Annotated in this window: 42 protein-coding genes (1 of these 42 running past the window's edge); 25 read left to right on the top strand and 17 right to left on the bottom strand. The window is 71.2% G+C overall.

Annotation, left to right across the window (positions count from 1 at the left end):
- A partial coding sequence (locus tag AC3A57_RS15545) for a hypothetical protein (RefSeq protein ID WP_487579743.1) occupies nucleotides 1-191 on the top strand: 191 nt, incomplete at its 5' end.
- A 198-nt stretch (nucleotides 192-389) separates the two neighbouring features.
- Nucleotides 390-2,096 (top strand): M64 family metallopeptidase, encoded by a 1,707-nt coding sequence (locus tag AC3A57_RS15540; protein ID WP_487579742.1) that lies wholly within the window; start codon nucleotides 390-392, stop codon nucleotides 2,094-2,096.
- A 45-nt stretch (nucleotides 2,097-2,141) separates the two neighbouring features.
- On the opposite strand, the gene AC3A57_RS15535 is transcribed toward AC3A57_RS15540, so the two are convergent.
- Complete coding sequence (locus tag AC3A57_RS15535) at nucleotides 2,142-3,092, bottom strand: ComFC family protein (protein WP_487579741.1); 951 nt, start codon at nucleotides 3,090-3,092, stop codon at nucleotides 2,142-2,144.
- Nucleotides 3,093-3,183: 91 nt separating this feature from the next.
- Between AC3A57_RS15535 and bioB the strand changes: the two genes are divergently transcribed.
- The 6 genes from bioB to AC3A57_RS15505 all read left to right on the top strand — a co-directional run bounded on the left by bioB (nucleotide 3,184) and on the right by AC3A57_RS15505 (nucleotide 8,728).
- Nucleotides 3,184-4,221, top strand: a complete 1,038-nt coding sequence (gene bioB, locus AC3A57_RS15530; RefSeq protein ID WP_487579740.1) for a biotin synthase BioB — start codon at nucleotides 3,184-3,186, stop codon at nucleotides 4,219-4,221.
- Nucleotides 4,222-4,239: 18 nt separating this feature from the next.
- A complete protein-coding gene (bioF, locus tag AC3A57_RS15525; RefSeq protein WP_487579739.1) occupies nucleotides 4,240-5,472 on the top strand; it encodes an 8-amino-7-oxononanoate synthase in 1,233 nt (410 codons plus the stop codon).
- 10 nt (nucleotides 5,473-5,482) lie between these two features.
- Entirely contained in the window at nucleotides 5,483-5,917 is a 435-nt protein-coding gene (locus tag AC3A57_RS15520; protein WP_487579738.1) for an ACT domain-containing protein, read from the top strand.
- Between the two features lie 110 nt (nucleotides 5,918-6,027).
- The gene (gene bioH, locus AC3A57_RS15515; RefSeq protein WP_487579737.1) at nucleotides 6,028-6,837 is read left to right on the top strand and encodes a pimeloyl-ACP methyl ester esterase BioH; all 810 of its coding nucleotides are present in this window, start codon (nucleotides 6,028-6,030) and stop codon (nucleotides 6,835-6,837) included.
- A complete protein-coding gene (gene bioC / locus AC3A57_RS15510) occupies nucleotides 6,834-7,739 on the top strand; it encodes a malonyl-ACP O-methyltransferase BioC (RefSeq protein WP_487579736.1) in 906 nt (301 codons plus the stop codon). The genes bioH and bioC overlap by 4 nt, the downstream gene beginning before the upstream one ends.
- Nucleotides 7,736-8,728 (top strand): multidrug resistance efflux transporter family protein, encoded by a 993-nt coding sequence (locus AC3A57_RS15505; RefSeq protein WP_487579735.1) that lies wholly within the window; start codon nucleotides 7,736-7,738, stop codon nucleotides 8,726-8,728. The genes bioC and AC3A57_RS15505 overlap by 4 nt, the downstream gene beginning before the upstream one ends.
- 12 nt (nucleotides 8,729-8,740) lie before the next feature.
- Here AC3A57_RS15505 and AC3A57_RS15500 read toward each other — a convergent pair whose 3' ends face one another.
- The 9 genes from AC3A57_RS15500 to AC3A57_RS15460 all read right to left on the bottom strand — a co-directional run bounded on the left by AC3A57_RS15500 (nucleotide 8,741) and on the right by AC3A57_RS15460 (nucleotide 17,587).
- Nucleotides 8,741-9,169: a ketosteroid isomerase-related protein gene (locus AC3A57_RS15500; protein ID WP_487579734.1), complete on the bottom strand. Its 429-nt coding sequence runs from the start codon at nucleotides 9,167-9,169 to the stop codon at nucleotides 8,741-8,743.
- 175 nt (nucleotides 9,170-9,344) lie between these two features.
- Nucleotides 9,345-10,097: an MHYT domain-containing protein gene (locus AC3A57_RS15495; protein ID WP_487579733.1), complete on the bottom strand. Its 753-nt coding sequence runs from the start codon at nucleotides 10,095-10,097 to the stop codon at nucleotides 9,345-9,347.
- 143 nt (nucleotides 10,098-10,240) lie between these two features.
- The gene (locus AC3A57_RS15490) at nucleotides 10,241-11,047 is read right to left on the bottom strand and encodes a V4R domain-containing protein (protein WP_487579732.1); all 807 of its coding nucleotides are present in this window, start codon (nucleotides 11,045-11,047) and stop codon (nucleotides 10,241-10,243) included.
- Nucleotides 11,048-11,267: 220 nt separating this feature from the next.
- Complete coding sequence (locus tag AC3A57_RS15485) at nucleotides 11,268-12,275, bottom strand: pyridoxal-phosphate dependent enzyme (RefSeq protein WP_487579731.1); 1,008 nt, start codon at nucleotides 12,273-12,275, stop codon at nucleotides 11,268-11,270.
- A gap of 148 nt (nucleotides 12,276-12,423) precedes the next feature.
- A complete protein-coding gene (locus tag AC3A57_RS15480) occupies nucleotides 12,424-13,674 on the bottom strand; it encodes an ABC transporter permease (protein ID WP_487579730.1) in 1,251 nt (416 codons plus the stop codon).
- Nucleotides 13,671-15,002 carry an efflux RND transporter periplasmic adaptor subunit gene (locus tag AC3A57_RS15475; RefSeq protein ID WP_487579729.1) on the bottom strand — a complete coding sequence of 444 codons (1,332 nt, stop codon included), beginning with the start codon at nucleotides 15,000-15,002 and terminating at the stop codon, nucleotides 13,671-13,673. Before AC3A57_RS15475 ends, AC3A57_RS15480 begins: the two co-directional genes overlap by 4 nt.
- Nucleotides 14,999-15,961 (bottom strand): HlyD family secretion protein, encoded by a 963-nt coding sequence (locus AC3A57_RS15470; RefSeq protein WP_487579728.1) that lies wholly within the window; start codon nucleotides 15,959-15,961, stop codon nucleotides 14,999-15,001. The genes AC3A57_RS15475 and AC3A57_RS15470 overlap by 4 nt, the downstream gene beginning before the upstream one ends.
- Nucleotides 15,958-16,929 carry an HlyD family secretion protein gene (locus tag AC3A57_RS15465; protein WP_487579727.1) on the bottom strand — a complete coding sequence of 324 codons (972 nt, stop codon included), beginning with the start codon at nucleotides 16,927-16,929 and terminating at the stop codon, nucleotides 15,958-15,960. The genes AC3A57_RS15470 and AC3A57_RS15465 overlap by 4 nt, the downstream gene beginning before the upstream one ends.
- Nucleotides 16,913-17,587: an ABC transporter ATP-binding protein gene (locus AC3A57_RS15460; protein WP_487579726.1), complete on the bottom strand. Its 675-nt coding sequence runs from the start codon at nucleotides 17,585-17,587 to the stop codon at nucleotides 16,913-16,915. Before AC3A57_RS15460 ends, AC3A57_RS15465 begins: the two co-directional genes overlap by 17 nt.
- A 397-nt stretch (nucleotides 17,588-17,984) precedes the next feature.
- Between AC3A57_RS15460 and AC3A57_RS15455 the strand changes: the two genes are divergently transcribed.
- The 3 genes from AC3A57_RS15455 to mnmG all read left to right on the top strand — a co-directional run bounded on the left by AC3A57_RS15455 (nucleotide 17,985) and on the right by mnmG (nucleotide 21,193).
- Nucleotides 17,985-18,113 carry a hypothetical protein gene (locus AC3A57_RS15455; protein WP_487579725.1) on the top strand — a complete coding sequence of 43 codons (129 nt, stop codon included), beginning with the start codon at nucleotides 17,985-17,987 and terminating at the stop codon, nucleotides 18,111-18,113.
- 84 nt (nucleotides 18,114-18,197) lie between these two features.
- Nucleotides 18,198-18,701 carry a hypothetical protein gene (locus AC3A57_RS15450; RefSeq protein WP_487579724.1) on the top strand — a complete coding sequence of 168 codons (504 nt, stop codon included), beginning with the start codon at nucleotides 18,198-18,200 and terminating at the stop codon, nucleotides 18,699-18,701.
- Nucleotides 18,702-19,303: 602 nt separating this feature from the next.
- On the top strand, nucleotides 19,304-21,193 hold the full coding sequence (gene mnmG, locus AC3A57_RS15445; protein WP_487579723.1) for a tRNA uridine-5-carboxymethylaminomethyl(34) synthesis enzyme MnmG: 1,890 nt from the start codon (nucleotides 19,304-19,306) through the stop codon (nucleotides 21,191-21,193).
- A 460-nt stretch (nucleotides 21,194-21,653) separates the two neighbouring features.
- Here mnmG and AC3A57_RS15440 read toward each other — a convergent pair whose 3' ends face one another.
- Nucleotides 21,654-23,243: an OpgD/OpgG family glucan biosynthesis protein gene (locus AC3A57_RS15440; RefSeq protein WP_487579722.1), complete on the bottom strand. Its 1,590-nt coding sequence runs from the start codon at nucleotides 23,241-23,243 to the stop codon at nucleotides 21,654-21,656.
- 370 nt (nucleotides 23,244-23,613) lie between these two features.
- Between AC3A57_RS15440 and AC3A57_RS15435 the strand changes: the two genes are divergently transcribed.
- From AC3A57_RS15435 to AC3A57_RS15425, 3 genes are all read left to right on the top strand, one after another.
- On the top strand, nucleotides 23,614-25,290 hold the full coding sequence (locus tag AC3A57_RS15435) for an NAD(P)/FAD-dependent oxidoreductase (RefSeq protein ID WP_487579721.1): 1,677 nt from the start codon (nucleotides 23,614-23,616) through the stop codon (nucleotides 25,288-25,290).
- Nucleotides 25,291-25,793: 503 nt separating this feature from the next.
- Nucleotides 25,794-27,689 carry a M61 family metallopeptidase gene (locus AC3A57_RS15430; RefSeq protein ID WP_487579720.1) on the top strand — a complete coding sequence of 632 codons (1,896 nt, stop codon included), beginning with the start codon at nucleotides 25,794-25,796 and terminating at the stop codon, nucleotides 27,687-27,689.
- Between the two features lie 162 nt (nucleotides 27,690-27,851).
- Nucleotides 27,852-28,154, top strand: a complete 303-nt coding sequence (locus AC3A57_RS15425) for a putative quinol monooxygenase (protein WP_487579719.1) — start codon at nucleotides 27,852-27,854, stop codon at nucleotides 28,152-28,154.
- 178 nt (nucleotides 28,155-28,332) lie between these two features.
- Here the strand turns inward: AC3A57_RS15425 and AC3A57_RS15420 are convergent, their stop codons facing one another.
- Nucleotides 28,333-28,905, bottom strand: coding sequence for a cytochrome b (locus AC3A57_RS15420; protein WP_487579718.1), 573 nt, complete (start codon nucleotides 28,903-28,905; stop codon nucleotides 28,333-28,335).
- A complete protein-coding gene (locus AC3A57_RS15415) occupies nucleotides 28,902-29,924 on the bottom strand; it encodes a catalase family peroxidase (RefSeq protein ID WP_487579717.1) in 1,023 nt (340 codons plus the stop codon). The genes AC3A57_RS15420 and AC3A57_RS15415 overlap by 4 nt, the downstream gene beginning before the upstream one ends.
- A 276-nt stretch (nucleotides 29,925-30,200) precedes the next feature.
- Here AC3A57_RS15415 and AC3A57_RS15410 point away from each other — a divergent pair, with 276 nt between their 5' ends.
- The 3 genes from AC3A57_RS15410 to AC3A57_RS15400 are packed head-to-tail and all read left to right on the top strand — an operon-like array spanning nucleotide 30,201 to nucleotide 31,793.
- On the top strand, nucleotides 30,201-30,716 hold the full coding sequence (locus AC3A57_RS15410; protein ID WP_487579716.1) for a sigma-70 family RNA polymerase sigma factor: 516 nt from the start codon (nucleotides 30,201-30,203) through the stop codon (nucleotides 30,714-30,716).
- Nucleotides 30,717-30,771: 55 nt separating this feature from the next.
- Nucleotides 30,772-31,527, top strand: a complete 756-nt coding sequence (locus tag AC3A57_RS15405; RefSeq protein ID WP_487579715.1) for an anti-sigma factor family protein — start codon at nucleotides 30,772-30,774, stop codon at nucleotides 31,525-31,527.
- Nucleotides 31,528-31,550: 23 nt separating this feature from the next.
- Nucleotides 31,551-31,793, top strand: a complete 243-nt coding sequence (locus tag AC3A57_RS15400) for a hypothetical protein (RefSeq protein WP_487579714.1) — start codon at nucleotides 31,551-31,553, stop codon at nucleotides 31,791-31,793.
- A gap of 62 nt (nucleotides 31,794-31,855) precedes the next feature.
- On the opposite strand, the gene AC3A57_RS15395 is transcribed toward AC3A57_RS15400, so the two are convergent.
- Nucleotides 31,856-35,551, bottom strand: coding sequence for an indolepyruvate ferredoxin oxidoreductase family protein (locus tag AC3A57_RS15395; protein ID WP_487579713.1), 3,696 nt, complete (start codon nucleotides 35,549-35,551; stop codon nucleotides 31,856-31,858).
- Between the two features lie 380 nt (nucleotides 35,552-35,931).
- On the opposite strand from AC3A57_RS15395, the gene AC3A57_RS15390 reads away from it, so the two are divergent.
- The 4 genes from AC3A57_RS15390 to AC3A57_RS15375 all read left to right on the top strand — a co-directional run bounded on the left by AC3A57_RS15390 (nucleotide 35,932) and on the right by AC3A57_RS15375 (nucleotide 38,097).
- Nucleotides 35,932-36,252, top strand: coding sequence for a hypothetical protein (locus AC3A57_RS15390; protein WP_487579712.1), 321 nt, complete (start codon nucleotides 35,932-35,934; stop codon nucleotides 36,250-36,252).
- Nucleotides 36,253-36,318: 66 nt separating this feature from the next.
- Nucleotides 36,319-36,873 (top strand): GNAT family N-acetyltransferase, encoded by a 555-nt coding sequence (locus AC3A57_RS15385; RefSeq protein ID WP_487579711.1) that lies wholly within the window; start codon nucleotides 36,319-36,321, stop codon nucleotides 36,871-36,873.
- A gap of 502 nt (nucleotides 36,874-37,375) precedes the next feature.
- Complete coding sequence (locus tag AC3A57_RS15380) at nucleotides 37,376-37,672, top strand: cyclic-phosphate processing receiver domain-containing protein (protein WP_487579710.1); 297 nt, start codon at nucleotides 37,376-37,378, stop codon at nucleotides 37,670-37,672.
- Nucleotides 37,673-37,737: 65 nt separating this feature from the next.
- Nucleotides 37,738-38,097 (top strand): hypothetical protein, encoded by a 360-nt coding sequence (locus tag AC3A57_RS15375; RefSeq protein ID WP_487579709.1) that lies wholly within the window; start codon nucleotides 37,738-37,740, stop codon nucleotides 38,095-38,097.
- 13 nt (nucleotides 38,098-38,110) lie between these two features.
- Here AC3A57_RS15375 and nagA read toward each other — a convergent pair whose 3' ends face one another.
- The 3 genes from nagA to AC3A57_RS15360 are packed head-to-tail and all read right to left on the bottom strand — an operon-like array spanning nucleotide 38,111 to nucleotide 41,053.
- Entirely contained in the window at nucleotides 38,111-39,244 is a 1,134-nt protein-coding gene (nagA, locus tag AC3A57_RS15370) for an N-acetylglucosamine-6-phosphate deacetylase (protein WP_487579708.1), read from the bottom strand.
- Nucleotides 39,245-39,254: 10 nt separating this feature from the next.
- Nucleotides 39,255-40,265 carry an SIS domain-containing protein gene (locus AC3A57_RS15365; RefSeq protein WP_487579882.1) on the bottom strand — a complete coding sequence of 337 codons (1,011 nt, stop codon included), beginning with the start codon at nucleotides 40,263-40,265 and terminating at the stop codon, nucleotides 39,255-39,257.
- Nucleotides 40,266-40,300: 35 nt separating this feature from the next.
- Entirely contained in the window at nucleotides 40,301-41,053 is a 753-nt protein-coding gene (locus AC3A57_RS15360) for a GntR family transcriptional regulator (RefSeq protein WP_487579707.1), read from the bottom strand.
- A 150-nt stretch (nucleotides 41,054-41,203) separates the two neighbouring features.
- Between AC3A57_RS15360 and zwf the strand changes: the two genes are divergently transcribed.
- From zwf to AC3A57_RS15340, 4 genes are all read left to right on the top strand, one after another.
- Complete coding sequence (zwf, locus tag AC3A57_RS15355; protein WP_487579706.1) at nucleotides 41,204-42,721, top strand: glucose-6-phosphate dehydrogenase; 1,518 nt, start codon at nucleotides 41,204-41,206, stop codon at nucleotides 42,719-42,721.
- Nucleotides 42,705-43,460: a 6-phosphogluconolactonase gene (pgl, locus tag AC3A57_RS15350; protein WP_487579705.1), complete on the top strand. Its 756-nt coding sequence runs from the start codon at nucleotides 42,705-42,707 to the stop codon at nucleotides 43,458-43,460. The genes zwf and pgl overlap by 17 nt, the downstream gene beginning before the upstream one ends.
- Before the next feature lie 300 nt (nucleotides 43,461-43,760).
- Nucleotides 43,761-45,593, top strand: coding sequence for a phosphogluconate dehydratase (gene edd / locus AC3A57_RS15345; protein ID WP_487579704.1), 1,833 nt, complete (start codon nucleotides 43,761-43,763; stop codon nucleotides 45,591-45,593).
- Nucleotides 45,594-45,660: 67 nt separating this feature from the next.
- Nucleotides 45,661-45,715 carry the beginning of an HAD family hydrolase gene (locus AC3A57_RS15340; RefSeq protein WP_064745944.1) on the top strand. 626 nt of this gene lie beyond the right edge of the window, so the window shows 55 of its 681 coding nt (coding positions 1-55); the start codon lies at nucleotides 45,661-45,663; its stop codon lies beyond the right edge, outside the window.

The raw sequence follows: 45,715 nt of genomic DNA, 5'->3' as shown, positions 1-45,715 counted from the left end.
GCAACGGCAACGGCAACGGCAACGGCAACGGCAACGGCAACGGCAACGGCAACGGCAACGGCAACGGCAACGGCAACGGCAACCGAAGGCGCCGCATTGCGGCTGTTCGGGGCGGGCGGTTGGAGCCGCGACATTCGCATTCGCCGCCGTGCATCACAAATCGTTCCCGCGCCGGGGGCGGCAGACTGTGACCGATCCGACCAAGACGCGTTCTGCCCTGGAGTAGCGTGCCGCTGTCGTCGATCGAGAGGCGGAGCGATATCCGTGCGGACCCGTGCCGCGCGGAGCCGTTTCGCTGGCAGGCCGGATCGAAACCGGCGGATGCATCGGCGAGGGCGGCCGCGCATTGCCTGCGCGGCTTCCTCCACACTTGTCCGTCGGAGTCCGTCATGACGTTCTCGCCGTTGTTGCGGTTGCTCGGCCTGTGTTTGTTGGCGATGTCTTCCGCCCGGGCCGCGGTGCCGGCCCACTACGTCGTATTCGAACGCGATGCCCAGGGCCTCGCCGAGCCGGTGTTCTACGCCCAGGTGCGACTGGCCGACGACGGCCACGACCGCGCCGGCGCGGCCGCGGCCGAACGCGGCGTAGAGCGCATCGGCTATCGCGCATTGCGCAACGGCGCCAGGAGCGCCGTCGCCTACGAGGCGCGGCAGCCGAACTTCCTGCGCGCCGAGTTCGCCCGCGATCCGCAGCGCGGCTACGGCGCGATCGAATCGCATCCGCTGGTGCGCGATCCGCATCGCGCCTTCGTCGTGCGCCTGCCGTTGGCGCAGGCCGATGCGATCGAACTCGGCGGCGGCGCCGGCAAGGCCGTGCAGCGCTTCGACCTGCGCGAGTTGGCCCTGCGTTCGGCGCAGTTGCCGTTGGCGGCGACGGCGGCGCCGACCGCAGTAGCCGCCGCGACCGCCGACAAGGCGGCCAACTCCGCCAACCGGCTCGACATCCTGGTGCTCGGCGACGGCTATACCGCCGCCGAGCAAGGCGTGTTCGCCGATCATGCTGCGGCGCTGAAGACCGCGATGTTCCAGGTCAGTCCGTACAAGGAGTACCAGAGCTTCGTGAACTGGCAGGCCGGTTTCGTCGCTTCCAGCCAGTCCGGCGCCGACCATCCGCCGTATCAGGCCGGCTGCACCGGCACGAGTTGTTGCGCCGACAGCGAGGCGCGCAACGATCCGCTTGCCGGCCGCTTCGTCGCCACCGCGCTCGACGCGACGTTCTGCACCAGCCAGATCCACCGCCTGCTGACCGCGCGCTCGTCCAAGGTCATGGCCGCGGCGGCGGGCTTTCCCGATTGGGACAAGATCATCGTCACCGTCAACGACCCGGTCTACGGCGGCGCCGGCGGCTCGTATGCGGTGCTGTCCGCGCACGCCAGCGCCGCGCTGATCGCGATCCACGAATTCGGCCACAGCTTCCACGGCCTGGCCGACGAATACGAAGCGCCGTACCCAGGGTTCCCGGCCTGCAGCGACATCGGCGGCAGCGTGCCCTGCGAAGCCAACGTCACCAACCAGAGCAATGCCAGCCTGGTGAAATGGCGCAGTTGGTTCACGCCCGGCCTGCCGATCCCGACCCCGGACGGCACCGCTGGCACCGGCCTGTTCGAGGGCGCGCGCTACCGCGCCGCCGGCATATACCGGCCGGTCGATGCCAGCTGCCTGATGCGCGATCTCGGCACGTCGTTCTGCCCGGTGTGCCGGCAGGAGTACGTGCGCAAGCTCTATCGCGGCGGTTTCGGCTCGCCGTCGGCCGGGATCGACCTGATCGAGCCGGGCAGCGAATCGCCTTCGCCGACGACCGCGGTGAACTACCGGCGCGGCAGCGCTCGCCGGTTCTCGGCCGGCCTGCTGCAGCCCAGCGTCGGCACCTTGGGCGTGCAGTGGTATCTCGACGGCGTGGCGATCCCCGGCGCGACTTCGCCGAGCTACGACTTCGTCCAGTCCGCGGCCACGCCGGCGACGCGCACGCTGGAACTGCGGGTGACCGACCGCACCGCCTTCGTGCAGCCTTCGATGGCCGGCGACCTGTTGCTGCACCAGCGGCGCTGGACGATCCGGGTCGGCAGCGCGGTGCGTTCGCTGGCGGCCGCGCGCTGAGCTGGCCATACGGAGCGCGCAGCGTCGCAACGCCTGCAAGCGCTATCACCCCAGCGGCACGCGCGCGCAGACCCAGGCCTCGATGCGTTGCGCGCCGGCGCGGCGCAGCACGCGCGCAGCGGCGTGCAGGGTGGCGCCGGTGGTCATGACGTCGTCGACCAGCACCACCTGCGCCGGGGCGGCGCCGCCGTGCCAGGCGAAAGCGTCGCGCAGGTTGCGCCGGCGCTGGCGGGCGTCCAGTCGCGATTGCGCGGCGGTGTCGCGGCTGCGGCGCAGGCCGTCGTCGTACAAGCGCAGGCCGAGCCGGCGCGCCAGCGGCCGGGCCAGTTCCAGGGCCTGGTCGTAGCCGCGCCGGCGCAGCCGGGCCGGGTGCAGCGGCACCGGGATCAGCACCGGGGCGGCCGTGTCCGGCGCGCGGCCGCAGTCGGGACCCGGCGCCGGGGCGCGCGCTTCGGCGCCGCGATGACCGCCCGCCGCGGCCCCGGCTTCGTCGAAAGCCCGCGCCATCATCGTCGCCAGCAGCCGGCCGGCGGCGAGGTCGCGGTGGAACTTGAAGCGCGGCAGCAGGCGGTCCAGCGGCGGCCGGTACAGGCAGGCGGCGCGGACCCGGTCCAGCGGCGGGGGCCGGCGCAGGCAGTCGCCGCAGACCGGGCCATCGTCCGCGAAGGGCAGGGCGCCGCGCCGATGCCGTTCGCCGGCCTGGCCGCCGTGGACGCCGCGATCCGGGCCGCGGCCGCGCGCCGTGTCGGCAATCGCCGCCAACATGCGGTCAACGCCGGGCATCTGCCCCAGGTCCCCCTGCGGCAGCGGCAAGGCGCAGCGCGCGCAGGCCGGCCCCGCGTGCGGCCAGTCCGCGGCGCAGGCCGGGCAGAGGTCGCAGCCGGCCTCGGCGGCTTCGTCGCAGACCAGGCAGCGCGCCGGCCACAGCGCCCAGCCCAGCCGCCGCCAGAGACTGTCAACTGGAATGGGCAAGCTGCGGTTGACAGTCCGGGTCATGCTTCCCAGACTGCCGGCTCCGACTCGCCCCTGCTGTCGGTGCATTCCTCTGCCCGCCGTCAGTGAAGTCCCCGCTGTGGAGCCAGCCCTAGTGTCAACGACCCCGCTTCGCCACGATTGGTCCCGCGCGGAAGCGCGCGCCCTGTTCGACCTGCCGTTCCCGGAACTGCTGCACCGCGCCGGTGCCGTGCACCGCGAGAATTTCGACCCCGCCGAGGTCCAGGTCAGCACCCTGTTGTCGGTGAAGACCGGTGGCTGCCCCGAGGACTGCGCCTACTGCCCGCAGGCCCAGCGCTATCACACCGGGGTCGACGCGACCAAGCTGATGAGCACCGAAGCGGTGCTGGAGAAGGCCCGCCAGGCCAAGGCCGCCGGCGCCTCGCGCTTCTGCATGGGCGCGGCCTGGCGCTCGCCCAAGGACCGCGACATCCCCAAGGTCGCGGCGATGATCCGCGAAGTGAAGTCGTTGGGCCTGGAGACCTGCGCCACCCTGGGCATGCTCTCCGGCGACCAGGCCCAGGCGCTGAAGGCGGCCGGGCTGGACTACTACAACCACAACCTGGACACCGCGCCGGAGTTCTACAACGAGATCATCCGCACCCGCGAGTTCCAGGACCGCCTGGACACGCTGGAACACGTCCGCGACGCCGGCATGAAGACCTGCTGCGGCGGCATCGTCGGCATGGGCGAGTCGCGCGAGCAGCGCGCCGGCCTGCTGCAGACCCTGGCCAATCTGCCGGCGCATCCGGACTCGGTGCCGATCAACCGCCTGGTCCAGGTCGAGGGCACGCCGCTGGCCGGCACCACCGAGCTGGACCCGTTCGAGTTCGTCCGCACCATCGCGGTCGCCCGGCTGATGATGCCCAAGTCCATGGTCCGTCTCTCCGCCGGGCGAGAAGCCATGAGCGACGAACTGCAGGCGCTGTGCTTCCTGGCCGGCGCCAACTCGATCTTCTACGGCGAAAAGCTGCTGACCACCGGCAACCCGGACACCGAGCGCGACCTGGCCCTGTTCGCCCGCCTGGGCCTGCGGCCGATGCAGATCGTCGAGACCGCGGGCACCGTCCATGCGAGTATTGAGGAGCACCTCGAGCCCCCGGTCGAGCCCGTCCACACCTGCGCCGCCTGAGGCGGCGGAGCTATCGCAATGAGCAGCCAGCGACCCCTTTGGCGCGAACGGATTCAGGCGGCCCACGACCAGCGCGTGGCCGAGGCGCGCACGCGCCGCCATCGCGCGGTCGCCCACCGCGACGGCGCCCGTTGCGAGGTCGACGGGCGCTCGCTGCTCAACTTCTGCGGCAACGACTACCTCGGCCTGTCGCAGCATTTCGCGGTGATCAACGCGTTCCAGGACGCGGCCTCGCGCGAAGGCGTCGGCGGCCTGGCCTCGCACCTGGTCTGCGGCCATCACGCTCAGCACGAAGCGCTGGAGCGCGAGCTGGCCGACTGGCTGGGATCGCCGCGCGCGCTGCTGTTCGGCAGCGGCTTCATGGCCAACCTGGCCGCGGTCCAGGCCCTGCTCGGCGAAGACGACGTCTGCGTGCAGGACAAGCTCAACCACGCCAGCCTGATCGACGCCGCGCGCCTGTCCGGCTGCCGCCTGCGGCGCTATCCGCATGCCGACCCCGAAGGCGCGATCCGGCAATTGCGCAACGTGCCCGACGGCCTGGCCATGCTCGCCACCGACGGGGTGTTCAGCATGGACGGCGATGTCGCTCCGCTGCGCGATCTGGCGCTGGTGGCGCGCGCGCAAAAGGCTTTGCTGTACGTCGACGACGCCCACGGCGTCGGCGTCAACGGCCCCGACGGCCGCGGCACGGTCGCCGCGGCGCGGTTGTCGGTGCAGGAAGTGCCGCTGCAGCTGGCGACCTTCGGCAAGGCCCTGGGCAGCTACGGCGCGGCGTTGCACGGCGACGCCGACCTGATCGGCCATCTGGCCGAAACCGCGCGCAGCCATCTGTACACCACCGCCCTGCCGCCGGCCCAGGCCGCGGCCACCCGCGCGGCGATCAAGCTGGCGCGCAACGACCATTGGCGACGCGAGAAGCTGGCCGAACTGACCGCGCATTTCCGCGACCGCGCGTCCAAGCTCGGCCTGGAGCTGCTGGCCTCGGGCACTCCGATCCAGCCGGTGGTCTGCGGCAGCGACCGGCGCGCGCTGGCGATGGCGCAGGCGCTGGAACAGCAGGGCTACTGGGTCGCGGCGATCCGTCCGCCGACCGTGCCGGAAGGCCGTGCGCGCCTGCGCGTGACCTTCTCGGCGCTGCACACGCGCGAGCAGGTCGACGGCCTGATCGAGGCCTTGGCGCGCGCCGCCGAGCGGGTCGCGATCGAGCGCAGCGACGACGCGCCGGCGCCGCCGGCGAGCGCGGCCCGATGACTCCGGCCCGATGACCGCAGCCGGACCGCTCGCCGCCGCCGAAACCGATCTGGCGAAGATGCTGGCCACCTTGCAGGTCGACGCGCGCGACGGCGAGTACGTGTTCGTCAGCGCGCCGCACTGGGACGCGCTGCCGCGCGAACTGGCCCAGGCCACGATCGTCGAGGCCGAAGGGCCGACCTGCGTGCTGCGCCGCGAGCACGCCGATGCGCGGGGGCTGGATTACGACTTCGTCGCCGCCTGGTTGAGCCTGCGCGTGCACTCGGCGCTGCAGGCGGTCGGCCTGACCGCGGCGGTGGCGCAGGCGCTGGCCGCGCGCGGCATCGCCTGCAACGTGCTGGCCGGCTATCACCACGATCACCTGCTGGTGCCGGCGGCGCGGCGCGAGGACGCGCTGGCGGCGCTGCGGGCGCTGCGCGGCGACGGCGGAGCGACGCCGGCCTGAGGCGATCGCGCGCGCCGGCCGCCGCAGCCGAACCCTTTCATCGGCCGCTCCGGACGGATCGGCCGCGCAGTAACGAAACCAGGCAACAAACCAGGCAAGACGGAACCTCCATGTACATCGAAACCACCGGCGCGGCGCCCGACAGCGGCCGCCCGGCGCTCGTCCTGATCCACGGCTGGGCCATGCACGGCGGCTTGTTCGCGCCCTTGGTCGAGGCCCTGGCCGAGCACTGCACCCTGCACCTGGTCGACCTGCCCGGTCATGGCTACGCCCGCGACGATGCGACGCCGCTGGATCCGGCCGCGCTCGCGGCCGAACTGGTCGGGCGCTTTCCCGATGCCTACTGGCTGGGCTGGTCGCTCGGCGGCCAGGTCGCGCTGCGCGCCGGGCTCGACCATGCGACGCGCGTGCGCGGGCTGATCCTGGTCGCGTCCTCGCCGCGCTTCGTCACCGGCGCCGACTGGCCGCACGGCGTCTCTCCGGAGCTGTTCCGCAATTTCGGCGGCGCATTGAAGAACGACTTCCGCGGCACCCTGGAAGGCTTCCTCGCCCTGGAAGCGCTCGGTTCCAGCAGCGCCCAGGACGATCTTCGCTGCCTCAAGCAACGCGCCTTCGAGCGCGGCGAACCGGCCGAGCGCGCCTTGCAGGAGGGCCTGCTGCTGCTCGACGGTTTCGACGTGCGCGGCGAGCTGCCCGGGCTGCGGGTGCCCAGCCTGTGGATCTCCGGCCGCCGCGACCGGCTGGTGCCGGCGGGGGCGATGCCCGCCGCCGCCGCGCTGGCGCCGCAGGCGCGCAGCGAAGCCATCGCCGGCGCCGGCCACGCGCCCTTCCTCGGCGCCACCGCGCAGGTCGCGCAACTGCTGCGCGAATTCGTCGCTCCCGCCCACTCCAGCGCTGCGCAGGCAGTGACCTCGTCATGACCGATCTGTTCGACCACCGCCAGGTACGGCGCTCGTTCTCGCGCGCCGCGCACGGCTACGACGGCGCCGCCGCGTTGCAGCGCGAAGTCGGCGCGCGCCTGTCGGAAACCCTGGATTATCTCGACGACCGCGTGCCCGAGGTGGTGGTCGACGTCGGCTGCGGTCCCGGCCACCTGACCGCGGCGATGCAGCAGCGCTGGCCGCGCGCGCAGGTGATCGGCCTCGACCTGGCCCTGCCGATGCTGCGCGAAGCGCGCGGCCATGCCGGCAGCCGCTGGCGGCCGCGCCTGCTCGGCGGTCCGCGCCGTCCCGACCTGATCTGCGCCGACGCGCGCGCGCTGCCGCTGCGCGACGCCAGCGTCGACGTGCTGTTCTCCAACCTGTGCCTGCAATGGGTCGAGGACCTGCCGTCGGTGTTCGCCGGCTTCCGCCGCGTGCTCAAGCCCGGCGGCCTGCTGTTGGTGTCCACCTTCGGCCCCGACACCTTGTTCGAGTTGCGCGGCGCCTTCGCCGAGGCCGACTCGGCGCCGCACGTCAGCCTGTTCCCGTCGATCGCCCAGTTCGGCGACGCGCTGATCGCCGCCGGCTTCAAGAACCCGGTGCTGGACCGCGACGAGTTCGTGCTCGGCCATCCCGACCTCGGCCACCTGATGCGCGAGCTGCGCACGCTCGGCGCGACCAACGCGATGAGCGAGCGCCGGCGCAGCCTGACCGGTCGCGCCCGCTTCGCCCGCGCCGCCCAGGCCTACGAGGCGCTGCGCGGCGGCGACGGCAAGCTGCCGGCGACCTGGGAGGTGATCTACGCCCACGCCTGGGGCCCGGCGCCGGGCACGCCGATCCGCAGCGGCGGGATCGACGAGGTGCAGGTGCCGGCGTCCAGCATCCGCGTGCGCCAGCGATGAGCGAGCGCCGCCACGCCCTGTGGGCGGTGTCGATCGCGCTGGCCTCGGCGCTGTTCTTCACCTGCACCTACGTGCTCAACCGCGCCGCCGCGACCGCCGGCGGGCATTGGGCCTGGACCGCGGCGCTGCGCTATCTGTTCACCCTGCCGATGCTGTTGCTGGCGATGCCGCTGCTCGGCGGGGTCAAGCCGGTATGGAAGGCGATCCGCGCCCATCCCTGGCCGTGGCTGCTGTGGAGCGGGATCGGTTTCGTGCTGTTCTACGTCTGCCTCAGCTACGCCGCCGCCAGCGGGCCGTCGTGGCTGATCGCCGGCACCTTCCAGCTGACCGTGATCGCCGGAATGCTGTGCGCGCCGTTCCTGTACCGCGACGCGCGCGCGCGGGTGCCGTTGCCGGCCTTGCTGGTCGGCCTGTTGATCGTCGCCGGCGTGCTGATCATGCAGTTCGGCCACGGCGGCGGCCGGCTCGACCGCGCCGGCTGGATCGCGCTGATCTGCGTCGCGATCTCGGCCTTCGCCTATCCCCTGGGCAACCGCGGCCTGCTGCTGCACCTGGAGCGCAGCGGCACCGAGCTCAACGCCACCCAGCGCGTGTTCGGCATGACCCTGGCCAGCCAGCCGCTGTGGTGGGCGGTGGCGGCGTACGCGGGCGCGCAGGCCGGCGCGCCGCCGGTGGGACAGCTGTGGCTGGCGGCGGGCGTGGCCCTGGGCGCGGGCGTGATCGCCACCGTGCTGTTCTTCCAGGCCACCGGCATGGTCCGCAACGAGCCGACCGCGCTGGCCGCGGCCGAAGCGATGCAGGCCGCGGAAATCCTGTTCGCGACCGTGATCGGCGCGCTGTGGCTGGGCGAGGCCTGGCCGCAGGGGCGCACTCTCGCCGGCGCCTGCCTGGTCGGGATCGGCATCGTCATGTTCAGCGCGGTCGCCGCGCGCGCCGCGGCCGGCAACGAGCGCCGGGTGAAGCAACTGCGCAGCGACCGCGGCGGTTGAGCGCCGCGCCGTTCAGGCGCCGACCTGGGCGGTCCAGTCGCCGAGGTTGTAGTAGTTGCTGACCCGGCGGATGCGCCCGTCGGCGATCTCGAAGAAGGCGCCGCCGGGCAGCACGTAGCGTTGCCCGCGCGCTTCCGGCAGGCCCGGATCGGTGACCAGGTATTCGCCGTGGACCACGTACTCGGCCGCGGCGCGGACGCCGTCGGGCGAGGTCATCACCACCACCTCGCGCAACTGCTCCCGGTAGTGCCGGGCCATGCGCTGCAGGAACGCGGCGAAGGCTTCGCGGCCGGTTTCGCGCGCGCCCTGGTTGAGATCGTGGGCGACGTCGTCGGCGAGGGTGGCGAGCATGCCGTCCCAGTCGCCGCGATTGAAGGCGGCGTAATACGACAGCACCAGTTCGGTGGCGCGGTCGTCGCGGCGGGTGCCGTCGATCTTCATCGGAACTCCAGGCGGTACGGGGCAGGCGGCCATGATCGCCGATCCAGCGCGATCGCGCCGGGCCGCCGTCCGCGCGGCGCGGAACGCGTTGTACAAAACGCGTCGTACGCAATCGGAAAGGCCCGCCCGAGGCGGGCCTTTCCTTATTGCCGGCCGGGCTTGCGGATGCGCAGGATCAGATCCGCACCATCGCGCGCTGGCGCTGGCGCAGCAGGCTCAGGGTCAGCACCGCGGCGAGCAGGGCGGTGGTGACGACGAAGATGCCGATGCCGAGGTAACCGCCGCTGACGCCGCCGGCGAGCGCCGCGCTGCCGGCCTTGTTGGGGATGAAGCTGGCCGCGAGCATGCCGGTGTAGTGCATGCCGCATACCGCCACGCCCATCACCAGAGCGCTGCCGAGCATCTGGCCCCAGCCGCGCAGGTTGAACGCCAGCCACAGGGCGACGATCGAGGCGACCACCGCGATCGCCGCCGAGGCCAGCACCAGGTTGCTGTTGTAGACGGTGTCGGCCGGCATCAGCATCGCCGCCATGCCGGCGTAGTGCATGCCGGTGACGCCCAGGCCCATCAGCACGCCGCCGAGGATCAGCTTGCCCCAGTTGAACAGGCCGGTGCCGGCGATGGCCAGCCCGGCCATGCACGAGATCACCGCGACGATCGCCGAACCGATCGTGATCGGCAGGTCGTAGGTCACCGCCACGTCCATCTTGCAGGCGAGCATGGCGATGAAGTGCATCGCCCAGATGGCGCCGCCGCCCATCGCGATGCCGGCCGCGGTCACCGCGCGCCAGCGCTGTCCTGGGGTGGTCGCGCTGGGGATCGCGATCGCCAGCTGCAAGGCGGTGAACGAGCCCAGCACCGACACGACGTAGGACAGAACGACGAGGAACGGGTCATGGATGCACTGGATGGCGTGTTCGAGCGGCATGGCGGAACCCCCTGGTGGGTTGTCTGGCTATGGGCCGCGGCGGCGCCTTCCCCGCGCCGTTGCGGCAATGCGGCTCCGGCTTGCGGCCGGAGCGTCCGGAACGCCACGGCCGTCCGCGCCGTGGCCGACCGGTATCGGACCGGTCAGGCTTGGAATTCGAACCGGCACGCTTCCGCGCCGGTGTTGCGGCATTGGCTTTCCACCACCCGCACGCTTTCGGCGCCGTGCTGGCCCTCCAGCAGGCCGCCGAGCATGCCGCGCAGGAAATGGCAGCATTCGCCGCTTTCGCCGCGATGGCAGAAGGGGCTGTTGCGGATCCGCAAGGCGTCGTCCTGCAGCTCGGCCTGGACCAGCTGGCGCATCGCCGGCAAGGCGATGCGGCGCACCGAGTCGTGCAGGGGCAGTTGCCCGCCGAGCGCGTAGTCGCGCTTGTAGACCCAGGCGCCGACGCGCTGGCCGATGTAGCGCAAGGTCGCCTCGCGCTGGCTCGGCGGCAGCTCGCGCTCCAGCGCCACCAGCTGCAGCAGGATGTTGGGGTAATTGCGCGCCAGCTGCGGCAGCAGGGTCTCGACCCGCTGCGTGTCGATGGGCGCCGTGGCGGCCTGGACCGCCGCGGGGGCCGGCGCTGCGGCCGGCGGCGGCAGGTTCGGCGCGCTGGCCGCGCCATTGCTGCGCACCGGCGCCGCGGGCGGCGCTGCGGCCGCGCCGTTGCCGCCTTCGTAAGCCGCGGCTTCGAAGCTCTGCACCAGGTGGTGCGTCCCCAGGCGCTCTTCCAGCACCAGCAGCGACTCGGCCGGGCCACGAACGACCATGCTCAGGACCACGCCTTCTTCGCTGTTGAGCATGCGTTGGCGCAGCAGGGTGAAGCCGTTGGCGATCACCACCTGTCCCAACGCGAGCAGCAGCCCGTCGCGCCGGTCGGACACCACGCGGAACTCGACATCCACCATGTGTTACTCCCCTGGCCTGTGCATGTTCCTGAAGACGGCTCGCTGCTCGAGCGGCGCGTCATGACAGGGACTGGCGCGCGATGGCGCAGCGTGCCAGCTGCGTTCACAAAAAACGCAAACCAAGATCACAGATGAAGGGGGTTTTTACGCGTTTTATGCGGCCGTTCGTGTCCGTAGAAAACGCTGCCGCATAACAAACGCGAAGCAGTTCGCGAACCGGTCAGGGCGCGTCGGCGAACCAGGCGGACGCCAGCCCCAGATCGACGTTGCCGCCGGACACGATCAGCCCGACCCGGCGCCCGGCGAAGCGCTCGCGCTGGGCCAGCACCGCCGCCAGCGGCACCGCGCCGGAGGGCTCGACCACCAGCTTCATCCGTTCCCAGATCAGCCGCATCGCCGCGATCGCCTGGGCGTCGTCGGCCAGCAGGATCTCGCGCACGTGCCGGCTCAGGATAGGAAAGGTGAGCGTGCCCAGTTCGGCGCGCAGGCCGTCGCAGATCGTGTCGGGCAGGCGGCCGGTGATGCGGCGGCCTTCGCGCAGCGAATCGTGCGCGTCGCGCGCGCCCAGCGGCTCGGCGCCGTAGACCTCGATCGCCGGGTCGATGCCGTGGGCGGCGATGGCGGTGCCGGACAGCAGCCCGCCGCCGCTGACCGGGGCGATCACCGCGTCCAGCCCCGGCGCCTGGCCGAGCAGTTCCAGGGTCGCGGTGCCCTGGCCGGCGATCACCCGGGGGTCGTTGAACGGATGCACCAGCACGCCGCCGGTTTCGGCCAGCACCTGGGCGGTGACCGCGTCGCGCGAGGCCTGCAGCGGTTCGCAGGTCACGATGCGCGCGCCGTAGGCGCGGATCGCCGCCAGCTTGACCTGCGGCGTGTTGTGCGGCGCGACCACGGTCGCGGTGGTGCCGCGCAGGCGCGCGGCCAGGGCGATCGCGCCGCCGTGGTTGCCCGAGCTCTGGGTGACGATGCCGCGCGCGGCGTCTTCGTCGCTGAGCGCGAACACCGCATTGCTCGCGCCGCGGAACTTGAACGCGCCGCCGCGCTGCAGGTTCTCGCACTTGAAGTGCAGCTCGCAGCCGGCCAGCTCGTCCAGCGCGCGCGAACGCAGCACCGGAGTGGCGTGCGCCAGCGGCGCGATGCGCGCGGCGGCGGCGAGGACGTCGGAAAATTCCGGCGCGGCCGGGGCGAGGGCGGCGTCGGCCGCGAGCGGAGCGGTCATCTCGTTCATGGCCCAAGCGTAGCGCAGGGGCGGCGAGGGCGGCGTGCGCGCCCTGGCGGGTGCGCCTGGCCGCCGCGCGAGGTGTGCGCCGGGTCGCCGAACGCGGACCGGCCGCGTCCGCCGGCTCGGCGGCGGGCCAGGTCGGTCGTGGCCCGGGTCAGTCGTGGCGCAGGGCCGCGATCGGGTCCAGGCGCGCGGCCTGGCGCGCCGGATACACGCCGAAGGCCAAGCCGACCGCGGCGCAGAACAACGCCGACAGCAGCACCGGCAGCGGCGCCCAGGCCACCTGCCAGCCGGCGAGGAAGGCGATCAGATAGGCCAGGACGACGCCGAACAACAGGCCCAGCGCGGCGCCGGCGACGCAGATCACCGTCGCCTCGCGCAGGAACTGCGCGACCACGTCGCGCCGGCGCGCGCCGAGCGCGCGCAGCAGGCCGATCTCGCGCCGCCGCTCGAGCACGTTGGCGAGCATGATGTTCATGATGCCGATGCCGCCGACCAGCAGGCTGACCCCGGCGATCGCGCCCATCACCACGCGGAAGATGCGCTGGGTCTTCTGGTGCTGCTGGAACAACTGTTGCGGCACCACCAGGCGGAAATCGGCCATCCCGGCGTGGCGCTGGGCCAGCACGGTCGACAGCACGCGCGCGCCGGCGGCGAGCTGCGCCGGATCGCGCAGGCGCAACAGGAAGCGGTCGATTTCGTCCTCCTGCGGCTGGAAGCGGAAGCGCGCCCGCGCGCTGGCCAGCGGCAGGTAGACCCGATTGCTCTCCAGCCCCAGTTGCACGCCTTCGAACTGATCCTTGCTGAGGTCGCGGTCGGCGAGCACGCCGACCACCTCCAACCACACGTGATTGACCTTGAGCAGTTGCCCGACCGGATCCATGCCCGGGAACAGGTCCGCCGCGGCCTGGTGGCCGAGCACCGCGACCGCGGCCAGGCGCTGGTCGTCTTCGGCGCTGAGCGTACGGCCGCGGGCGATGCGCAGCGAGGACAGGGCGAAATAGTCCGGGCTGACGCCGCTGGTCTGGGCGTCGCTGCGGCCGTGGTCGCTGAACACCGAATGGGTGCGCACCGGTTTCTCGGCGGCGTAGCGCTCGGCGCCGGGCACCACCGCCAGCGCGGCATCGGCGTCGGCCAGGCTCAGGCCGAGGCTGCGCGCGCGGGTCTCGCGCAGGCTGCTTTCGTCCTGCGCCTTGGCTTCGGCGATCAGATTGTTCAGGCCCAGGCTTTCGACCAGACGCAGCGCTTCGCGCCGGCTGCCTTCGCCGACCGCCTGCATGGCGACGATCGCGCCGACGCCGAAGATCAGCCCGAGCAGGGTCAGCAGGGTACGCAGGCGGCGCCGCCACAGTTCTTCGACCGCCTCGCGCCAGATCGGCGGCAGCATCCGCGACAGACCGCTCATGGGCGCGCCTGGCGCGGACTGCGCGCCGCGGCGCTCGGCGCGACGGCCGCGGTTTCCGCCGGCGCCGCGGCATCTGCGCCGGGGCCCGTGCCGTCGTCGGTTCCGATGCCGCCGTCGACCGCGCCGGCCGCGGCCAGCAAGACCTCGTCGCCGTCGCGCAGGCCCGACAGCACCTGCGAGCGCGCCGGCCCGCGCGCGCCCAGGCGCACCTCGCGGCGCAGGAAGCCGCCGCCGTTCCGCACCCGCACGTATTCCTTGCCGGCATCGCCTTCGATGGCGACGTTGGCGACGCTGAGCGTGCGCGGCGCGTCGAACAGGATCACCCGCGCGCGCAGCCGCTGCCCCGGCACCAGCTTGTAGCGGGCGATCGCCTCGGCCGGGATCGGCGCCTTCATCGACAGATACTTCACCGGACTTTCCTGGCTGCGGACCTTGGCCGCGCTGGCGACCCACGACAGCTTGCCGACGATGCGCTGCTCGGGGCGGCCGACCGGCGCCATCTCGACCGCGTCGCCGACCTGGACTCCTTGCGCCTCGATCTGCGGCAGGCTCAGTTCCAGTTCCATCGCCGAGGCGTCCGGCAGGCTGCCGTAGTCGAAGCCGGCGCGCAGGGTCGCGCCGACGCTGGGCTTGTCGCCGGACCAGTTGGCGCTGAGCATCAGCACGCCGTCGTTGGGCGCGCGCAGCTCCAGCGCGTCCAGGTCGGCCTGGCGCGCCTTGGCGGTGATGTCGAAGGTCGCGCGCTGGGCGTCGAGCACCGCCAGTTCGGCGCTGCCGCGCACGCCGGCCTGGCCGCGCTGCCACTCCAGGGTGTCGCGCTTGGCGTGCAGGAAGCGCGCGTCCTCGACCGCGTCCAGCACTTCGTTGCGCGCCATCGTGCTCAGGTCGGCGCTGGCATAGCGTTCGGCGATGCCCAACTGCACCGCGACCTGGGCCAGGTCGACCGCAAGCTTGCTCTGCGCGGTGTCCAGGTCGCCCTGCTTGGCCGCGCGCGCCAATTCGTTGCGCTGCAGGTCGATCAGGGTCTGGGCCAGTTCCTGTTTGCCCTGCGCGGCGGAGAAGCGTGCGATCAGATCGCCGCGCTTGACCGCGCTGCCCTCCGGCAGCATCCATTCCAGCTGCCGCGCCGACCAGTTGCGTCCGGGCACCTGCAGCGGCGCGGCCTTGGCCGATTTGAGCTCGCCTTCGCCGGCGACGCTGAGCCGCAGCGGCGCCGCGCTCACGGTTTCGGTCGCCGCCGGCGCCTGCTCGGCGGCGCAGCCGGCGAGCAGCGCCAGCGCCAGACCGGTCGCGCCGGCGGCGCGCAGCAGGTGCCAGCGCCGGCTCATCGCGCGCCCCGCGGCGCCGGGATCTCGACCCGCACCGCCTGGCCCGGGCGCAACGGCGCGCGCGGATCGTCCAGGCGCACGTCCAGGTCCAACACCGGCACCGGCTGCACCTGCGATTTGCTGCGCACCGCGCGGCCGACCGATTCGATCCGCCCGCGCAGCACGCTGCCGGCGCCGCCCTCGACCACGATCCGCACCGGCGCGCCGACCGCGACGCGCTGCAGTTCGCGTTCGGGCAATTCGGCGCGCACCGCGAGCGTGCTCATGTCGGGAATCTCGGCCACGGTCTGGCCGACCCAGGCCTGCGAGCCGACGTCGTATTTTTCGCCTTCCCAGTTGCTCCGATGCATCATCAGGCCGTCGCGCGGCGCGCGCACTTCCAGCGCCGCCAGGGAGCGCTGCAGACGGTCGACGTCGGCCTGAAGCTGGGCGCGCTCGGCGGCGAGCAGGCGCCGTTCCTGCCGGCGCTGCTGCGCCGACAAGGCCTCGCGGCGTTGCGCCAAGGCCAGCTTGCGCTCGGCCTGGGTGCGCGCGATCAGCAGCTTGCGGTATTCGATCCCGGCGATCAGCTCGGCCGGTTGCTGGGTCTTGCGCCGCGCCTTGTCGAGCGCGGCGCGCGCTTCGTCGGTGGCCAGGCGCTCGCTGCGTTCGCGTTCGGCCAGTTCCAGGTCGAGCTTGTCCAGCTCGACCTGCTTTTCCTTGAGCCGGCTGCGCTTTTCCGCCAATTGCTTGACCACGTCGCTGCTGTCGAACGCGATCACCGGCTGGCCGCGCTTGACCGGCGCGCCGTCGGCGGCGAGCTGGGTGATGTTGAACTGCCACATGCGTTCGACCGTCGGCGGCATCAGCGCCGAGGTGCGGCGCGCATAGACTTCGCCGTCCACGCGCAGCGGCGCGGCCGCGGCGGCGCCGGCGGCGGCGATCAGCGCCAGCGCGACGGCCGGGCGCAGGCGCCTCATCGCGCGGCTCCGGCCGGAGCCAGGGGGCTGACCCGCACGCTCATGCCCGGCAACAGCTTCAGCGCATGGCCCGGCGGCAGGGCGATGTCGATGCTGAAATAACGCCCCTCGCCCCATTCGGGCTTGCGGTCCGGGGCGCCGGCGATCGCCGTGATCCGCCCCTGCAGGCGCTGCCGCGGCAGGGCGTCGAAGGCCAGCTGCACCGGCTGGCCGACGCGCAGCCCGCGCCGGTCCGGTTCCAGCGCCCAGGCGCGGACCTGCATGTCGCCGCCGCCGGCGATTTCGCCGGCTTTGCTGCCGGGCATGGTCGAACTGCCTTCGTCGATGCGGCCGCCGATCCAGTTGGCGTTGAACCCGTGCAGGACGATGCCGTCGCGTTCGGCGCGCACTTCCGACTGGCGCAGCAGCAGGGCGTAGTAATCGCGCTGGCCGCTCAGCTTGGCCAGCTCCAGGCGCGCGTCCTCGCGCTGGCGCGCCTGGGCGGAATGGGCGGCGGCGAGCTGTTCGCGCTTGAGCTTGAGTTCGCGGGTGGTCTTGTCCAGCTCGCCCTGGTGGCGGTCGTAGTCGAGCTGCGAAATCAGCCCGCGCGGGATCGCCGCTTCGATCCGGGCCGTGGCCAGCGCGGCTTCGGCGTCGGCCAGCGCGACTTCGGCGTCGACCGCCTTGACCTCGAGTTCGGCCATTTCCTTGGCCGCCTTGGCCCGGGTCTGTTCGAGCTTGGCGTCGAGTTCGGGAATCTGGGTGCCGGCCTGGCCGGGGTCGATGCGCAGCACCACCTCGCCGGCCTTGACCGCCTGGCCCTCGGGGACGAAGTAGCGGATCGTCACCGGCGCGGTATTGGACTGCGGGGTGTAGATCGGCTGCGCGCCGAGCGAGCGCACTTCGCCGGTCAGCACGGCCGCGGCCGCCGGCGCGCAGGCCAGCAGCGCCAACGCCGCGGCGGCGCCGCGATCAAGCCGCCGAGTCATGTTCGATCCTGCCGTCGTGCAAGCGCACCTCGCGCGGCGCGCGCGCGGCCAGGTCGCGGTCGTGGGTCACCAGCACCACGGTCTGGCCGCCGCCGTGCACTTCGCCGATCAGGTCGAGCACGTCGGCGGCGCTTTTCGAATCCAGGTTGCCGGTGGGTTCGTCGGCCAGCAGCAGCGCCGGCTGCAACAACAGCGCGCGGGCGATCGCCGCGCGTTGCTGCTGGCCGCCGGACAGTTCGCTGGGGCGGTGCTCTTGGCGCGCGCCCAGGCCGACCCGGTCCAGCAGCTGGCGCGCCCGCTGTGCGCTGTCGGCCGGCGGCGCGCGGTGGAAGCGCAGCGGCAGCAGCACGTTCTCCAGCACGCTCAGCCGCGGCAGCAGATGGAAGCTCTGGAACACGAAGCCGATGCGGCGATTGCGGATGTCGCTGGCGGCTTCGTCGTCGAGCGCGGCGACGTCGCGGCCTTCGATCAGGTAGCGGCCGCGGCTGGGCCGGTCGAGGCAGCCGAGGATGTTGAGCAGGCTGGACTTGCCCGAGCCGGAGGCGCCGGTGATGGCGACGAACTCGCCGGCTCGGATGCTCAGGTCGACCCCATCCAACGCGTTTACCGCCTGCCCATTCATCTCATAGCGACGATGGACCGCTTCCAATTCGATCATCGAGAACTGCCGGGCCAAAGATGAGTGGTGCGCGACGGCGCCGCTCCGGCGCCGAGGTCGAAGACCCGCCGCAGGCGCGGAAGGTTCCCGCCGGCGCGCGCACCGCGGCGCGCGACGGGCCGGTCGACCGTCGCGGCAATCTACCTCAAGCGCAGGCGCGCGCGGCAGTGTGCCAACCGCGACGATCGGGCGCGGCACGAAGCGGCGCTGCGGATCTGTGAGCCGGTACCGGAATTCGCCCTCGGGCGCGGCTAGTTTGGATCTCATCGTGCGCCGATCCGGTCACGGAACGACGCCGGGGGCGGTCTGGCTATACTCCGGGCGACGCGCCACGATGGCTCAACCGAACCCAGGACGCGGCATTCCGTCGATGTCCAACAAAAACAGGGGATGACCCATGTTCCGCAAACTCTCGGTATGCCTGCTCGCGGTTCTGCTCGCCGGCTGCATGCCGCCGCGGCTCAATCCGACCATGGTGTCGGCGCCCACTGCCCAGGCCACGGCCGACGCCAAGGCCGCGGGCTGAACCATACAGGCCGGCCCGGGTTGAATTAAGCCCGAGTTCAAAACGCCGGACCGAAGCTGGACCCCTGAGAACCGGGGGTCCGACATGATCCGCAAATTGCTGTTCCCATTGCTCGCGACCGCCTTGCTGGCGGGCTGCGTAACCGACTATTCCCTGCGCGGCGGCAGCGGCGGCGGCTCGTACTACTACGGCCGGCCGAGCGTCGACTACCGCTATTACGGCGCGCCTTACGGCTACGGCTATCCCTACGGTTACGGCGGCTCGTACTACCGCTACGGCGGCTACTACGGCAACCCGTACCGTTACGGCGGCTACGGTTATCCCTACGGCTACTACCCGTCGCCGTACCCGCGCTACTACTACCCGAACCGCCCGCATCGTCCGCCGACCACCCGGCCGTCGCTGCCCGACCACCCGCGCGGCATTCCGTGGCGCGACGCGCGCAGCGATCGGGGCCAGCGCTGGAACGGCCCGGGCCCCGGCAGCGTGCCGCAGCCCAGCAGCATCCCGCGGCCGTCGATGCCGCAGCCGTCCAGCCCCCCCGCCAGCGGCCGGCGCGGCGTGCCCTGGCGCGAGGTGCAACGCTGAACGGAGGCCTGCCGGGGTGCACGGTCGTGCACCCCGGTGCTGCAAAAGTGGAACGGTGCGCACTTGCGTTCCGGCCGAAGTGACCGCAATCTACCGCTACTGACCGCTTACGTCGTATTTGGACGTTTTCGGTAAGCAGAGACTTCTATGTCGGCGCCTGGCGAGGAATCACGGATCCCCCCTGTTCCGTCCCCGTCAGGCGTCGGCGCCCATTCCCCCGGACTCGGGGCATAGCCAAAGCGCACGCCTAGCCGTGCGCTTTTGCTTTTTTGCGATTCAATGACTTGCGTCGTGCGGCCGGGACGGCCGGGTTCGATGCCGGCGATGCCGTGGGCGCCGCGCGCATGCCGGTCGCCGGCCGGCAGGGCGCAATAAAAAAGGGGCCGAATGTCCCCCGACATTCGGCCCCCCGGCTTCCCCCGCGAGCGCTTGGCCAGCCCCTGTTCCAATTCCAGCCGGCGTCTAGCGCCTGCCCCGCAAGGTGCACATGTATCCCAAGCATGAAGTGTGCCAACTCTGAGTGAAGCCCCCGGCCGGTCCCTGGCCGTAAAATCAGCGCCGGGTCGTCCGTGGGCGACGACCGTTGCGGCGACGACGAAGCGATGAGCGATTCTTTCTACCAATACGACGTGATCGTGGTCGGCGGCGGCCACGCCGGCACCGAGGCCGCGCTGGCCGCGGCGCGCGCCGGCGCGCGCACGCTGCTGCTGACCCATTCGGTGGAGACGGTCGGCGCGATGAGCTGCAACCCGGCCATCGGCGGCATCGGCAAGGGCCACCTGGTCAAGGAGATCGACGCTCTTGGCGGGGTCATGGGCCGCGCCGCCGACGCCGCCGGCATCCAGTGGCGCCGGCTCAACGCCAGCAAGGGCCCGGCCGTGCGCGCCACCCGCTGCCAGGCCGATCGCGCCTTGTACCGCGGCTTCATCCGCCGCGCGGTCGAAGCCCAGCCGGGCCTGACCCTGTTCCAGGCCGCGGTCGACGACATCGAATTCGACGCCGGCCGGGTGGCCGGCGTGCTGACCCAGACCGGCCTGCGCTTCCGCGCGCCGGCGGTGGTGCTGACCGCCGGCACCTTCCTCGCCGGCAAGGTCCATGTCGGCCAGACCACCTACGCCGCCGGCCGCGCCGGCGATCCGCCCGCGATCGCGTTGGCGGCGCGGCTGCGCGAAGGCCCGTTCGTGGTCGACCGGCTCAAGACCGGCACCCCGCCGCGCATCGACGGCCGCAGCCTGGACTACTCGGTGATGGAAGAGCAGCCGGGCGACGATCCGCGTCCGGTCATGTCCTTCCTCGGCACGCGGGCCGACCATCCGCGTCAGGTGTCGTGCTGGATCACCCATACCAGCGAGCGCACCCACGAGATCATCCGCGGCGCGCTCGACCGCTCGCCGCTGTACACCGGGCAGATCGAAGGCATCGGCCCGCGCTACTGCCCCTCGATCGAGGACAAGGTGGTGCGCTTCGCCGAGAAGGCCAGCCACCAGATCTTCGTCGAGCCCGAAGGCCTGGACGTGGCCGAGATCTATCCGAACGGGATCTCGACCTCGCTGCCGTTCGACGTCCAGCTCGAGCTGGTGCGTTCGATCCGCGGCTTCGAGCGCGCCCACATCACCCGTCCGGGCTACGCGATCGAGTACGACTTCTTCGATCCGCGCGGGCTCAAGACCACGCTGGAGACCAAGTCGGTCGCCGGGCTGTTCTTCGCCGGCCAGATCAACGGCACCACCGGCTACGAGGAGGCCGCCGCGCAGGGCCTGCTGGCCGGGGTCAACGCCGCCCGCTTCGTGCTCGGCCGCGAGGGCTGGAGCCCGCGCCGCGACGAGGCCTATCTGGGCGTGCTGGTCGACGACCTGATCACTCACGGCACCAGCGAGCCCTACCGCATGTTCACCTCGCGCGCCGAGTACCGGCTGCAGTTGCGCGAGGACAACGCCGACCTGCGCCTGACCCCGTTCGGACGCGAGCTGGGGCTGGTCGACGACGCGCGCTGGGACGCGTTCGCGCGCAAGCGCGAGGCGATCGAGCGCGAGACCGCGCGCCTGGGCGCGGTCTGGGCGGCGCCGAACAACGCGCTGGGACGCGAGATCGCCCAGACCCTCGGGGTCGAGGTCAGCCGCGAAAGCAGCGCGCGCGATCTGCTCAAGCGTCCCGAGCTGGACTACGCCAAGCTGATGCAGGTGGCCTCGCTGGGCCCGGCGGTGGCCGATGCGGAGGTCGCCGAACAGGTCGAGATCGGGGTCAAGTACGCCGGCTACCTGGACCGCCAGCGCGACGAGATCGAGCGCCAGCAGCGCAACGAGAGCACGCCGATTCCGGACGGCTTCGACTACGCCGCGGTGCGCGGCCTGTCGGCGGAAGTGCAGCAGAAGCTGGAGCGGGTGCGCCCGCAGACCGTCGGCCAGGCCCAGCGCATCCCCGGCATGACCCCGGCGGCGATTTCGCTGTTGCTGGTGCACCTGACCCGCGCCCGCCGGACGCGGGTGGCTTGAGGGCGGGGATTGGAGGCGTTGGGATGGGTTTGACGCGGGGGCACGTGCACAGGAGGTGCCGTCGCTGCTGAGGTTCGTCGTGGTGTGCGGGACAGAGCAAATCCCCCGGCGCAGACACTGCGTCCGCTCATCGATCAGCGCAGGCGTCAGCCCCCTTTTTCAAAGGGGGCGAACTTGCACGCTCAGTCAAAGGAACGAAGCGGTACGGCTAACCAGCAACCAGCACCAGCACCAATAATTGCCCATTGCCCATTGCCCATTGCCCATTTGCAACCGGCAACCGGCAACCGGCAACTAGCAACGGCCAACTGGCAACTGGCAACTGGCAACTGGCAACTGGCAACGGCGCGACGGACAACGTATGCGCCGCGCGCGCCCGCTGTTGCTGTTCCCCCTTTGAAAAAGGGGGGCAGGGGGATTTGCTCTTGCCTCTTGCTCTTGCTCTTGCCCGCCCTCGCCCTCAGTACAAACGCCGCTCGGCCTTGCTCGGCGGCGACCACTGGTACAGCCAGGTTTCGCTCAGCGCGCCGCTGGCGTCGCGCAGGAACAGGCGCAGGTCGAGTTGCTCGGTGGCATCGCCCGGCGGTACCGCGTCGAACATCGCCCGGTAGCCGCCGATCTCGTGCAGGGGCCGGCACGACACGGTTTCCAGGCGGCCGCCGCGGCCGATCTGCAGCACCGGTTCGACCGTGGCCTTGCGCTTGGCCAGCTCGGCCAGGCGGCCGCCGGCGAAGTCGACCGCGAAGCGCCAGGAAAAATAATCGCGCTTGAAGCCGATCCGTCCGCCCAGGCCGGTGCGGGTGGCGACGCAGCGCGCCAGGCTCGGCGCCGCCGGCGGTTGCGCGCCCCAGTACAGGCGATAGCCGTACAGCAGTTCCTGCCCGGGCTGCGGTTTCTCGCGCGGGTTCCAGAACGCGACGATGTTGTCGAAGGACTCGTCGACGGTCGGGATCTCGACCAACTGCACCGAACCGGCGCCCCAGCCCTGCTTGGGTTCGACCCACAGGCAGGGGCGCTTCTCGTAGAACACGCCGTCGTCCTGGTAGTGGTCGAAGTTGCGGTCGCGCTGCAGCAGGCCGAAACCGCGCGGGTTCTCGTCGGCGAACATGTTGAAACGCAACTGTTCGGGATTGCACAGCGGGCGCCAGATCCACTCGCCGCCGCCGGTCCACATCGCCAGGCCGTCGGTGTCGTGGATTTCCGGGCGCCAGTCCCAGTCCATGCGGCGGTCGTTCTCGCCGACCTGGTACATGCTGGTGCACGGCCCCAGTCCCATGCGTTCGATGCTCTTGCGCGGATACAGCGCGCAATCGATGTCCATCAGCAGCACCTCGCCCGGGGTGATCGCGAAGCGGTAAGCGCCGGCGATGCTGGGCGAGTCGAGCAGGGCGTAGACGATCAGCGTGTCCGAGCCCGGGGCCGGGCGTTCCAGCCAGAACGCGGTGAAATCGGGGAACTCCTCGGGCCGGCCGGTGCCGGTGTCGATCGCCAGGCCGCGCGCCGACTGGCCGTACTGGCCTTCGCCGCCGACCGCGCGGAAATAGCTGGCGCCGAGGAAGGCGGCGAAATCGCGTTCCGGATCGCTTCGGGTGTTGAGGCGGAAACCGGCGAAGCCCAGGTCGGCCGGCAGCGGCTTGCCGTCCAGGCCGCTGCGGCGGCGGTCGAACATCGCCGGGTCGTAGCCGATCTCGCGCGCCTGGCCGCCGGCGACTTCGTACATGCGCACGGCCGACTTGAAGAACAGGCCGAGGTGGAAGAACTGGGCCAGGAACTTGCCGTCGTCCGCGCCCCACAGGGCATGCTCGCGCTGGAAGCGGATCGACTGGTACTGGTCCCAATTCATCGCCGCGACCGGCGCCGGCAGGGCGGTATTGCGGGCGACGTAGGCGCGCTCGGCCAACGCCCGGGCCTGGCCCTTGAGGGTGGCGAAGTCGAACGGCTGCGGCGGGCCGAGGCGGGTCGAGGGCGCGGCGAAGGCCAGCACCGGCAGGGGCAGGCCGGCGGCGGCGAGGGCGCCGGCGGCGCGCTTGAGAAACTGGCGTCGGATCATGGGGCAGGCGACGTCGTGGCAACGGGACGCAGCATGCTAGCCAATACCGGCGCGGCGATGGTTATGCGGGCGTTGCGGGCGCGGCTGGGGCGGCCCTCATCCGCCCTGCGCGCACCCCGATCGAGCGCGCTTCGGGGACGGGCTTCGCTCCCGCGAGCGGGAGCAGGGAAATTCGACGATTGGCGCAGCCCAGCGAGCGCTTCCCGCCGCACGCCCGCGGCGGCGACCGAAGCAAGTGCAAGGCCGACCGAAGCAGGCGCAAAGCGGAGCGGGCCGGAGCGAGGGCCGTCCGGCGCCGGGCCGTCGCGGAACCAGCGCCCCATGCCGCGGCCGGAAAACCGCTCGCGACCGAAGCCTCTAGAATATCGCCATGCTTCGACTCACCGACCTCCGACTGCCGCTGGATCACCCGGCCAGCGCGCTCACCGACGCCATCCTCGCCCGCCTCGGCCTCGCCGCGGCCGAACTGACCGGCTACACCGTCGCCAAGCGCAGCTACGACGCGCGCAAGCGTGGCGGCATCGAGCTGATCTATTCGATCGACGTGGACACGCCGCGCGCGGCCGAGATCCTGCAGCGCGAGCAGGCCGCCGCGGCAGCGACCGCCGGCGCGCGCAAGGGCGCGGCCGACGCGGGCAAGGTCAAGGTGCTGCCGACCCCGGACACCGAATACAAGTTCGTCGCCCGCGCGCCGGACGCGCTGCCGCTGCGGCCGGTCGTGATCGGCATGGGCCCCTGCGGCCTGTTCGCCGGCCTGGTGCTGGCGCAGATGGGCTTCCGTCCGATCATCCTGGAACGCGGCAAGGCGGTGCGCGAGCGTACCGTCGACACCTTCGGCCTGTGGCGCAAGCGCGTGCTCAACCCGGAGTCGAACGTGCAGTTCGGCGAAGGCGGCGCCGGCACCTTTTCCGACGGCAAGCTCTACAGCCAGATCAGCGACAAGCAGCACCACGGCCGCAAGGTGCTGACCGAGTTCGTCAAGGCCGGCGCGCCGGAGGAGATCCTCTACGTCAGCAAGCCGCACATCGGCACCTTCCGCCTGGTCTCGATGGTCGAGAACATGCGCGAAACCATCGAGTCGCTGGGCGGCGAAATCCGCTTCTCGCAGCGGGTCGAGGACGTGCTGATCGAGGACGGGCAACTGCGCGGCGTGGCGCTCGCCGACGGCAGCCAATTGCGCGCCGACCACGTGGTGCTGGCGGTCGGCCACAGCGCGCGCGACACCTTCGCGATGCTGCACGCGCGCGGCGTGCACATGGAGGCCAAGCCGTTCTCGATCGGGTTCCGCATCGAGCATCCGCAGTCGCTGATCGACCGCGCCCGCTTCGGCCCGCAGGCCGGCCACGAGATCCTCGGCGCGGCCGACTACAAGCTGGTCCATCACTGCCGCAACGGCCGCTCGGTGTACAGCTTCTGCATGTGCCCCGGCGGCACCGTGGTCGCTGCCGCCAGCGAGCCCGGGCGGGTGGTCACCAACGGCATGAGCCAGTACTCGCGCAACGAGCGCAACGCCAATGCGGCGATCGTGGTCGGCATCACTCCCGAGGACTATCGCGCCTACGACGACAGTGGCAGCCCGCTGGCCGGCATCGCCCTGCAGCGGCACTGGGAGGCGCAGGCCTTCGCACTGGGCGGCGGCGAATACGACGCGCCCGGCCAAACCGTCGGCGATTTCCTCGCCGGCCGGCCCTCGACCGCGCTCGGCGCGGTGCAGCCGTCGTACACGCCGGGCGTGCGCCTGACCGATCTGGGCCGCTCGCTGCCCGAGTACGCGATCGCGGCGATCCGCGAAGCCTTGCCGGCGTTCGACAAGCAGATCAAGGGCTTCGCCATGGCCGACGCGATGCTGACCGGGGTGGAGACGCGCACCTCCTCGCCGGTGCGGATCGCGCGCGGACCCGACGGCCACAGCCTCAACACCCGCGGCCTGTTCCCGGCCGGCGAAGGCGCGGGTTACGCCGGCGGCATCCTGTCGGCGGGCGTGGACGGGATCAAGGCCGCCGAAGCGGTGGCGCTCAGCATCATGGCGGGCCTGGGCCGCGGCTGAGCCGAGGCCTGTTCGCGGCGATCGCCTGCGGGCGCGGCCGGATCTTCGCCCGGCGCGTTCAATCCGCAAACCGATCCTCTTGCCTGGATAAAGCCCTGGCTCCCGCCTTCGCGGGAGCGACGATAGGAGGGGATTGCGGCGCTTCTCCGACGCGTCATCCCCGCGAAGGCGGGAATCCGGAGATTTCAGCGCCCTGCTTCGGCGACGCCCAGCGCTGCCTCCTTCGCGGCAACGACGATAGGCGGGTTTCGTCGCGTCTGCGCAAACCCGTCATCCGCGCGAAGGCGGGGATCCAGAGGCTACAGCGCCATGCCCCGACGAAGCTCCGGCTTCCGCCCTGGCGCGAACCGCGGCGGCAGGCTCGCCTTGTTCCCTCGTTGCGTTTGCCTTGTGCGCGATCGGGCCGAGTCCGGCCCGGCGGGTCGCGGCCATGCCGAATGGCAGGGGGCAGGGCGGGCGCGATGGGTAGGATGCGGGATCGTCTTCGCGCCACCGGACTCGCCATGCCCCGACTCGCCGTCGCCGCCCTGCCGCTGCTGATCGCCACCGCTCTCGCCACGGCCCCGGCCGCCGCACAGACCGCGTCGCCGGCGCCGGCGGCCGCTTCCGTCGCCATGCGCCTGGAGGTCGACGCCAGCGACCTGTCGCGGCGGGTGCTGCACGCGCGGCAACGCATCGCGGTGCGGGCCGGCGCGCTGACCCTGCTGTATCCGCAATGGATCCAGGGCAATCATTCGCCGACCGGGCCGATCGACAAGCTCGCCGGCCTGCGCATCCGCGGCAACGGCCAGGCCATCGCCTGGCAGCGCGACCCGCTCAACGTCTACGCGTTCAAGCTGGTCGTGCCCGAAGGCGTGAGCGAGCTGGAGCTGAGTTTCGACGTGCTGACCCCGACCGCCGGCAACCAGGGCCGGGTGGTGATGACGCCGGACGTGCTCAACCTGCAATGGAACCAGGTCGCGCTGTACCCGGCCGGGCTTCCGGCGCGCAGCATCGAGGTCGAGCCGAGCCTGACCCTGCCGGCCGGCTGGCAGGCCGGCACCGCGCTGGAACTGGAAGCGCGCGACGGCGACCGCCTGCGCTACCGCCCGGTGCCGCTGCACACCCTGCTGGACTCGCCGGTGTTCGCAGGCCGCCACTACAAGCAGTTCGATCTCGCTCCCGGAGCCAAGATTCCGGTCCGGCTCAACGTGGTCGCCGACGCGGCCAAATACCTGGAAGCCAAGCCCGAGCAGCTCAAGCCGCATCGCGAGCTGGTGACGCAGGCCGGGCGGCTGTTCGGTTCGCAGCCTTACGACCGCTACGATTTTCTGTTGTCCTTGTCGGGCCAGCTCAGCGGCATCGGCCTGGAGCATCACCGCTCCAGCGAGAACGGCGTCGACGCCGACTACTTCACCGGCTGGGACGGCGGCAGCGCGACCGGCCGCGATCTGCTCGCGCACGAATTCGTCCATGCCTGGAACGGCAAGTACCGGCGCCCGACCGGGCTGGTGGCCGACAACTTCAACCAACCCTTGAACGACGAGCTGCTGTGGGTCTACGAAGGCCAGACCCAGTACTGGGGCTATGTGCTGGCCGCGCGCTCGGGCCTGTGGAAGCCCGAGTTCGCCCGCGACGCGCTGGCCCAGGTGGTGGCGCGCTACGCCCACGACCGCCCGGGCCTGGCCTGGCGCACCTTGCAGGACACCACCTACGATCCGGTGATCGCCCAGCGCCGGGCCAAGCCCTACGGCAGCTACCAGCTCAGCGAGGACTACTACAGCGGCGGCCAGTTGGTCTGGCTCGCGGTCGACGCCAAGTTGCGCGAGCTCAGCGGCGAAAAGCGTTCGCTCGACGATTTCGCCCGCGCCTTCTTCGGCGGCGAGAACGGCGACTACCAGGTCAAGCCCTATGCCTTCGAGGACGTGGTCGCGACCCTGAACCGCGTCGCCGCGTTCGACTGGGCCGGCTTCCTGCGCCAGCGCCTGGACGCCCACGCGCCGCCGCTCGACGGCCTGGCCGCGAGCGGCTGGAAGCTGAGCTTTGCCGACACCCCGAGCGAGTACCAGAAACTCGCCGAGGGCGAGCGCAAGGCGACCGACCTGACCTATTCGCTGGGCATGAGCGTGGCCAACAGCGACGCCAACGTGGTCTCGGTGCGTTGGGACGGGCCGGCCTTCGACGCCGGCATCGCGCCCGGCAGCGTGCTGCTGGCGGTGAACGGTTATGCCGCCAACGGCGAACGTCTCAAGGATGCGGTGAGCGCGGCCAAGGACGGCAAGCCGATCGAGCTGATCGTCAAGAACGCCGACCTGGTGCGCACGGTGCGGATCGATTACCGCGAAGGCCTGAAGTATCCGCGCCTGGAGCGCATCGAAGGCACCCCGGACCGCCTGACCAGGATCTTCGCGCCGAAGTGAGCGGCGCCCGGCGCGGCGGTCTGCCGCGGACCGCCGTCTTCCGGCAGGCCGCGATCCGCGGCGGCGCAATGCGCTGCGGCTGTCCGCGATCCGCCCTCGATTCGGCGCTAAAGTCGCGACGGCCCCGGCCCATGCCGTCTCTTCCTCTTCGGATGCCCCGCCATGTACGGACTGATCGGAAAAATGACCGCCGTCGCCGGCCAGCGCGACGCGTTGCTGGCGATCCTGCTCGACGGCATCGAGGCGATGCCCGGCTGCCTGAGCTACGTGGTCGCGCGCGATCCCAAGGACGCCGACGCGATCTGGATCACCGAGGTCTGGGACCGCGCCGACAGCCATCGCGCTTCGCTGGCGCTGCCGCAGGTGCAGGCGGCGATCGCCCAGGCCCGGCCGTTGATCGCCGGCTTCGACTCGCACGTCGAAACCGAACCGGTCGGCGGGCACGGATTGACTACGGCCGGTTAGTGCCGGTGCGCCGCGTTTGCTAGCCGACGCCGGCGAGCGCGCCGGCATCGGGGGGAGCGACGCCCCTCGGGGATGGCCTTCGGTCACAAGCCGCGACGGCGAAACCGCAGCGGCGGCGTCGGCGCGGTCCGCGATCGCGCGCTTGCGGGAGCTTCCTGCGCTGCGTGAGCGCCTTGCTTCAACCCGCCTCGTCTTCGGCTGCCGGGACGATATCGCGCTTTCGCCACAGCATGCTGCGCAAGACCCCGTCGCGACGGATCAAGCCGTGATGCAGGGCCGCGCCCAGGTGCAGCAGCACCAGCGCGAACAAGGCATAGGCCAGGGCCCGGTGCAGCCAGCGCAACGGCGCGAACCAGGCCGGATCGAACGGCGCGATCGGCGGCAGCCGCAGGCCGGCGCCGAGTTCGATCGGATAGCCGCCGGCCGACAGCATCGCCCAGCCGATCAGCGGCATCGCCAGCATCAGCGCGTACAGCAGCCAATGCGAGGCCTGCGCGGCCAGCCGCTGCGCCGGACCGAGTTCGCGCGGCAGCGGCGGCGGCCGGCGCCACAGCCGCAACGCCAGGCGCAAGGCCGCCAGCGCCAGGATCGCGATCCCCAGCGGTTTGTGCAGCGCCAGCAGCCAGGCGTGCCGCTCCGATACGCTCGCGACCAGGCCCGCGCCGACGAACAGCATCGTCAGGATCATGACCGCCATCAGCCAGTGCAGGACGCGCGCCGGCCACCAGAACATCGTCTCGTCGCGGTTCATCGTGCGCTCTCCTGGGGCGGGCGGCCGCCTGCGCGTGCGGTTTCGGCGCTGCGGCGACGGTAGGACTCGGCATAGGCCGCCGAGCGCGCCGGCAGCAGCGGATCGGCCGAAGCGACGATGCCGTCGGGCAGGATCAGCGGGTCGTAGTTGATGTCGCGGCAAGCGCCGCTGTCCTGATCCTGGGCGCGTTCGATCACCACCGTGCCGGCGTCGATCTGTTCGCGTTGCGCGGGCCAGGCCCGGCTGGCGTCGTCGACCGGATCGCCGGGCGCGGCCAGGGTCGCCCACAGCGTCCAACGCAGCGGCCCGCGGGCGAGGCGTTGTCGCAGTTCGGCGCCGAGCCTCTCGCGCTCCTGCGTGCCCAGCGGCGCGGCGGCCGCGCCGTTGTCGGGTTCGACCCGCCAACGCACCGCCCGGCGCGCGCCGTCGGCGGCGACGAAGTAGAACGCGTTGAGGCCGTAGTAAGGCTCGGTCGCATAGCTGGCCGACGGCCGTTGGTCCTTGATCCAGGCGCGGAACGCTGAGGTTTCCGGATGTGCGGCGAAGAACGCCTGCTGCCGCGCCGGATCGGGTTTGCCGGTGGCCGGATCGGGCGCGGTCGCGCGCAGTTGTTCGTAGAACGCCTGCGGGGTGGCGACCGGAAACACCGGCATGTTGTTCATGCCGGTGCGCCATTGCTGGCCGTCGTCCTGGGTCAGGCGCAGGGCCAGGCTGCGGATCGGCACGCCGCCGTCGGGCGCATGCGGATTGCCGCCGGGCAGGGCGAAACGGCCGACCAGCGGAGTGCGGGCGCCGGACGCGAACAGCGCCGCGCGCGAATAGCGCGCGGCTGCGCCGCTGCTGTCGAAATGGCCGATCACGCACACGCCCTTGGCGTGGTTGCGGCGATAGCCCGGATGCGCGCCGCCGTTGGCCTGCAACTGGTCGACCAGGCGCTGCGGGGTCAGCCTTCGCGGGTCGAGCGGACCGGCGACGTAGGCGAAAGCGGCGCCGAGGCCGCCGACCGCGAGCGCGATCAAGGCCCAGCGAGCGAGGGGGACGGGCGGTCGGGGCGGGGCGAGAGGCTCGTTCATGGGCAAGGCCGTGGCTGCGATACCGGGTACGACGCGCGCCGGCGCGGCTTATTCCCGCCGGGATCGGGGATTCGTGGTCGCGGATAGGCCAAGCGCCGCTGCCTGGTAGGAGCGGCGTCCCGCGGGGATTTCCTTCGGTCGTAAGCCGCGACCGCGCCGCGGGAATAAACTGCGCCCGGCGGCGTCCTACGGACGAACCCTCTCCGAATCGGCCCTGCGCTCATGTCCCCGCACGAACTCGACCAGGCCCTGCGCGAACAACTGCCCTCGCTGCGACGCTTCGCCCGCTGGCTGGCGCGCGACCCGCACGCCGCCGACGATCTGGTCCAGAGCGCGCTGGAACGCGCCATCGCCGGCTGGGGCCAGCGCCGCGACGCGGCGGCGCTGCGGCCGTGGCTGTTCTCGATCCTCTACCGCCAGTTCCTCGACGGCCAGCGCCGCGCCCAGCGCTACGCCGGCCTGCTCGCGCGGATCGGCCTGGGAGCTGCGGAAAGCCAGCCTTCGGCCGAACGCGAGGCGGTCGCGCGCTCGGCGCTGGAGGCCCTGCAGCGACTGCCGGTGGAGCAGCGCAGCCTGTTGCTGTGGGTGTCGGTCGAGGGGCTGAGTTACCAGGACGTGGCCGGGATCCTCGAGGTGCCGATCGGCACGGTGATGTCGCGCCTGTCGCGCGCGCGGCAGGCGCTGCGCCGGCTCAGCGAAGGCGAGACCGCGACGCCGCCGCTGAGGCTGCTGAAATGACGTCGTCGCGGCGCATTCCGCGCGGCCGTATTCCGTTTACGTTTGCGAGTTCCGTATGAGCCACTACGCCCCCGACGAACACGACCTGCACGCCTACATCGACGGACGCCTGGCGCCCGAGCGTCGCGCCGAGGTCGAGGCCTGGCTGGCGCGCCAGCCCGAACGGCTGGCCGAACTGCAGGCGTGGCAGCGCGATGCGCAGCAACTGCGCGCCGGCCTCGCCGGCGCCGCGCCGCCGCCCGATCCGCTGCTCGATCCCGCGCGCCTGCGCGCCGGCCTCGCGCGCCGGCGCAGCGCGCGCTACGCGGTCGCCGCGACGGTGTTGCTGAGCCTGGGCGTCGGCGGCATCGGCGGCTGGCAGGCGCGCGAATGGAGCCGCCCCGCGCCGCGGTCGATGATCGCGGCCGCGCCGATGGCCGACGCGATCGCCGCGCACCGATTGTTCGCCGCGCGCCGCGATCTGCGCACCGATGCCGGCGCCGGCGAGGTGCAGGCGTGGCTGGATGCGAACTTCCGCGAGCCCATGCGCCTGCCCGACCTGAGCGCCGCAGGCTATCGTCCGGTCGGCGCGCGCGCCCTGGCCACCGACCAGGGCGCCGCGGCGCTGGTGCTGTACCAGGACCCGGCCGGCGCGGCGATCAGCTTCTACATCCGTCCGCCGGGTCCCCGCCATTACCTGCTGCCGCGCGGCGACCGCCGCGACGGCGGCCTGCTGGCCCAATACTGGTCGCGCGGCGGCTACAACTATGCAATGGTGAGCGACGGAGCGTCGGCGAAAGTCGTCAGGCAGGCGCTCGCCGGCGCCATCTGACGCATTCAGCCAAGGCCACGACGATGATCTGTGCGCACACCCCGGAAACGCGCGACGCGTTCAAAACCTTCTTGCACTCGTTGGCGGAAGGCTCGGCGACGCAGCAGGACTGGCGCCGCTTCACGATCGCGCAGTACCCCGACCCGACCCTGGAAGCGGCCCGGGTCGAACTGGTGCGGGCCTCGCAGCACCAGCCGCAGATGCCGACCGAGTCGGCGAAAGTGCAGGCGCTGGCGAGCGAGATCGACCGCCGCTTCAACGCCTAGCGCCGCGCGCGTCGGCAAAGAAAGGCCCCGCAGCGAGCGGGGCCTTTCCGGTACCGGCGGGCTCAGGCCGCCTGCACGATCCGCAGCGGGTTGCGGAATTCCTTCAGCAGCTCCGCTTCGCGCGCCTTGGCCTTGTGCAGGTGGTCTTCCTTGACGTGGCCGTAGCCGCGGATGTGCTCGGGGATGCTGGCGATTTCCGCCGCCAGGTCGACGTTGCCGCCGTCCAGCGAGGACAGCAGGTCGCCGACGGTCTGCTCGTACTCGGCGATCAGGCGGCGTTCCATCTTGCGCTCTTCGGTGTAGCCGAAGATGTCGAAGGCGCCGCCTCGCAGGCCGCGCAGCTTGGCCATCCACTTGAACGCGGTGAACACCCAGGGGCCGAACTCCTGCTTGATCAGCCGGCCCTGCGCGTCCTTCTTCGCCAGCAGCGGCGGGGCGAGGTGGAACTTGAGCTTGTAGTCGCCGTCGAACTGCTGCTGCAGGCGGCGCTGGAACTCGCCGCTGGTGTACAGGCGCGCGACTTCGTACTCGTCCTTGTAGGCCATCAGCTTGAAGAAGTAGCGCGCGACCGCCTCGGCCAGATCGGTCGAACCCGGCGCCTTCTTCTGTTCGGCCTCGCGCACCTTGGCGACGAAGTCGCTGTAGCGCTTGGCGTAGGCGGCGTCCTGGTAGTCGGTGAGGAAGGCGACGCGGCGCGCGATCAGCTCGTCGAGCGAGCGCGACAGGCGCAGGTCGTCGAGCGGCAGGAAGGCGACGCCGTCGCCGTCGGCGGCCTTCGCCGGCACGTGGCGCAGTTCGTCTTCCTTGCGCGTGGCGCGCGGCGCCGAGGTCGCGCCCCATTCGTTGCCTTCCCACTCGCCGGGCTTGAGGTGCGGCAGATCGTGCGGGGTGGCTTCGGCGGCGGTCGGCACCTTGCGCACGACGCCGGCGGCTTCGGCCACCGCGCGCGGGTCGATCGCGGCCAGGCGGCCCCAGGCGAAGGCGGTCTTGTTCATCTCGATCGCCGCGCCGTTGAGCTCGATCGCGCGCATCAGCGCATCGAAGGAGATCGGCACCAGCGCGCGCTGCCAGGCGTAGCCGAGGATGAACAGGTTGGCGGCGATGGCATCGCCGAGCAGGGCGGTGGCGAGCTGGGTCGCATCGACCAGGTGCGGGTCCTGGTTGCCGAGCGCGAGCTTGATCGCGGCGACGATGTCGGTGGCCGGGAACTGCATGTCCGGACGGGTGGTGAAGGTGCCCGGCATCGCTTCGTAGCTGTTGAGCACGACCTGGCTGCGGCCGGCGCGGATCTTCGATAGCGCCCAGTAGTCGTTGACCACGACCATGTCGCAGCCCAGCACCAGGTCGGCCTCGCCGGCGGCGATGCGCACGGCGTGGATGTCGTGCGGGGTCTTGGCGATGCGGATGTGGGTGGTGACCGCGCCGCCCTTCTGGGCCAGGCCGGTCTGGTCGAGCACGCTGGCGCCCTTGCCTTCCAGGTGGCCGGCCATGCCGAGCAGGGCGCCGATGGTGACCACGCCGGTGCCGCCGACGCCGGTGATCAGGATGTTCCAGGGCTGGTCCAGCGACGGCAGCACCGGCATCGGCAGGTCGGACAAGCGGTCCTTGGCCGATGAACCCTTCTTCTTCTTCAGTCCGCCGCCTTCGACGGTGACGAAGCTGGGGCAAAAACCATTCACGCAGGAATAGTCCTTGTTGCAGTTCGACTGGTCGATCTCGCGCTTGCGCCCGAATTCGGTCTCCTTCGGCAGCACCGAGACGCAGAAGGACTTCTTGCCGCAGTCGCCGCAGCCTTCGCAGACCAGGGTGTTGACCATCACCCGCTTCTGCGGGTCGACCATCTTGCCGCGCTTGCGCCGGCGGCGCTTCTCGGTGGCGCAGGTCTGGTCGTAGATCAGCACGCTGACGCCCTTGACCGTGCGCAGGCGCTTCTGGATCGCGTCCAGTTCCTTGCGGTCGTGGAACTCGACGTCGCTGGGGAACAGCTCGCGCTTGTTCCACTTGGCGATGTCGTCCGACAACAGGACGATCGTGTGCACGCCTTCCGAACGCACCTGGTGGGCGATCTGCGGCACCGACAGCTGGCCGTCGACCGGCTGGCCGCCGGTCATCGCCACCGCGTCGTTGTAGAGGATCTTGTAGGTGATGTTGACGCCGGCGGCGACCGACTGCCGGATCGCCAGCGAGCCGCTGTGGAAATAGGTGCCGTCGCCGAGGTTCTGGAACACGTGCTCGGTTTCGGTGAAACCGGCCTGGCCGCACCAGGTCACGCCTTCGCCGCCCATCTGGGTGAAGGTGTCGGTGGCGCGGTCCATCCAGGTGACCATGTAATGGCAGCCGATGCCGCCGAGCGCGCGCGAGCCTTCCGGCACCAGCGTGGAGGTGTTGTGCGGGCAGCCCGAGCAGTAGTGCGGCACGCGCGGGAACGCGGCGCGCGGCAGCGCCAGCTCGCTTTCCTTCTCCTCCATCCAGCGCAGCACGTTGCGCATCTGCTCGGAGTCGTGGAAGCGCTGGATGCGGCGCGCGATCACGCCGGCGATGCGCGCCGGGGTCAGCTCGCCGGTCGAGGGCAGGATCCACTCGCCGTTCTCGTCGTACTTGCCGACGATCGACGGCCGGCGGCCCTCGTCCCAGTTGTACATCGACTCCTTCATCTGGCTTTCGATGAAGGCGTGCTTCTCCTCGACCACCAGGATGTCGTCCAGGCCGCGCGCGAACGCGCGCAGGCCGACCGGCTCCAGCGGCCAGGTCATGCCGACCTTGTACACGCGGATGCCGAGGTCGGCGCAGGCGCGCGCGTCCAGGCCCAGGTATTCCAGGGCCTGCAGCACGTCGAGGTAGCTCTTGCCGGTGGTGATGATGCCCAGGCGCGGGTTCGGCGAATCGATCACGATCCGGTCGATGCGGTTGGCGCGCGCGAACGCCTGCGCGGCCTTGACCGCGTACTGGTGCAGGCGCATCTCCTGGTCCATCGGCGGGTCCGGCCAACGGATATTGAGGCCGCCCGGCGGCATCACGAAGTCGTCGGGGGCGACGATCTGCAGCGCGAGCGGATTGACGTCGACCGAGGCCGAGGATTCGACCGTCTCGGCGATGGTCTTGAAGCCGACCCAGCGGCCGGTATAGCGCGACATCGCCCAGCCGATCAGGCCCATGTCGAGGATGTCCTGCACCCCGGCCGGATTGAGGATCGGCATCATCGCGCTGGTGAACTCGCCCTCCGAGCCGTGCGGCAGGGTCGAGGAGCGGCAGGCGTGGTCGTCGGCGGCCAGCGCCAGCACGCCGCCGTACTTGCTGGTGCCGGCGGCGTTGGCGTGCTTGAACACGTCGCCGGTGCGGTCCACGCCCGGGCCCTTGCCGTACCACATGCCGTACACGCCTTCGACCTTGGCGCCCGGGAACAGGTTGGTCTGCTGGGTGCCCCAGACCATGGTCGCGCCCAGGTCCTCGTTGAGGCCCGGGGTGAACTTCACCCCGGCCGCCTCCAGATGCTTGCGCGCGCGCCACAGTTCCAGGTCGAAGCCGCCCAGCGGCGAGCCGCGGTAGCCGGAGATGAAGCCGGCGGTGTTCAGCCCCGCGGCCTGGTCGCGCAGCCGCTGCATCAGCGGCAGGCGCACCAGCGCCTGCACGCCGGACAGATAGATGCGGCCTTCCTGACGGGTGTACTTGTGCTCCAGGGTGTAATCCGGATCGAGTACGGAGTTGGTCAGTTCGGTGTTCGCCGAGGACGGCGAGCTGAGTTCTGCGGTGCTGGTCATGGCGGGCTCTCGCGGCGGTGCCGCGGGTTGGCTGGCGGGGCGGGGCGGCGTCCGGCGGGACGGCGGCGGCGCGCCGAGGCCCGAACAAAGACTCGGAATTATAGCCTTTGTGCGGAATCGGGCCGCCAGGCGACGCCGGGGGCGCCCGACGGGGGCGGCGGGCGTTGGCTGAATGCGACGTCCGTACCGAAGCGCATTGCCGGGCCTGCGCTTTCGGTTGGGTGGATGCCATGATTCGCGGCCGCGCCGGCGAGGCGGCGACGGGCACGGCGGCGCGAGCGGCCGGTCCGGTTCGGCCTCGCAGCCGGCGCGACATACGACGCCGAGGAGGAGGCGTGACCCAGGACCTGTACTGCTGGCGATGCAAGCGCGTGGTGCCGATGCTCGACGAAGCCGAGTGGGCGCGGTACCGGACGCTGGTCGAAGACTACGTTCGCGATTTCAAGCGCGAAGGCAGCCGCGACGCCGCCGGCCGGCGCTTGCCGCAGCCGGCGAAGAGCCTCATCGAAGTCGTCGCGGACTTCTACCAGAACCTGGTGGGCTATCCGGTGGTCGACCCGGACTGCAGTTTCTTCGAGGCCTATGCGATCGATCACCATCGGCTCAGCCAGATCGGCCCGCCCTGCGCCCACTGCGGCAAGCCCCTGCGCACGCAGCGCGCGAGTTTTTGCGCGGATTGCGGAACGCCGCGCGCGGGCTGAGCGCCGGCGGCGACGGCGCGTTGCCGATCCGCTACGTCCGATCCCGGGCGCGGCTACGATGCGCGCATGGCCGCTTTCGATTCCGTCGTCCTGAGCACCCCGCGCCTGCGGCTGCGTCCATTGCGCGGCGACGACGCATCGGCGTTGCTGGCGATCTGCTCCGACCCGAAGGTGATGCGTTACTGGAGTTCGCCGCCATGGCACGCGATCGACCAGGCGCAGGCGCTGATCGCACGCGATCGCGAGGCGATGGCGGCCGGGCAGTACCTGCGCCTGGGCCTCGAGCGCGACGGCCGCCTGATCGGCTACTGCACCCTGTTCCAGCTCGACGCGCAGAACCGTCGCGCCGAACTGGGCTACGTGCTCGCCGCCGCGGCCTGGTCGCAGGGCTACATGGGCGAAGCGCTGCGCGCCCTGCTCGACTACGGTTTCGACGCGCTCGACCTGCACCGCGTCGAGGCCGACACCGACCCGCGCAACCTCGGTTCGGTGCGTTGCCTGGAACGGCTGGGCTTCGTCCGCGAAGGCCTGCTGCGCGAGCGCTGGATCGTCGCCGGCGAAGTCTCCGACACCGCCCTGTACGGCCTGCTACGCCGAGACTGGCGCGCTAGTCCCCTGTAGGAGCGGCGTAAGCCGCGACAGCCGAAGAGGTGGACGTAAGCGTACTCCGGCGAAATTCGGGCCTGCGGCTGCGATTTGCCCCTCCCGGATTTCGGCGAATGGCGTGGTATCTCGCCGCTTCGGTGGTCGCGGCTCACGCCGCTCCTACAAGGCTGCCGTGAGCCGCGTTCCTGGCGGCGCGCCGGCCGCATCGGCTAGATTGCCGCCATGCGTGTCTATCTCGTCGCCGGCGAAGTCTCCGACACCGCCCTGTACGGCCTGCTGCGCCGAGACTGGCGCGCTAGTCCCCTGTAGGAGCGGCGTAAGCCGCGACAGCCGAAGCGATGGACGCAAGCGTGATCGACCGAAGCCAGGACATTCGGCCGCGGTTCGGCGTTTTCCGGGCTTCGGCGCGTGGCGTGGTATTTCACCGCTCCAGCGGTCGCGGCTCACGCCGCTCCTACAAGGCTGCCGTGAGCCGCGCTCCTGGCGGCGCGCCGACCGCATCGGCTAGATTGCCGCCATGCGTGTGTATCTCGACGACGAACGCTCCACGCCCGAGGGCTGGGTGCGGGTGTACTGGCCCGATGAGGCCATCGCCCTGCTGCGCCAGGGCGGGGTGACCGAGATCAGCCTGGACCACGACCTGGGCGACGACGCGCGCGGCACCGGCTACGACGTGATCGCCTGGATCGAGGAAGCGGTGGCCCTGGACGGATTCGTGCCGCCGTCGATCCGGGTGCATTCGGCCAATCCTTCGGCGCGGTTGCGGATGCAGGCGGGTATCGCCGCGATCGAGCGCCTGGCGCGGATCCCCTGAACCGAATCCATGACCCGAGTCCCATGACCCAAGTCCCATGACCCAAGTCCCATGACCCAAGTCCCATGACCCAAGTGTTGTACCCAATGCGCGCCGCCGATGCCCGCGTGCGCTTCGAACTGACCGGGCTTGGCGCGGACGGTCGGCGTAGGCGCGTGCTCGACGGCTACCGGCCGCACTACCGCATCCGGCCGGATTACCACACGTCCGCTCAGCATCGTTTTCTGGATGCGACCGAAGTCCACAGCGGGGAATCCGTCGAGGCTGAAGTTTGGCTGCTGACGCCCGAACACTACCCGGGCACGCTCTGGGTCGGACGCCGCCTGGATATCAGCGAGGGCGCGCGGCCGGTCGGCTTCGCGACCGTGCTGGAGGTGTTCAACCCGATCCTGCTCGGCGTCGAAGCCCCGCCGGAGCGGATCTAGCGACCGGCGGCGCTTACGGCAAGCCGCCGATCCAGGTCCCCGTCACCTGCAGGTCTTCGTCCAACGCGACCAGGTCGGCGCGGTAGCCCGGCGCGATCCGGCCCAGCTCGTCGCCGAGGCCGAGGAAGTCGGCGGGGTAGGCCGAGGCCATGCGGCAGGCTTCGTCCAGCGGCAGGCCGAGCCGGCGCACGGTGTTGCGCACGGCGCTGGCCATGTCCAGCGCGGAGCCGGCCAGGGTGCCCTCGGCGGTGCTGCACTTGCCGTTGCGGCAGGTCATGGTCTGGCCGTAGAGGACGAAGTCCTCGCGTTCGCCGCCGACCGGCGGCATCGCGTCGGTGACCAGCATGATCTTGCCGCGCGGCTTGGCGGCGATGGCGATGCGCAGCGAGGCGTCGTGCACGTGCTCGCCGTCGACGATCACCCCGCACCAGCTGTCCGGGTCGTCGAGGCAGGCGCCGACGCCGCCGGGCTCGCGGCTGCCGAGCGGGGTCATGGCGTTGAACAGGTGGGTCGCGCCGCGCACGCCGTGGGCGAAGGCCGAGCGCAGGCGCTGGTAGTCGGCGGCGGTGTGGCCGGCGCAGACCAGCACGCCGCGCGCGGCCAGGGCCTGCAGCACGGCGTCGTCGAAGCGTTCCGGGGCCAGGGTCAGCAGGGTCCGGCCGATGCCGAGCGAGGCGACCAGGTCCAGTTCGTCCTCGCCCGGGGTGTGGAACTTGTCCGGGTCGTGCACCCCCTTGCGCGCCTGCGCCAGGTAGGGGCCTTCCAGGTGGATGCCGAGCACGCCGGGCAGACCCTGGTGCATCGCTTCGCGCACCGCGCCGATCGCCTCGCGCATGGTCGCGACGTCGTCGCTGATCAGGGTCGGCAGCAGGCCGGTGGTGCCGAACCGGCGGTGCGCCCGGGCGATGCGGCGCACGCCTTCGACCGTCGGCTCGTCGTTGAACAGCACATCGCCGCCGCCGTTGACCTGGGTGTCGATGAAGCCGGGCACCAGGTAGCGGCCGCGCAGGTCGATCGCCTCGGCGCCGCGCGGCGCCGGGCCGGGCAGCACCGCGACGATGTGGCCTTCCTCGACGATCACGCTGAGGTCGGACTCGAAGCCGCGCTCGCCGAGCACGCGGGCGTTGACGAAAGCGGTAGCGGTCATCGTCTAGGCCTCAAACCGTTTCGGTGACTTTGTTGAGGTGCGGCGGCAGGTCCGGGTTGTGCCCGCGCGCCACCGACAAGGCGTTCACCGCCTTGTAGAAGCTGGCCACGGTGATCAGCGGGGTCATCGCCGGATGCAGCGAGCGCGCCAGCGGCAGGCTGTCGCCGCCGTGGATGCCCGGCGCGGCCAGCCACACCGGCGCGCCGCGCTGGCGGAACTCGCGCGCCACCGCGACCGTGCCGTCGCCGGTGCCGTCGTCCTGGGCGAAGGCCAGCACCGGAAAGCCGGGCCCGACGATCGCCATCGGCCCGTGCTTGACCTCGGCGCTGCTGAACGCCTCGGCGTGCAGGCCGCAGGTTTCCTTGAACTTCAGCGCCGCTTCCTGGGCCGCGCCCAGGCCGAGGCCGCGGCCGATCACGAACAGATTGCGCGCCTCGACCAGGCCCTCGACCAGCGCCGACCAGTCCTGGCGCGAGGCTTCGCGCAGCGCCTCGGGCAGGGCGTGCACGGCGTCGAACAGCCGCGCCTCGTGGCTCCAGCGCGCGGTCAGCTGCAGCAGCGCGGCCAGCGAGCACAGATAGCTCTTGGTCGCCGCGACGCTGGTTTCCGGGCCGGCGTGCAGGCCGAGCACGGTGTCGGCGACCTGGGCCAGCGGCGAGTCGGTCACGTTGACCAGGGCGACGACGTGGGCGCCGGCGGCCTTGGCGATTTCGGCGTTGCGCACCAGGTCCGGGCTCTTGCCCGACTGCGAGACGGCGACGAACAGCGCGTCCTGCAGCTGCGGCTTGACCGCATACACCGAACCCACCGACGGCGAGGCCGAGGCTGTGACCAGGCCGAGCTGGGTTTCGAACAGGTACTTGCCGTAGGTGGCGGCGTGGTCGGAGCTGCCGCGCGCGCAGGTGACGATGAAGCGCGGCGGACGCTGGCGCAGGCGGTCGACCAGGTCGTCGACGAGATCGGCGTTGGCTTTGAGCTGGCGCGCGACCGCGTCGCCGGCCTCCTGCGCCTCGGCGTACATGCGGGTACCGGTCGGGTCGAGCAGGGTCTGGGTGGTCACGGCGTGGTTTCGCTCTGTAGTTCGGCGACGAAGTCGTAGGCGTCGCCGCGGTAGAAGGACCGGGTGAATTCGACGACGCGGCCGTCGTCGAGGAAGGTGCGGCGTTCGATGAACAATCCGGGCGCGCCTTCGGGCAGGTTCATCAGCCGCGCCTGTTCGGCGTCGAAGGCGATCGCGCGCAGCCGCTGCAGAGCGCGGCTGGGGCGGATGCCGAGCTTGGCGAAGGCTTCGTACAGCGAGTTCTCGACCATGTCGGGCGTCGTGAGCACCGATGCGGGCACCACGGTCCGTTCGAGTGCCAGCGCCACGCCGTCGGCGGTGCGCAAGCGGTAGTAACGGACCACCTGCGCGCCGGGCGACAGGTTCAGCGCCATGGCTTCTTCCGGGGTGACCTCGCCGACGCCGCGCTCGAGGAAGGTCGAGCGCGGGTCGAGGCCGCGCGCGCGCAGGTCGTCGGTGAAGCTGGTCAGGCGCGAGAAGGACTTGACGATGCGCTCGGCGACGAAAGTGCCGGCGCCCTGGCGCTGCACCAGCAGGCCGTCGGCGACCAGGCCGGCGATGGCTTTGCGCACGGTGACCCGCGACAGGTCCAGCCATTTGCCCAGCTCGCGTTCGCCGGGCAGGGCCTGGCCGGCGGTCAGCTCGCCGTTCTCGATCGCGTGCTGGAGGGTCCGGCGCAGGTGCTGGTAGGCCGGCGCGCGTCGCGCGTCGGACTGCCGGCGGAACTCGTCGAGCAGATAGGGCTGCATAGTGTGAAAAGATACCAGTGCAAGACCAATGGCGGCAACAAAGGCACGTAGATCGCGTCTAAATTGTTGAATTAAGGTTAATTTGCCGGAGTGGTATCTTACTGGTATCTTTGCTGGTATGGTTTCACCCAGACCAGTTCGAGCCCGACCATGAGCGTCTACTCCGTACCGTCCCCGTCCCAGGCGCCGCATCTGGCGCCGTTGGCCCCGTTCGATCTGGTGATCTTCGGCGGCACCGGCGACCTGGCCCTGCGCAAGCTGCTGCCGGCGCTGTTCCACCGCTACGTCGACGGCCAGATCGTCGCCGGCACCCGCCTGGTCGGCATCGCCCGCGACGAGCGCGGCGACGAGGACTACCGCGGCAAGGTGCGCGAAGCGCTGCGCAGCTTCGCCGGCGAACAGGCGCAGCAGGACGAGGCCCTGGACGGGTTCCTCGCGCTGCTGCACTACCGCCGCCTGGACCTGAGCTCCGACGGCGGCTGGCCGGAGTTCGCGGCCGAGTTCCCGGACCAGGAGCGGGTGCGGGTGTTCTACCTCGCGGTCGGCCCGGACCTATTCGGCGTGGTCGGCGACCGCCTGCAGTCGCACGGCCTGGTCAACCCAAAGACCCGCGTGGTGGTGGAAAAGCCGCTCGGCAAGGACGGCGCCAGCGCCGACACCATCAACGACGCATTGGCGCGGGTGTTCGCCGAGACCCAGATCTTCCGCATCGACCATTACCTGGGCAAGGAGACGGTGCAGAACCTCACCGCGCTGCGCTTCGGCAACGCGCTGTTCGAGCCGTTGTGGAAGGCCGAGCACATCGACCACGTGCAGATCACCGTCGCCGAGACCGTCGGCGTGGAATCGCGCGCGCCGTACTACGACAAGTCCGGCGCGCTGCGAGACATGGTCCAGAACCATTTGCTGCAGCTGCTGTGCCTGGTCGCGATGGAGCCGCCGTCCTCGCTCGCCGCCGACGCGATCCGCGACGAGAAGCTGAAAGTGCTGCGCGCGCTGCGCCCGATCGAGAACGGCAACGCCGCCCAGTTCACCGTGCGCGGCCAGTACAAGGCCGGCGCGGTCGAGGGCCGCGCGGTGCCGGGCTATGCGCAGGAGCTCGGCGCGCAGTCGCTGACCGAAACCTTCGTCGCGCTGAAGGCCGAAGTGAAGAACTGGCGCTGGGCCGGGGTGCCGTTCTACCTGCGCACCGGCAAGCGCCTGGCCGAGCGCGTCTCGGAAATCGTGGTCACCTTCCGCCAGGTGCCGCATTCGATCTTCGAAGATCTGACCGAGCAGGACCCGTCGAGCCGGCTGGCGCCGAACAAGCTGGTGCTGCGCCTGCAGCCCGACGAGGGCGTGAAGCTGTGGCTGATGAACAAGGTGCCCGGCCCCGGCGGCCTGCGCCTGCGCCACGTGCCGCTGGACATGAGCTTCGCCGCCGCGTTCGGCGGGCGCCAGGCCGACGCCTACGAGCGCCTGCTGATGGACGTGGTGCGCGGCAATCCGATGTTGTTCATGCGCCGCGACGAAGTCGACGCGGCCTGGAAATGGATCGACCCGATCCGCGCCGCCTGGGCGGCGAGCGCCGACGCGGCGCGCCCGTACACCGCCGGCAGCTGGGGCCCGAGTGCCGCGGTGGCCCTGATCGAACGCGATGGGAGGACCTGGCATGAAGATGCAGGCTGAGCGACTGAAAGTGATCGAACCCTTGCCCCTGCCACTGCACGAGCGTCTGTTCGACGACAGCGAACAACTGGCCCAGGCGCTGGCGCGCCAGGTCGCCGCCGACCTGCGCGGCGCGCTGGCCCGCCATGGCGAGGCCTGCATCGCCCTGTCCGGCGGCAACACGCCCAAGCGCTTCTTCCAGGCGCTGTCGACCCAGACCCTGGACTGGGCGCGGGTCACCGTGCTGCCGATCGACGAGCGCTGGCTGCCGCCGGAGCATCCGCGCTCCAACGAACGCCTGCTGCGCGAACATCTGCTGCAGCGCAACGCCGCCGCGGCGCGCCTGCTGCCGATGTACCGGCCGACGCCGACCCCGGAAGCGGCGCTGATGCCGGTATTGACCAAGATCGCCAACGAAGGCCTGCCGCTGGACGTCGCCGTGCTCGGCATGGGCGACGACGGCCATGTCGCTTCGCTGTTCCCGGACCTGGGCCGCGACAACCCGGCGCTGCGTGAGATCGGCCTGCAGCCGCGCGGCCGCGCGCCGGTGATGGCGATCCGCACCGACGCGATGCCCGAGCCGCGCATGACCCTGACCTTGAGCGCGATCTTCACCGCGCCGGCGCTGTACCTGCACATCGAAGGCGAGAAGAAGCGCGCCGTGCTCGACAACGCCCAGCGCGATCCGCGCAACGTCCTGCCGATCCGCTCGGTCCTGCTCGGCGCCCCGCAACCCCCGACCCTGTACTGGAGCCCGTAACGCGCCTTGCGCTTCAGGCTTTCCCGAGTCCCGAGTCCCGATTCCCGCTCCATTGGCGCCCGCCGCACCTTCGGCGCCCAAGACAGCCAAGCCCTGACTCCCTCCCCTCCCAAGTTACGGCTTTTGCTGTCGCCCCCTTCGGACGAAGGGGGCAGCGCCCGCCTCGCGGGCGTGGGGGGATTTGCTTTTGCCTCTGCTTCTGCGGAAGGTGTAGGAAGAGCAAATCCCCCCTAACCCCCCTTTTTCAAAGGGGGGAATTGGTCGGCGCTGTTGGAGGCGCCCCGAACGAACCGAGTACCCGTGAATACCCAACTGCACCCCGTAGTCGCGCAAGTCACGCAACGCATCGTCGAACGCAGCCGCGCGCGCCGTACCGCCTACCTGGCCCGGATCGAGGCGGCCAGCGGCAGCGGTCCGCATCGGCGGCGTCTGTCCTGCGGCAACCTGGCCCACGGTTTCGCCGCCTGCACGGTCGGCGACAAGCATGCGCTGCGCAGCGGCGTCGCGCCCAACCTGGGCATCGTCAACTCCTACAACGACATGCTCTCCGCGCATCAGCCGCTGGAGCGCTTTCCCGAACTGATCAAGAGCGCGGCGCGCGACTGCGGCGCCACCGCGCAGGTCGCCGGCGGCGTGCCGGCGATGTGCGACGGCGTCACCCAGGGCCGCGAAGGCATGGAGCTGTCGCTGTTCTCGCGCGACGTGATCGCGATGTCGACCGCGATCGCGCTGTCGCACGACATGTTCGACGCGGCGCTGTACCTGGGCGTGTGCGACAAGATCGTGCCGGGCCTGCTGATCGGCGCGCTGCAGTACGGCCACCTGCCGGGCATCTTCGTGCCGGCCGGGCCGATGACCTCGGGCCTGCCCAACGACGAGAAGTCGCGCGTGCGCCAGCGTTACGCCACCGGCGAGGCCAGCCGCGAGGAACTGCTCGAGGCCGAGGCGCGCAGCTATCACGGCCCCGGCACCTGCACCTTCTACGGCACCGCCAACTCCAACCAGATGCTGATGGAGATGATGGGCCTGCACCTGCCGGGCTCCAGCTTCGTCCATCCCAACACGCCGCTGCGCGATGCGCTCACCGCGCAGGCGGCGCAGCGCGCGGCGCAGATCACCGCGCTCGGCGACGACTACCGTCCGATCGGCCGGATCGTCGACGAACGCGCGATCGTCAACGGCGTGATCGGCCTGCACGCCACCGGCGGTTCGACCAACCACCTGCTGCATCTGATCGCGATGGCCGCGGCGGCCGGGATCGAACTGCGCCTGGAGGACTTCGACGCGCTGTCCTCGGCGATTCCGCTGCTGGCGCGGGTGTATCCGAACGGCAGCGCCGACGTGAACCATTTCCACGCCGCCGGCGGCCTGGCGTTCCTGATCGGCGAACTGCTCGACCACGGCCTGCTGCACGGCGACGTCGAAACCGTCGCCGGCCCCGGCCTGGCGCGCTACCGGGTCGAGGCGCGGCTGGCCGACGACGGCACGGTGGCCTACGTGCCCTCGGCGCCGGTCAGCGCCGACACCGCAGTGCTGCGCCCGGTCGCCGAGCCGTTCCGCGCCGACGGCGGCCTGCGCGTGCTCACCGGCAACCTCGGCACCGCCGCGATCAAGGTCTCGGCGGTGCCGGAAGACCGTTGGACGGTCGAGGCGCCGTGCCGGGTGTTCGCCGAACAGCACGAGGTCAAGCAGGCCTTCGAGCGCGGCGAACTCGACCGCGACGTGGTCGTGGTGGTGCGCTTCCAGGGCCCGCGCGCCAACGGCATGCCCGAGCTGCACCAGCTCACCCCGACCCTGACCGTGCTGCAGAAGCGCGGCCACCGCGTCGCCCTGGTCACCGACGGACGCATGTCCGGCGCCTCCGGCCAGGTGCCGGCGGCGATCCACGTCACCCCCGAAGCCAGCGCCGGCGGCCCCTTGGCCAAGCTGCGCGACGGCGACGTGTTGCGGGTGGATGCGGTGGCGGGCAGCTTGAGCGTGATCGAGCCGGCCGATTGGGCCGCGCGCGAGCAGGCCACGGCCGACCTGTCGGCGCACCACGTCGGTTTCGGCCGCGAGCTGTTCGCCGCCTTCCGCGGTTACGCGGCGCCGGCCGATCAGGGCGCCGGGGTGTTCCCGCCGCTGCCGCTATAGCCGATTTTTCGAATCCCGAATCCCGAATCCCGAATCCCGAATCCCGAATCCTCAATCCCGGCCCGCCATGCCCGCCCCCGTACGCACCACCTTCCTGTTCGACCTCGACGGCACGCTCGTCG

This window comes from Lysobacter sp. Soil_C_15 (genome assembly GCF_057657315.1).
The sequence above is the reverse complement of the archived record's forward strand: the minus strand, read 5'-3'. Positions and strand labels throughout refer to the sequence as shown.

Bases quoted from the DNA above. Each gene is read 5' to 3' on its own strand.
- AC3A57_RS15540 (WP_487579742.1), top strand. From the start codon at position 390: ATGACGTTCTCGCCGTTGTTGCGGTTGCTCGGCCTGTGTTTGTTGGCG.
- AC3A57_RS15535 (WP_487579741.1), bottom strand. From the start codon at position 3,092: ATGACCCGGACTGTCAACCGCAGCTTGCCCATTCCAGTTGACAGTCTC.
- bioF (WP_487579739.1), top strand. From the start codon at position 4,240: ATGAGCAGCCAGCGACCCCTTTGGCGCGAACGGATTCAGGCGGCCCAC.
- AC3A57_RS15520 (WP_487579738.1), top strand. From the start codon at position 5,483: ATGACCGCAGCCGGACCGCTCGCCGCCGCCGAAACCGATCTGGCGAAG.
- bioH (WP_487579737.1), top strand. From the start codon at position 6,028: ATGTACATCGAAACCACCGGCGCGGCGCCCGACAGCGGCCGCCCGGCG.
- bioC (WP_487579736.1), top strand. From the start codon at position 6,834: ATGACCGATCTGTTCGACCACCGCCAGGTACGGCGCTCGTTCTCGCGC.
- AC3A57_RS15505 (WP_487579735.1), top strand. From the start codon at position 7,736: ATGAGCGAGCGCCGCCACGCCCTGTGGGCGGTGTCGATCGCGCTGGCC.
- AC3A57_RS15500 (WP_487579734.1), bottom strand. From the start codon at position 9,169: ATGAAGATCGACGGCACCCGCCGCGACGACCGCGCCACCGAACTGGTG.
- AC3A57_RS15495 (WP_487579733.1), bottom strand. From the start codon at position 10,097: ATGCCGCTCGAACACGCCATCCAGTGCATCCATGACCCGTTCCTCGTC.
- AC3A57_RS15490 (WP_487579732.1), bottom strand. From the start codon at position 11,047: ATGGTGGATGTCGAGTTCCGCGTGGTGTCCGACCGGCGCGACGGGCTG.
- AC3A57_RS15485 (WP_487579731.1), bottom strand. From the start codon at position 12,275: ATGAACGAGATGACCGCTCCGCTCGCGGCCGACGCCGCCCTCGCCCCG.
- AC3A57_RS15480 (WP_487579730.1), bottom strand. From the start codon at position 13,674: ATGAGCGGTCTGTCGCGGATGCTGCCGCCGATCTGGCGCGAGGCGGTC.
- AC3A57_RS15475 (WP_487579729.1), bottom strand. From the start codon at position 15,002: ATGAGCCGGCGCTGGCACCTGCTGCGCGCCGCCGGCGCGACCGGTCTG.
- AC3A57_RS15470 (WP_487579728.1), bottom strand. From the start codon at position 15,961: ATGAGGCGCCTGCGCCCGGCCGTCGCGCTGGCGCTGATCGCCGCCGCC.
- AC3A57_RS15465 (WP_487579727.1), bottom strand. From the start codon at position 16,929: ATGACTCGGCGGCTTGATCGCGGCGCCGCCGCGGCGTTGGCGCTGCTG.
- AC3A57_RS15460 (WP_487579726.1), bottom strand. From the start codon at position 17,587: ATGATCGAATTGGAAGCGGTCCATCGTCGCTATGAGATGAATGGGCAG.
- AC3A57_RS15455 (WP_487579725.1), top strand. From the start codon at position 17,985: ATGTTCCGCAAACTCTCGGTATGCCTGCTCGCGGTTCTGCTCGCCGGC.
- AC3A57_RS15450 (WP_487579724.1), top strand. From the start codon at position 18,198: ATGATCCGCAAATTGCTGTTCCCATTGCTCGCGACCGCCTTGCTGGCG.
- mnmG (WP_487579723.1), top strand. From the start codon at position 19,304: ATGAGCGATTCTTTCTACCAATACGACGTGATCGTGGTCGGCGGCGGC.
- AC3A57_RS15440 (WP_487579722.1), bottom strand. From the start codon at position 23,243: ATGATCCGACGCCAGTTTCTCAAGCGCGCCGCCGGCGCCCTCGCCGCC.
- AC3A57_RS15435 (WP_487579721.1), top strand. From the start codon at position 23,614: ATGCTTCGACTCACCGACCTCCGACTGCCGCTGGATCACCCGGCCAGC.
- AC3A57_RS15430 (WP_487579720.1), top strand. From the start codon at position 25,794: ATGCCCCGACTCGCCGTCGCCGCCCTGCCGCTGCTGATCGCCACCGCT.
- AC3A57_RS15425 (WP_487579719.1), top strand. From the start codon at position 27,852: ATGTACGGACTGATCGGAAAAATGACCGCCGTCGCCGGCCAGCGCGAC.
- AC3A57_RS15420 (WP_487579718.1), bottom strand. From the start codon at position 28,905: ATGAACCGCGACGAGACGATGTTCTGGTGGCCGGCGCGCGTCCTGCAC.
- AC3A57_RS15410 (WP_487579716.1), top strand. From the start codon at position 30,201: ATGTCCCCGCACGAACTCGACCAGGCCCTGCGCGAACAACTGCCCTCG.
- AC3A57_RS15405 (WP_487579715.1), top strand. From the start codon at position 30,772: ATGAGCCACTACGCCCCCGACGAACACGACCTGCACGCCTACATCGAC.
- AC3A57_RS15400 (WP_487579714.1), top strand. From the start codon at position 31,551: ATGATCTGTGCGCACACCCCGGAAACGCGCGACGCGTTCAAAACCTTC.
- AC3A57_RS15395 (WP_487579713.1), bottom strand. From the start codon at position 35,551: ATGACCAGCACCGCAGAACTCAGCTCGCCGTCCTCGGCGAACACCGAA.
- AC3A57_RS15390 (WP_487579712.1), top strand. From the start codon at position 35,932: ATGCTCGACGAAGCCGAGTGGGCGCGGTACCGGACGCTGGTCGAAGAC.
- AC3A57_RS15385 (WP_487579711.1), top strand. From the start codon at position 36,319: ATGGCCGCTTTCGATTCCGTCGTCCTGAGCACCCCGCGCCTGCGGCTG.
- AC3A57_RS15380 (WP_487579710.1), top strand. From the start codon at position 37,376: ATGCGTGTGTATCTCGACGACGAACGCTCCACGCCCGAGGGCTGGGTG.
- AC3A57_RS15375 (WP_487579709.1), top strand. From the start codon at position 37,738: ATGACCCAAGTGTTGTACCCAATGCGCGCCGCCGATGCCCGCGTGCGC.
- nagA (WP_487579708.1), bottom strand. From the start codon at position 39,244: ATGACCGCTACCGCTTTCGTCAACGCCCGCGTGCTCGGCGAGCGCGGC.
- AC3A57_RS15365 (WP_487579882.1), bottom strand. From the start codon at position 40,265: ATGTACGCCGAGGCGCAGGAGGCCGGCGACGCGGTCGCGCGCCAGCTC.
- AC3A57_RS15360 (WP_487579707.1), bottom strand. From the start codon at position 41,053: ATGCAGCCCTATCTGCTCGACGAGTTCCGCCGGCAGTCCGACGCGCGA.
- zwf (WP_487579706.1), top strand. From the start codon at position 41,204: ATGAGCGTCTACTCCGTACCGTCCCCGTCCCAGGCGCCGCATCTGGCG.
- pgl (WP_487579705.1), top strand. From the start codon at position 42,705: ATGAAGATGCAGGCTGAGCGACTGAAAGTGATCGAACCCTTGCCCCTG.